Here is a 56,622-nt window from a genome sequence, read left to right as displayed (position 1 = left end):
GGCGTGGCCGAGCAGCTCCTGCACGATGCGCAGATCGGCGCCGTTCTGCAGGAGATGGCTCGCGAAGGCGTGGCGCAGCACGTGCGGGCTCACCCTGTCGGGCGCGATGCCGGCGGCGACCGCCGCCTCCTTGAGGTCGCGCGCGAAGGCCTGCCGCGTCAGGTGGCCGCTCGCGCTGTCGGCGGGGAAGAGCCAGGGGCTCGCCGCACCCGTCTGGCCGCCCGCGCCACGCCGCCCACCGGCCGCCTCGGCGAGTTCGAGATAGGCGCGCGCCGCCTGGCGCGCCGCCTCCGTCAGCGGCACGAGCCGCTCCTTGCCGCCCTTGCCGCGCACGGTGAGGAAGCGTTCCCTGGCGCGCGCCGCCGCGCGCGGCAGGGCGACGAGCTCCGACACGCGCAGGCCGGTGGCGTAGAGGAGCTCGAGCAGGCAGGCAAGACGCGCCGCACGCAGGCGCGCGCCGAGCGGGCGCTCCGCATCGTCGATCCCTTCGTGCGCCACCGCCAGCAGCCGGTCGACCTCGGCGACCGACAGTACCTTGGGCAGCGGACGACCCTGCCTCGGTCCGGCGATGGCGGCCGTCGGGTCCTCGCCCCGATGGCCCTCGGCGTAGAGGAACTTGTGGAACTGGCGGATGGCCGAGAGCCGCCGTGCCGCGGAGGAGGCCTTGAGCCCGCGCGTATGCACATCGGCGAGATAGGCGCGCACCGCCGCCGCGTCGGCGCCCAGCGCGTCCGTCCCCTCCCCGGCGAGGAAGGCGAGATAGTCGTCGAGGTCGCGCTCGTAGGCGGCAAGCGTGTTGCGCGCTGCCCCGCGCTCGGCCGCGAGCATTTCCAGGAAAAGGTCGAGATGGGCGCGCGCGCGCATCGCCACCCGCGCCGCTCACTTGCCGCCGAGCCGCGAGGCCGGCAGCGTCACCGTGATCTCGCGCGGCTCGGGCTCGACGAAGGTCGCGAGCGCGAACATCGCGGCATAGACGGCGCCGGCGACAAGGCCGATGATGACGAGGAAGCGAAAGAGCGTCGGCACGGGACTATCGGGCTCGCGGGGCTTGTCTCCTTGTCGGCCAGCCGGCGGCCGAAGGCAAGCGGCCACAATGGCACCCTGGCGATCTCCGTGATAGTGAAGCGCCAGGGGCTCCGGCGCATCGGACCGCGGGCGCCCGACCGGCGGCAGACTTGACGGCAGCGTACTTGACGGCGGCGGATTTGGTGGCGACGGATTTGGCTGAAGCAGACGTGGCAGAGACCGTGAGCCCGGCGCCGACCCGCGACGATCCCAGGATCGCGGCGATCCGCGAGCGCCTCGGCGCGCGCTCGATCGTCCTGGTCGGGCTCATGGGCGCGGGCAAGAGCTCCGTGGGGCGCCGCCTCGCCCAACGCCTCGGCCTGCCCTTCCTCGACGCCGACGTCGAGATCGAGCGCGCCGCCGGCATGAGCATCCCCGACATCTTCGCCGCCCACGGCGAGGCGCATTTCCGCGACGGCGAGCGCCGGGTGGTCGCCCGCCTCCTCGGCGAGGGGCCGCAGGTGCTCGCCACCGGCGGCGGCGCCTACATGAACGAGGAGACGCGCCGGCGCATCGCCGAACGTGGCGTCTGCATCTGGCTCAAGGCCGAGCTCGACGTGCTGATGCGCCGCGTGCGCAAGCGCCAGAACCGGCCGCTCCTTTCCACCCCAGACCCCGAGGCCACCATGCGCCGGCTGATGGACGAGCGCTATCCGGTCTACGCGCTGGCCGACCTCGTCATCCTCTCGCGCGACGTGCCGCACGAGGCCGTCGTCGAGGACATTCTCGATTGCCTCTCCCGCCATCTCGCGGGGAGGGCGGAGGCCGCGCAATGACGGGAATGATGGAGATTTCCGCCACCGCCGACAGGCCGCCGGCTGCCGCGCCCCCGCGCATCGTGCGCGTCGGCCTCGGAGAGCGCTCCTACGACATCCTGATCGGTCGCGACATCATGGCGGCGGCGGCGGCACGTATCGCGGCGCTCGCGCCGGGCGGAACCGCCGCGGTCGTCACCGACACGACGGTAGGTGCCCTGCACGCAGCTTCCCTCGAGGCGGCGCTCGCCGGCGCGGGCCTGCGCACGGCGCGCATCACCGTGCCGCCCGGCGAGAGCTCGAAGTCCTACACCCGTTTCGCCGAGATCTGCGACGCGCTGCTCGCGGCGAAGGTGGAGCGCGGCGACCTCGTCGTCGCGCTCGGCGGCGGCGTCGTCGGCGATCTCGCCGGCTTCGCCGCGGCCGTCGTGCGCCGGGGCGTGCGCTTCGTCCAGGTGCCGACCACGCTCCTCGCCCAGGTCGATTCCTCCGTCGGCGGCAAGACGGGCATCAACTCGCCCCACGGCAAGAATCTCGTCGGCGCCTTCCACCAGCCGAGCCTCGTCGTCGCGGACACGGCCCTCCTCGATACGCTGAGCCCCCGGGAGTTCCGCGCCGGCTATGCCGAGGTGGTCAAGTACGGCCTCATCGACGACGCCGACTTCTTCGGCTGGTGCGAGGCGAACGGCACGCGCATCTTCGGCGCCGGACCGGAGCGCGACCACGCGGTGGCGAAGAGCTGCGCCGCCAAGGCCGCCGTCGTCGCCCGCGACGAGCGTGAGGACGGCGACCGTGCCCTCCTCAACCTCGGCCACACCTTCGGCCATGCGCTGGAGCGCGCCGTGGCTTACGATGGCGCGCGCCTCGTACACGGCGAGGGCGTCGCCATCGGCATGGCGCTCGCCTTCCGCTTCTCGCAGCGGCTCGGGCTCTGCCCCGGGCAGGACGCGCTGCGTGTCGCCCGTCATCTCGAGGCCGTCGGCCTGCCGACACGCCTCGCCGACGTGCCCGGGGGCGTCGGCACCGCCGCGAGCCTCCTCGACGCCATGGCGCAGGACAAGAAGGTTCGGCGCGGCGAGCTGACCTTCATTCTCGCCCGCGGCATCGGCCGGAGCTTCGTCGCGCGCGGCATCGCCGCCGCCGCCGTCCACGATTTCCTCGTCGCGGAGCTTGCTGACGATCCCGGCCGATGACGCTCGACCTCTGGCTCTCGCTCGCGGCGGTCCTCGCCTGCCTCGTCGCCTCGTTCTTCTTCTCCGGCAGCGAGACGGCGCTCACCGCCTCCTCGCGCGCGCGCATGCATGCCCTGGAAAAGGCGGGCGATGACGGCGCGAAGCGCGTCAACCGCCTGCTGGCGAGCCGCGAACGCCTGATCGGCGGCATCCTCATCGGCAACAACCTCGCCAACACCGCCGCCGCCTCCCTGACGACGGGCGTGCTGCTCGCGATCTTCGGCAATGCCGGCATCGCCTATGCGACGATCGTGGTCTCGGTCGTCGTCATCATCTTCTCGGAGGTCCTGCCGAAGACGATCGCCATCAATCACCCCGACCGGGTGGCGCTCTCGGTGGCGCGGCCGGTCGGCTGGGTGGTGGCCCTGCTCGGCCCGGCGACGATCGCCGTCGAGGCGCTCGTGCGCGGCATCCTGCGCCTCTTCGGCATGCGGCTGGGCGAGGGCCAGAACGTGCTCTCCGCCCATGACGAGTTGCGCGGCGCCGTCGACCTCCTGCACCGCGAGGGCGGCGTGGTGAAGGCCGACCGCGACATGCTCGGCGGCCTCCTCGACCTGAAGGAGCTCGAGGTGTCCGACGTCATGATCCACCGCACCAAGATGCGGACGATCAACGCGGATCTGGCGCCTGACGAGCTCGTGCGCGAGGTGCTCGCCTCGCCCTACACGCGCCTGCCCCTGTGGCGCGGCACGCCGGAGAACATCGTCGGCGTGCTGCACGCCAAGGACCTGCTGCGGGCGCTCGACGCGGCCGGCGGCGACGCCGCGCGCCTCGACGTGGAGAAGATCGCCCTCGAGGCGTGGTTCGTGCCGGATACCACCTCGCTCGCCGACCAGCTCAGGGCCTTCCTTGCCAGGAAGACCCACTTCGCGCTGGTGGTCGACGAATACGGCGAGGTGATGGGCCTCGTGACGCTCGAAGACATCCTCGAGGAGATCGTCGGCGACATCAAGGACGAGCACGACGTCGCCCTGCAGGGCGTGCGCCCGCAGCCGGACGGCTCGGTCAACGTCGACGGGTCGGTGCCGATTCGCGACCTCAACCGCTTCATGGACTGGCACCTGCCGGACGAGGAGGCGACGACCATCGCCGGCCTCGTCATCCATGAGGCGCGGACGATTCCGGAGGCCGGCCAGGCCTTCACCTTCCACGGCTTCCGCTTCCGCGTCCTGCGCAAGTCGCGCAACCGCATCACCGTGCTCCGCATCACGCCGGTGGAGGCGCGCAAGAAGCCTGCGGCGTGACGCCGGAGGGGGCCGGCGCGCATGGCGTCACGTCTCGGCGAGGCCGGCGCCTTCGGGCAGCGCGGCCTCGGCGCCCGCCTCCTGCGCCAGGAACTGCGCCCGCGCCAGTTCGGCGAAATAGCCGCCCTTGGCCATGAGTTCCGCAAAGGTCCCCGTCTCGACGATCCGCCCCTGGTCGAAGACGAGGATGCGGTCGGCATTGCGGATCGTGGCCAGGCGGTGCGCGATGACGAAGGTGGTGCGCCCCTGCATCACCTCGTCGAGGGCCTTCTGGAGCTTGGCCTCGGTCGCCGCGTCGAGGGCGCTCGTCGCCTCGTCGAGGATGAGGATGGGCGGGTTCTTGAGAAGCGCCCGCGCGATCGACAGGCGCTGGCGCTCGCCCCCGGACAGCGCACGGCCGCGCTCGCCGACGACGGTGTGGATGCCCTCCGGCTGTCGCGCGATGAAACCCGCCGCCTGCGCCCGCCCCAGCGCCGCGTGCATCTCCGCCTCGGTCGCGTCCGGCTTGCCGACCTGCAGGTTCTCCGCGATCGAACGGGCGAAGAGCATCGGCTCCTGGAAGACCACGCCGATGGTGTGGCGCAGCGAGGCGAGCGTCACGTCGCGGATGTCGGTGCCGTCGACGAGGATGCGGCCGGACTGGGGATCGAACACCCGGTGGAGGAGCGCAAGCGTCGTCGACTTGCCCGATCCGGTTGCCCCGACGAGCGCCACCGTCTCGCCGGGCGCCACGCGGAAGGAGACCTCCGCCACGGCCGAACGCTTGCCGTCGTAGGAAAAGCTCACGTCGTCGAAGACGACCTCGCCGGCGACCTGCCCGAGCGTCCTTGCCCCGGGCTTGTCGGAAACCGCCGGCACGGTGTCGAGGATGCCGAAGAATTCGCGGATCTTCGGCGCCTGCAGGAAGAGCACGTTGACGAAGCCGACCACCTGCTCGAGCCGGCCGATGAGCATGGTGGCGAGGCTCATGAACATGACGATGTCGCCGACGCTGGCGAGCCCCTGCAGGTTGAGCCAGGTCCCGAGGAGGAAGATCGCGAGCACGGTCAGCGTCGCCGAGGCCCGCGTGGCCACCGTGGCGACGGCCCACCAGGAGAGCACGGGCGTCTGCGCCATCAGTAGCGTGTCGATCGTGGCGCGCAGCGCCCGCGCCTCGGCATCGATGCGCGTGAAGCTCTGGATCACCGGCACGTTGCCGAGAGCGTCGGAGGCCCGTTCGGCAAGCAGGCTGTGATACTGCTCCACGCTCCCCTGCAATGTCTCCGTCTTGCGCAGCACGAGCGTGGTCAGAACCGCGAAGACGGCGAGGAGGACGACGAGCAGCGCGCCGAGCCGCCAGTTCAGCACGAGCGACAGCGGCAGGATCACGACGAGCGCGACGATGGCGGCGCAATGCTCCCTGAAGAAGGACAGCCACAGCCCGGCCATGCCGTTGGTGCCCTCGAGCATCACCTTGAGGACGCGCCCGGAATGCACGCTGACATGGAAGGACAGGGGCAGCGTGAGGACATGCTCGAAATAGCCGGCCATGACCGCGAGACGGCGACGGTGCGACAGGCGATCGGCATGGAGCGCCACGAGCACTCCCATGGCGATGGTGAAGAGACCGAAGGCCACCCAGGCCGTGCCGAGCTGGGCGAGCCGGCCGAGATCGGGGCGTCCGCCGGTGCCCTGCGCCCGGGCGAGCAGGTCGACGATGCGGCCGAAGAGCACGGGCTCGGCAAACTGCGCCCCCGCCAGCGCGAGATTGGCGAGCGCGAGCAGGAGGCCGATACGCGCCTCCGGACCAAGCTGCGCGAGCACGCGGGCGTAGAGACGGACGAGTGACATGGTGGTTGAGCTCCCCCCCCCCCGCCGGGGCCCGTCCCTCACGGCTTGGCCGGCCTGTTCCCACATTGCCGCCGGCCGGCCCACGCGACAAGGCTCGCACTGGCGCGGCGAGAGGCGGGGCGCCCTTGCCGCCCGCGCTCGTGCATCTTGGTTAACCCTTCTTTCAGGGCGCCTGCCTAGGGTCGACGCGTGTCTGGCGCGGTCCCGCGCGATCGGCGCACGGGATAGCGGGAGGGGGTCATGGATTTAGCGACCGGGGCCGGTCTGCTGGCGGGTTTTGCGGTCGTCGCCACGCTCATTCTCATGGGCGGCGACTTCCGCATGTTCTACGACATTCACGCAGTGATCGTGATCTTCGGCGGCTCCTTCGCCGCGACGTTGATCCGCTTCCCCTTCTCCACGATGCTCCACGGCTTGCCGATGGGCGTGAAATACGCCTTCACGATGCGCCAGATGGACCCGCGAGCCCTCGTGGAGGAGATCACGCGCGTCGCCGAGGTCGCCCGCAAGAGCGGACCCATCGCCCTCGAGACCATCGAGATCGACGATCCCTACCTCGCCCAGGGCGTCCGCTATATCGCCGACGGCTACGATCGCGAATTCATCAAGGAGACGATGGAGCGCGAGCGCGACAACTTCCTGCAGCGCCTCGACGAGGGTCAGAAGATCTACCGCGCCATCGGTGACTGCGCCCCGGCCTGGGGCATGGTCGGCACCATCATCGGCATGGTGCAGATGTTCGCCAACATGGAGGATCCCTCCAAGCTCGGTCCCGCCATGGCGGTGGCCCTGCTGGCGACCCTCTACGGCGCCCTCACCGCCAATCTCATCTGCCTGCCGCTCGCCGACAAGCTGCATCTGAAGCTCGCCGAGGAGGAGATCTCACGCACCCTCATCCTCGACGGCGTCCTGCAGATCCGCGAATCGAAGAGCCCGATGGTCGTGCGCGAGATGCTCCTCGCCTACCTGCCCGACCATCACCGGGCCGAGCTCGCCGCCGCGGCCTGAGCGAGAGGGGCAGAGCGGGCATGGCACGCAAGAAGGGCGATGCGCACGGCGGCGGGCACGGCTGGTTCGTGACCTTCGCCGATCTCATGGGTCTGCTCATGAGCTTCTTCGTGATGCTCGTGGCCTTCTCGGCGCAGGATCAGAAGAAGCTGCAGATCGTCGCCGGCTCGATGCGCGACGCCTTCGGCGTGCAGCGCGAATCGCGATTTGCGGGCGTCGTCGAGCTCGACGGCATCCCCACCCGCCCGAACCTGAAGAACGTCCGCCAGGCCCCGCCGGAGGAAGGCTCGGCGGTGACGGCGCCGACCGGAATCTACAAGGGCGAGGACGGCACCGAGATTGCGAAGTTCGACCGGGGTTTCGCGCTCGCCGCCGCCTCCCTGCGCCAGGCGCTGCAGGACATGCCCGAGATCGCGGAGCTGTCGAAGAACATCATCATCGAAGAGACCAGAGAAGGGCTGAACATCGCCATCGTCGACCAGGACGGGCGCTCCATGTTCGCCGACGGATCGACGGCGCCCTACGAGCGCACACGCCGCCTGCTCGAGAAGATCGCGCCCGTCCTGCGGCGCATGCCGAACCGCATTGTCGTCACGGGCCATACCTCGGCGGCACGCCCTGGTTCCCGCCCGGGCTGGTCGGCCTGGGATCTGTCCAGCGGGCGGGCGGGCGCGGTGCGCGAGATCCTCGCTTCAAACGGCCTGCCGGACGACCGCTTCGCCGCCATCACCGGCAAGGCCGACACGGAGCCCGCCTTCCCGGACAATCCCTATCTCGCGGCCAACCGCCGCGTGAACATCCTCCTCCTCAACGAGGCGCCTCCCCTGCCCCCGGGCGCGAGGCCCTGATGCGGGCGGCCTTCGGTCCACGGCCGTGGCGGCCGTTCAGCGGGCCGCTGGCGCGGCGACCGCGAGCACCCAATAGACCTTGTACTTCGAGCCCGGCGCGAAGGCCGTGGCGATGCCCATGCGCGTGGCCGCCGGATCGAGCATGACGCGGTTGTGCGCCGGCGAGTCGCGCCAGCCGGAGAAGGCCTCGGCCAGCGTGTGGTAGCCGGCGGAAATGTTGGCCGAGGCGCCCGCCACGCCCGCCGCCGCGAGCTTCGCCTTGAGGGTGTCGGCCGATGCGGGCCTGTCCGCGGCAGCCATGGCCTCGGCCTCCGCCGCGGCGACCCCCTGCAGCGTCTCGTCGAGGGCGAGCGGCGCCAGACCATGGTTGCGCCGGTAGGCCGAGATCATGCCCGCGGCGCTCGCGCTGTCCACGGCCGCCCCCGGCGCCGCCAGTGACTGGTAGAACCGCGGCTTCTCCGCCACCCGCTCCTCCGTGCAGGCCGCGAGCGCCGTGAGGGCGCCGACCAGGGCGATGCGGGCGGCGACGTCACGCGTTCTCGGCATTCTTCACGTCCTTCCTGCGGGCGCCGTTGCGCGCCTTGCGCGCGGGTCTTTCTTCGGCAGGTTCCTGGGCGGGTTCTTGTGCAGGTTCCCGGGCCAGGATCTGCGCCGGCGGCCGCTCGGCGAGGCGCACGAGCGCCGATTCCAGCCGGTCGATGCCGCGCAGATTCATGTCGCGCTGCGGGAAGGGAATCTCGATCCCCGCCTCCTTCAGCCGCCTGAAGATGCTGAACCGCAGGTCGCTGCCGACGCGTCCGCGCGTCTCGACCTCCGCCACGAAACAGTAGAGATCGAAATCGAGGGCGGAATCGCCGAAGTTCGTGAAGAGCACCGCGGGCGCCGGCTTTTCGAGGACGCTCGGATGCGCGCGGGCGCAGTCTTCCAGGATGGCCGCCACCTGCTGCGGGTCGGATTCGTAGGACACGCCGATCTTGATGTGCACGCGGCCCATGCGGTCGTTGTGCAGCCAGTTCTTGACGATCCCCGAGACGAAGTTCGAGTTGGGCACGATGATGGAGGCCCGGTCGAAGGTTTCGATCTCGGTCGAGCGCACGTTGATGCGCTTCACATAGCCCTGTTCCGTCCCGACCTCGACCCAGTCGCCGACCCGCACCGAGCGCTCCCACAGGAGAATGAGGCCCGACACGAAATTGTTGACGATGGATTGCAGGCCGAAACCGATACCGACCGAGAGCGCGCCGGCGACGATGGCGATCTTGTCGAGGCTCAGGCCGAGCTGCGCCAGCGCCAGGGCAACGGCGACGAAGATGCCGAGATAGCCGAACCCCGTCTTGATCGAATTGCGCAGGCCGGCGTCGAGATCGGTCGCCGGCAGGAACCGCGTGTCGAGCCAGCGCTGGATGCCGCGCGTCGCCAGGATGCCGACCGCGAAGAAGATCACGGCGAGCACGATGGTCGACAGGGAGATGGTGACGCCGCCGACCGTGAAGCCGAAGAAGGCCGCACGCAGCGAGGCGATGAGATCGACCGACTCGACGCCCCACGGCGCCAGGACGAGCATCACGGCGACGATGATGAGCACGAGCCGCAGCACGCCGGAGGTGAGCACCGCGATCTGCTCGAGCGAGCGCTTGCGCAGGCCGATGCTGCCCTGCAGGGCGAGCGACACCCGGCTCTTGCCGGCGAGCACCTCGGCCACCGCCTCGTCCACCAGCACGATCGATAGGGTGAGCAGGGCCCCGACGCTCGCGATCCACACCACCTGGTCGACGAGGAAGGAGGCGAAGGCGATGTAGCCGACGAGCGCCCCGCCGACGACGAGGGCGGTGACAACCCAGGCGACGGCCCTGAGCGGCCCGGCGACGGAGGGCTCCGTCGGCACATAGGGCCCGAAGCTCTCTTCCGCGCATTCCTCGGTGCTCTGAATGCGGCGCAGCGTGTCAGCGGTCAGCAGCGCGAAGATGAGCGCGAACAGGGCCTTGCTGAGGACCGAGACCTGCAGGCCGGCGCCGATCGCCTGCAGCGTCGCCTCGACCACCTTGCCGCCGACGATGACGGCCGAGCCGACGAAGACGAGCCGGTGCAGGCGCTCCGCCGTCAGGTCCGGCATGGAGAAGAGCCGCCACGCCGGCAGCCCGGGCGCGAGCATCGCATCCGCGAGCGAGCGCGCGAAGGCCACAAGGGCGAGCCCGGTGAGCAGCGTCACCATCACCGGCTGGATGCGCGGCGGCAGCAGGTTGGCCCCGTCGAGGCCCGCGTAGACGAGGAGGCTCGCCGCCACCGCCGGCAGCGTCCCGGCGAGCATCTGGCCCGCCGCCCCGAGCGCGCGCCTCAGGCGCGTTGGTTCGCCGATCTGCCGTTCGCGCGCCACGATGCGCGGAGCGATGCGCGCACGCACGCGATAGAGGGCGATCGCGGCGATCACGGCTGCGAACAGCGCCACGATACGCCCCTCGCCGAAGCGGCTCGCCGCGCCCGACAGCCATTCCCCCACGGTGATGCGCAAGGCCCCGGCGTCGTGCGGCAGAGACTGCGCCACCGCGACCCAGAGATCGGGGCTCAGCGGGCTCGCGCTTCGGGTGAAGAGCGCGCGGGTGAAGGCCCCGCGCCTCAGGTCGGAAATCGTGGTGTTGATCTGCTCGGCCTGCACGAGCAGGGCCCGGCCAAGCCGCAGCGTCTCGCTGATGTCGGCGTATTCGCGCTGGCGGTCCTCCCGCTCGCGCGCCACGTCCGGGCTCTCCGGCGGCGCCTTCTCGTCCGGCTTCGCCCCGAGCTGGTCGAGGCGAGCCTTCACCGCGTCGGCGCGCGGCGTCAACGTGGCGATGATCGCCGTCACCGTCTCGCCGGGCGGCCCGAGCCGCTGGCGCAGCCGCGACAGGTCGTCGTCGCTCAGGCCAGACCGCGTCAGGCTCTTCTCGATCTGGTCCAGCTCGGCGCGCACGGCATCGAGCCTGGCGCGCGCCTTGGCCGTCTCGTCCGCGGCGGCCGAGCCGTTGGGCCGAGGGGCAGCCTGCGCAGGCGCGGCCGGCGCCGCCGGCGCCCCGCCGGGAGCCTGCGCGAGCGCCCCACCCGCGGCAAACCCGATGAGCAGGGCGAGCGCCACGCGGGGCAGGAGACGGGCCAGGCCGCGCTGGGACGGGTTCGAGGCGGCTGCGATCATCGGCATCGGCAAAACGGCATGAACTCCCCGCCGAGCGCTCGGAGGCGTCCGAGGCTCCGGCGCGCTGCGAATCCCGCGGACAGTGGCGCCCCCGGCCCGGCCGCGCAAGGTGTCGGGGCTTCAAGCCGGAAAAAGGGCCGATGCATGGCGACCGGAGTCGTCGACGCCAGGCGGCGCGCGAGCGCCCCGGCCTGGCCGACCGTCTCGTCGGCACCGCCGATATCGAAGGCGTGTACAAGTTGCTCCCTGCGCTCGCTCTCAAGGCCGCTCCGCTTGGAGAAGCATCCGGCGAGACCGCCCTTGCCGAAACAGGAGGCGATATCGATGTCGCCGTCCGCCGGTCTCGGCAGCAGCTCACCGCTGCCGGCGACCTTCAGCCGGAGATTGATGGGGGGTGGTCGCCCCGGACATCCGACAGCCAACGCGGCTGCTTCGTCGCAGCGCTCGTCTCGAGCGTGCCGGTCGTCACCGATCCGGCCATGCGTCCGGCCAAATGGCGGGACGTGCGAGCCCCTGATGAGAACGATGCCTGCGCTATCCCTCCGAAGCGCGCTTCAATGCTCCTCCGCAGTGTCCGCGGCGGGTGGGTGACGGATGGGCGGCGAGATCGGTTGCGGGCAAAGTCGCGTGCGCCCTCGCGCCAGCCACGATGACCCGGCATGCGGTGCCGCAGTCTTCAGCGCTTTCTTGCCACGAGGAACGGCCGCGCGTCCCTGCCGCGCGAGGCATGGCGGGCGCGTTCAATGATTTCGAATCCTGCCGCCGCCATCTCGCGCTCCAGGTCTGCCGCGGACAGGAACGCCACATAGGGTGCCTTGCCGAAAACCTGCATGACGCGCACGGCAATCCTCACGAGCGGGTTCATCTCCTTGAGGCACGGCGTCTTGGAGATGAATAGCCCACCGGGCTTCAACAGCCGATGGACGCCGTTCAGGGCCGCTTCCCGCGCGGCCACGAGATGCAGGACATTGAAGCCGAGGGCGACGTCGAAGCTCTCGTCCGGCCAGGGCGCCGCATCGGGGGTCGCAACCTCGAACGCGACATTGGCGCGGTCTTCGGCCTCGGCCTTCTCACGCGCGATCGCGATCATGCCGCTCGATATGTCGGTCGCCACGATGCGCCGGAGGGAGGGCGCGAGCCTGAGCGCCGTCGTTCCCGTGCCGCATCCGAACTCGAACGCCGTCTCGGCGCCATTGAGATAGTGCCGCGTGCGCTCGAGCGTGCGCTCATAGCCCGCCATGTCGGCGATCGGATCGGCAGCATATTTGCGCGCGATCCGGTCCCAGAAGCGCGCATCGTTTGCGACGTGGAACATGGCGGGCTCCTGTGCGCTGTGGTCTGGCATATGCGTAAAGATCTGAAATCGCGGCAGGTTGCAGAAGCGACAAAATTCGTATGACGAGAGTCGGACAGCGATCTTGCACCATTCGCTGTTGAGAAGGTTCAGAGCGAAGCCGTGTCCGTTCGGGTCAAGCCTCGCAGAACTTCGCGCGGTGATCGGCGGCGCTCGCGTAGCTGTCGCGGAGAACATCGCGCCGTGGAGAGGAATCGGGCGAATGGCGGTCCCGGAGGGAGTCGAACCCCCGACCAACGGTTTAGGAAACCGCTGCTCTATCCTGCTGAGCTACGGGACCGGCGCGCCGAGGGTGTAGCATGGCCGGGCGCAGCCTGCCAGAGCCTGCGATCCGTCGGCGCAGGCGCCATCTCGCAGCGCAGGGCCGCGACTGCGGCCGGTCGGTCCGAGGCGAGCGACGCCACGGAGCCGCCGCCCAGCGGAATGTCGTAGCAGTACCAGAGGAACAGGCGCCCCTCGGCGCGAATGACGAGCCGCCCGCCCTGCGGCGGGAGATCTTCGGCGAGCGGCACCGCCACGTCGGTCAGAGGCTGTGAAAGGCCTCGCCCGAGCGCCTTCACTGCCGCCTCCTTGCGGGTCCACAGACGCAGGAGATGCCTGTCGCTGAGTGCGACCGGCGTCAGGCGGCGCTCTTCCCCGGTTGTCCAACTTCCGTCGAACCAGCGTCGCTCGACCGGCTGCTCGCAACCCTCGATGTCGACGCCGAGGATACCGCCCCCTCCGACGGCGACGAGCGCCACCTCGCCGCTGTGGCTCATCGAGAACGGCGGGCCTCCGGCCACGAAGGGACGACCCCAGGCGTTGTGGCTGAAGGCGATCTCCCGCGGATCAAGGCCGAGGTGGCGGGCGAGCACCAGGCGCAGCCCCACGTGGGCGGCGGCGAAGCGGCGCGCGTCATCGGCACGGAGGAATCGTCGGCAGCGGTCGCGCTCGGCCGCGTCGAGCCATGCCAGGCATTCGGGCGCCTGGTAGGCGGGGTCGATCAGGTCGATCTGCCAGAGGCGCATGGCTGACATGTTCCCGGCGACGGACGGCGGCGCCCTTCGTTAGCATCGGCCGTTCGAGTCGGGAAACAGCCGGGTTATCCTGCCGGTGATGGTGCCCGCCGACGGTGGCGAGCGCATGGCACGGAGGGCGGCGATGCCGGGCGCAGGGGATCGCGGCAGGCGGCGATGGAGCCTGTGGGCGCTGCCGCTCGCCTTCCTGCCGTGGCTCGCGTCCGTCGCCGCGGCCGATTGCCTGCCGCCGCTGGGCGACGGGGCCCTGCCGCAACGGGCCCGCGTGGCGCGTGTCGCGGCCGACCGCTCGCTGGTGCTCGACGACGGCCGCCTGCTTCGCCTCGCCGATCTCGACCTGCCCGAGGGGAGCGAAGCGGGTGTTGCATTGGAGACACGCCTCGCCGCCATCGTGAACCGGAGCATCGCCTTCCGCCCCCTGGGCCCCGCGCCGGACCGCTGGGGCCGCATTCTCGCCCAAGTCGTGGTCGGAATGGACACGGTATCCGACGGGGGTGTCGCCGATGCCCGCGGCGCTGCGCGACGCTGGCTCGAGGATGCGCTCGTGGCGGCGGGCCTCGCCCGCGTCCGGCCGGAGGGTGCGGCGGGAAGCTGCGCACGCCTTCTGCTCGCGCGCGAGGACGCGGCGCGCCGCGCGGGGCTCGGACTGTGGCAGGAGGCGCGCTACGCCGTGCGTTCCACCGCCGACCCGGCCGCGCTGGAGGCGCTCGCGGGTTCCTTCGCCCTGGTCGAGGGCGTCGCCGCGAGCGTGGGGGAGCGGAAGGACAGGACCTACGTGAACTTCGGTCAACGATGGTCAGTGGACACCACGGTCACCATCTCGAAACGAAACTGGCGCAGGATGCGCGATAACGGTATTTCGGCGGCCCGCCTGAAGGGACGCCGGGTCCGAGTCCGCGGTTTCGTGGAGGCCGATCGCGGTCCGCTGATCGAGGTGAGCCTTCCGGAGGAAATCGAGTTCATCGAGGCGGATCGATCGCAGTGAGTGCGACTGTCGAGAGTGCTGCGTGGTTCCTGGCGATGCGGCGCGCTGCCGGCGCGCTGGCCATTGCGCTGCTGCTCGCCGGTTGCGCCGGCGACGGGCGCGGCGGATTGCCCTCCACGGCTCCGCTCCCGCCGGCGGCCCCGCGCATCACCGGCATCGAGCGCGCGGCCACGCGAGAGCACGCGCGCCTCGTCGCCGCCTTCGGCGGCGAATACCGGGCGCCGGCGCTCGAGCGCATGCTGGCCGACATCGTGCGGCGCCTGACGTCGGCAACCGGCGAAGCGGGCGATGCCTACCGTGTCACGATCCTCAACTCGCCGACGGTCAACGCCTTCGCCCTGCCGAGCGGCAACGTCTACGTCACGCGCGGGCTCCTGGCGCTCGCCAATGACACCTCCGAGCTCGCCGGCGTGCTCGCCCACGAGATCGCCCATATCACGGCGCGCCACGCGCTCGCGCGCGCCGAACTCGAGCAGCGCTCCGCGCTCGTCAGCCGCGTCGCGGCGGAAGTGCTCAACGACCCCAACGCCGTGCGCACCGTGCGCGATCAGTCGCGCCTCTCGATCGCAGGCTTCTCGCGTGCCCAGGAGCTCGAGGCCGACCAGATCAGCGTCCGCACCATCGCGAGGGCGGGCTACGACCCCTATGGCCCGGCGCGCTTCCTGATGTCGCTCGGGCGCAACGGCAGCCTCAAGAACAATCCCTCATCGCCGGCGGGCGATTTCCTGAGCACCCACCCGACCACGCCCGAGCGCATCGCCCAGGCGCTGGTCGCGGCGCGCCAGATCGCCCCGCTGGCTTCCAGCGCGGTGGACCGCGCCGCCTATCTCGCCGCAGTCGAGGGCATCGCCTTCGGCGACGACCCCTCCGAGGGCGTCGTGCGTGGCCGCCGCTTCCTCCACCCGCGCCTCGGCATCACCTTCGCCGCGCCCGATGGCTTCACCCTGGACAACACCGCCCAGGCCGTGCTCGGCATCGGACCGGGCGGCACGCAGGCGCTGCGCCTCGACGCCGTGGAGGTCCCGGCCGGCCAGACGCTCGAGGACTATCTCGCGTCGGGCTGGATCGACGGTCTGGAGCCGCGCAGCATCGAGAGCCTCACCGTGAACGGCCTTCCGGCGGCGGTCGCCACGGCGCGCGGCAAGGACTGGTCCTTCCGCCTCGCGGTGGTGCGCATCGACGGTGCCGTCTACCGGCTGGTGCTCGCCTCGCGCGATGCAGGCGGCGATTCGGCCCGCGCCTTCCGCCAGACGCTCGACAGCCTGCGCCGGCTCTCCGCCGAGGAGGCGCGGGCGGTGCGTCCACTGCGCCTCGGCGTGGCCGTCGCCAGGCCCGGCGACACCGCCGAGGGGTTGGCCGCGCGAATGGCGGGCGTCGATCGCCACCTCGAGCGTTTCCTGGTGCTCAACGGGCTCGACCGCCCCGGCCCGCTCACGGCGGGCGAGGCCTACAAGATCGTCATGGAGTGACCGGTGGGGGCCATCGGGTCCATGCGCCCGGATGCCGGGCCGTCACGATGCGCTGCATAGGGACGGGCGCCCGGCGCGCGGCTAATCTTCCCTGCGGAGCATCCTGCGCCGGAGGCAGCGGCCCGGTGAGCGGCCGACCACCCGCTCCTGCGACAATGCCGGCGATGCTTCGGGTTCACCCTGGTGGACGCGAGCCCCGATGGACGGGAACGGGATGGCATCGGACACGCGAAGGGAAAAGCGCTCATGGCACTCGATCGTCGCCTCGTCGAGCTCTACGACGAGTATACTCATCGTCCCCTCGACCGACGCGTCTTCCTCGAAAGACTGATGGCGCTCGCCGGTTCGACAGCCGCAGCCCGGGCGGCGCTGGCGGCGCTGGAGCCGAATTACGCGCAGGCCGCGGTCGTGGCGGAGACGGATCCGCGCATCGCCACCCGGCGCATCGCCTTCGAAGGAGCGAGCGGCCGCATCTCCGGCTATGCCGCCTGGGCACACGGCGAAGCGCGGCGGCCGGCTGTGCTCGTCATCCACGAGAACCGCGGGCTCAACCCGCATATCGAGGACATCGCACGGCGTCTTGCCGTCGACGGCTTCCTCGCTCTGGCCGTCGACTTTCTCGAGCCCTTCGGCGGCACGCCCGCGGATGCCGACGAAGCACGCCGCCTCTTCGCCAAGCTCGACACGGGCAGCGTCGTCAACCAGGCGCGCACCGGGCTCGGCTGGCTGAAGGACCACGAACGCGGCAATCGCCGCGCGGGAGCCGTCGGTTTCTGCTGGGGCGGCGGCATGGTCAACGAACTGGCCACGCGGGCCGAGGAACTGGACGCGGGCGTCGCCTACTACGGGCGCGTGCCGGACCTGACCCGTGTCGCGCGCATCCGTTGCCCGCTGCTGCTGCACTATGCCGGCCTCGACCAGCGGATCAACGAAGGCGTGCCGGCCTACCGCGCCGCCCTCGACGCCGCCGGCGTTCCCCACGCGGTCTACATGTACGAGGGCGTCGATCACGCCTTCAACAACGACACCAGCGCCGAACGTTACAACGAGGCGGCCGCCAGGCTCGCCTGGTCGCGAACGCTCGAGTTCCTGCGCAAGACCCTGGCCTGAGCGCCGGGCGCATCCGACAAAGAAGCCCGGCATCGGCCGGGCTTCTCTGGTCTTCGCGACGTGCGCGGCGATGTCACGCCGCCTCGTCCTGCAGTTCCTCTTCCTCGGCGTCGATATCCGCCTCGGCGGCCGCCACCTTGGCCGCGCGCCGCGGCGACTTGGCGAGGGCGTCCTCGATGAGCTTCAGCGCCTCGGTCTCGGTCACGCGGTTGACCGCAGCGATCTCCCGCACGACGCGGTCGATCGCCGCCTCGTAGAGCTGGCGCTCGCTGTAGGACTGCTCGGGCTGCGACTCGGCGCGGTGCAGGTCGCGCACCACCTCGGCAATGGCGATCAGGTCGCCGGAATTGATCTTCGCCTCATATTCCTGGGCGCGCCGCGACCACATGGTGCGCTTGATGCGTGCGCGACCGGTGAGTGTCTCGAGCGCCTTGGAGACGAGCGACGACTCGGCGAGCTTGCGCATGCCGACACTCGCCGCCTTGGCGGTGGGCACACGCAGCGTCATCTTGTCCTTCTCGAAGCTGATGACGAACAGTTCCAGCTTGAAGCCGGCCACCTCTTGCTCCTCGATGGCGACGATCGTGCCGACGCCATGAGCGGGATAGACGATGGATTCACCCGTCTTGAACCCCTGACGCTGGGCGGACTTCTTGACATTCGTCATGGTTAGGATCGCCTCCTGTCGTTCGCCCGTTCGGACGTACTCGGCCGCGCCGGAGGGCAGATCCGACGACGGCATGCACACGACGACCGGCGAAGACTGGCCCCCACCGGTCGCTCCACGATCAGCCGATGATGAAAGCCGCTCGACATGCCCGGCTCCACGGAAGACCGGAGCTTCCGCGCGCCCACTCGTTCTCGTTCTGAGCTGAACCGCTGTCTCGCGGGACCGCCGAGGCACACCACGCGTAATCGACTGTAGGGCGCGACCCTACCACAAAATGTCGTACGAATCAAAGGCCTGCGGCCACGCGCAGCATCCATGCGCGCGGCAGTGGTGTTGAACTGGCTTCTTCAACTGGACAGTTCAGTCGCCCGTGCCGGGATTCGGCGAGAAATACTTTTCGAGCTTGCCGGGCACGCCGTCCATCTCCTTGGCGTCGGCCGGAGGCTCTTTCTTCTGGGTGATGTTGGGCCAGGTCTTGGCGTAGTCGGCGTTGAGCTTGAGCCAGGATTCGAGGCCGGGCTCCGTGTCCGGCTTGATCGCTTCCGCCGGGCACTCCGGCTCGCACACCCCGCAGTCGATGCACTCGTCGGGGTGGATGACAAGCATGTTCTCGCCTTCGTAGAAGCAGTCGACAGGACAGACCTCGACGCAATCCATATACTTGCAGCGAATGCAGTTGTCGGTGACGACGTAGGTCATTCGCGTCTCCTGCCGGCGGGCTCCCTTAGAATCGCACCAAGGCGCGTTCGTAATATCGAACGCGGTGCTAGCCGCTCTTGTCGTCGGGCGCAAGCGGCGCATCGTCACGCCCGCTCACGGGCGTGGCGGATGGCGCAGTCCCGCCGGGCAGGGCATAGAGCTCGCGCGCCTCGCTCGCCGGACCGCGCCGCGTGCCGAGCGCCCGCACTTCGACAACCAGCGTGGCATGGGCAAGGGCGAGTGTCAGCACGTCCCCGACCTTGACCGGCCGCGCGGGGTTCTCCACACGCTGGCCATTGACGCGCACGTGGCCGGCGAGGACGATCTTGGCGGCGAGCGTGCGACTCTTCGCCATGCGTGCATGCCACAGCCATTTGTCGAGCCGCAGGCGATCGCCGCCGGGGGCGGTCACAGGCGCTCCCCGGCGAGCGCTGCCGGCGTCAGGAAGAACACGGACGCGATCGTCACTATCCGGTCGTCTCCCTCGAAGAGGCCCCTCAGCTCTTGCCGCCGCGCGCCTCGAGTTCCTGCTTCAGGGCGAGGAGCTTGGCAAAGGGCGAATTGGGGTCGGGCTGCTTCTCCGCCCTTGGCGCGGCCGGGCGCTTGTCGAAGCGGCGGTCGGCCCCCGGCTTGCCGCCGTGGTCCTTGCCGCCCCGCTCCCTGTCGAGGCGCCCGGGCCCGTGCCGGCCCCGCCCCTGCCGTTCCGGACGGGCATCACCGTCGCGCTCGGGACGCGGGGCTCCCTCGAAGCGCTTGCGCCCGTCGCGCGGGCGTTCGTCGCGGCGACCGTCGCCGCGCTGCCCACCGCCATGGCGTTCGCCGCGCCGCTCGCCATGGCGCGGCTGGGCGTGATGATGATGCCGATGCGGTCGCCACACCTCGATGGGCTCGGGCTCGGCCGGCACTGCGGGCGCAGGCTCCGGCACCTCAGAGACTTCCGCGGCCCCCATCCCGACCGCCTCCTCGGTGCTGGGGGCGTCGGGCCCCACGGCGTCGGGCGAGGGGAGCCCTTCGTCGCCGGCGGCGGATTCCGCTGATGCGGGCGCCGCGGGGGATGCGGCGGCGACCGAAGCGACATCGACGGCGTCGGCCTCGGGAGCCACCTCCTCCGCCGCCGCCTCCTCGGTGCCGGGTATCGCCCCTTCCTCGGTCCCGGCCGTCGCGGTCGCTTCCGCCACACCTTCGCTCGCCGGTGCCACCGCGCTCGGCGCGGGCACCAGCGGCACGGTGATGGCGGGCCCGGCACGGCGGTCCACGACATAGCCCAGCGACTTCAGGATCGAGGAGAAATCCTCGCCCGAGCAGCCCGCCAGCGAGGTCATCGCCACAGTGACGACAAAGCCGTCGCCGTCCGCCGCACCGGCCGGCGGCTCGCCGGGGGTGACCCCGGGGCGATAGGCAATCGCCGGGCGGATGAGGTCGGCGAGGCGCTCCAGAATGTCGACGCGAACGGCCCGCTCGCCGCAGACGCGGAAGCCGGCGGCCCTGTAGAGCCCCTTCGGAACCTCGTGGTCCACCGGAATGGAGGTACGGCCGGAGGCCGCGAGATGGGGCAGGTCGTCGAGCCCCTTCACGTCGAGGCCGCCGTGCTTCAGGGCCCAGAGCTGGGCGGCGAGCGCCCGTGGCGCGGGCTTCAGCAGCGCCGGGAGGTAGAGGTGGTAGGCGCCAAAGCGCACGCCGTAGCGGCGCAGCGCCGCGCGGCCGTCCTGATCGAGGCTCTTCACGTCCTGAGCGACGCGCGCGCGCTCCAGCACCCCGAGCGCCTCCGCGATCTGGAAGGCGATGCCGCGGGCGAGCCCCGTGAGATCGGCCGCCTCCTCGAGGGCCGTGACCGGACCGAGGAGCTTCGCCACATGCGCCTTGAGCCAGGTGGCGAGGCGCGCGTCGACCTTGTCGCGCGCCGGCCCGGTCAGATGCTCGTCGGCGACGATGCGGAAGCGCGGCTCGAGCAGCTTGTCGCCGCTCGCGAGTTTCGCCACCGCCTCGCCGTTCCAGCGAATGGTCCCGTCGTTGGCGAGCACGAAACTGTCGTCGGCGGCGGCCGAGAAGCGCTCGGCCCGGGCCTCGATCTCGCCGGCAAGCGCCTTCTGCGCGGCAGCGCGCAGGGCCTTGGCCTCCGAGCCCTCCGCCTGGGGATCGGGCGCGAACTGGAATCCGTGCAGGTGACCAACGTGCTGGCCTTCGACGAGCACGTCGCCGGTGGCCGTGACTTCCGCTTCGAGCATCGCGTTCTCTCTCAAGCGCCGCATCAACACGCTGGTGCGCCGGTCGACGAACCGGGCAGCCAGGCGCTCGTGCAGCGCATCCGACAGCTTGTCCTCTACCTGACGGGTCAGCCCCTGCCAATGCTCGGGATCGCGGAGCCAGTCCGGCCGGTTGGCGACGAAGGTCCAGGTGCGCACCTGGGCGATGCGCGCGGACAGCGTATCAATGTCGCCGTCCGTGCGGTCGACAAGCCCCACCTGACGGGCGAACCAGTCATCCGCGACGACGCCGTCGCGCATCAGGGCCCGGTAGATCGTGGCGACGAGATCGGCGTGGGCGGCGGGCGAGACCTTGCGGTAGTCGGGGATCTGGCAGGTGTCCCAAAGGCGCTCCACGGCAGCAGGCCCGCGCGCGAAGCCGCGCACCTCGCCGTCGCGGGCGAGCGTTTCGAGCACGGCGAGGTCGTCTGCGACGGGCGCGCGCGTCAGTCCGGGCTCGCTCGGCAATCTGGCGAGGCTCGTCTGCAGGGCATCGATCGAGCGGAAGTCGAGATCCGGGTTGCGCCACTGCACCACGCGTACGGGATCGAAGGCGTGATCCTCGAGCGCGCGGACGAGCTCCTCGTCGAAGGGCGGGCAGCGCCCCGTCGTGCCGAAGGTGCCGTCACGCATGTGCCGGCCCGCCCGCCCCGCGATCTGGCCGAGCTCGGCCGGATTGAGCTGGCGGAAGCCGTAGCCGTCGAACTTGCGGTCGGCGGCGAAGGCCACATGGTCGACGTCGAGGTTGAGCCCCATGCCGATGGCGTCGGTGGCGACGAGATAGTCGACGTCGCCCGACTGGTAGAGCGCCACCTGCGCGTTGCGCGTGCGCGGGCTCAGGGCCCCGAGCACCACAGCCGCCCCACCCTTCTGCCGGCGGATGAGCTCGGCGACGGCATAGACCTCCTCGGCCGAGAAGGCGACGACGGCCGATCGGCGCGGCAGTCGCGTGATCTTCTTCTCGCCGGCGAAGGAGAGCGTCGACAGGCGCGGCCGCGACACGATATTGGCGCCGGGGATGAGGGTCTCGACGAGCGGCCGCATGGTGGCGGCACCGATGACGAGGGTCTCGGACCGGCCGCGCTGGTTGAGGAGCCGATCGGTGAAGACGTGACCGCGCTCGAAGTCGGCGGCGAGCTGGATCTCGTCGATGGCGCAGAAGGAGACATCGAGGTCGCGCGGCATCGCCTCGACGGTGGCGATCCAGTAGCGCGCCTTCGCCGGCTTGATCTTCTCCTCGCCGGTGATGAGGGCGACCGCCTCCGCCCCGACGCGCTCGACGACGCGCTGGTAGACCTCGCGCGCCAGAAGCCTGAGCGGCAGCCCGATGATGCCGCTCTCGTGGCCGAGCATGCGCTCGATGGCGAGATGTGTCTTGCCGGTGTTGGTCGGTCCGAGGACGGCCGTCACCCCGCGGGCGCGGAACTGAGGCGGCAGCGAACGAAGAACCATCGAGGCCTGTCGGTTGGGTGGCGCCGGCCAGGCCGGCGTACCGGTGACGATTGGCGTCCCTGTATCACATCGGAACGCGACTGCGCCCATCTTTTAACGGGCGGAACGAGTCTGGAACGAATCAAGCCCGAATCGGCGACTCGCGTGGAATCGGGATTCGTTCGCTACGACATGTGGTGTCACCCCCTCGGCCTCGCCACAAACCCGCCGCGGCACTCCCCGGCCATCGCCCTTGTCGCCGGCCCTGGGGTTAACCTCCGGTCCGAGGCGCCCTGCAGCACCAGCCCCCTCGCCCATGGTCAACAGACGGTGAACACGACTGCTCGCACTGCCTGCGTCACCGCCAAGACATCGATCGAAGCCGGAACGAACCGGCGACGAATCGCTGAAACAGGCCTGTTCCCATTCTGGTCCCCACGACATCTGGTAGCCGCCGGCTCGTAATCCCACAAAACACACGTCGCGCCCGCCAGCTCCGGCGCGACGCAACACCCCCCCGCGTTAACCTTTCCGTGCCGGTGCGGGACAATGGGTCGCTCAGTTCTGGGCACGGACAGGCTTGTCGGGCGCCCGCCCCTCCCGGCCGTTGACGGCGAAGTGCGATGCCTCGATCACGGTGGTGCCGAGCATCGTCCGCACGGAGATGCGAAAGGGCATGAAGAGCCGGGCGCCGTCGACGGGTGCGAGCCAGGTCTCCATGTCCCGGTTCTCCTCCATGAACTTGTTGGCGGGCCGGTTCGGCCGATGCCCGGCGATGGGCACGTAGCGCGCCGCACAGACGAGGACCGGCCCGTCATAGGCCGGTCCCTTCACCATCTCCGTGCGCGAATAGGTGAGCACCACGTCGAAGCGGGCGGCGCCGTCGAAGACCGGGATCGTCCGGTTGCAGGCGGCAGGGTCACTCGCCGAGCCGGCGCCTTGCGCAGGCATGATGAGGGCGCTCACCGGATCGACGACGCCGCGCTTGTGAGCCTCCGTCAGGGCGACGCGATCGGCCTTCGGCTCCGGCAAGGGCTTGATCTCCACTGCCTGCACCGTGCCCGCCGCAAGCGCCATGCGCACCATCGCCGACTTGTCGGAAGTCGCGGTGGTGACGGCGAAGCTCGACGGCACCGGCCGTGCACCGCCCAGGCTGCCCGTGGCGCTGGCAGCCCCCTTGCCGCCCGTCACCGCCCCGACCAGTCCGGTGAGCTTCGCCCAGATCTCGAGCTTGTAGCGATCCTGGGCGAAGTCACCCTTGACGGTGGCCGTGCCGATCTTGAGGCCGATGAGCGAGATGTCATATTGCGCCGACAGCGAAGCGGCGCTCGCGACCATCGGCAGAAAGCCGGCGCAGAGCAGCCCGCCGCACAGGCCCGCGACGCGCGCGGCCAGCCGCGCCCGCTGTCGCGCAGGTCGAACCGCCCGCCCCTCGGCGAGTCCAGCACCCCAATCGCCACCCCGTGCCAGATGCGCCCGCATCGCCCGTGCCGCTCCCGCAATGTCGCCGCGACATCATGTCGGCAGCGAATCGGTCCGAATCGTGACGCCTTGCCGCCCGCGAGGCGAGATCGCGCGCGCCATCCTTGACGCCGCCCATGGGCTTCCACTATACACCCGCCACTTTCATAGGACATGCGGTGTCCAGCTGCCGGTGCTTGCGCCGGACGAGTGAGCGTTTTTTGGGAGCTTCTTTCGGCCTCCCGGAGCGGCTGCACCGACGAGAGAACAGGACGTACGTGTCATGGCGCGCCGTTGCGAACTGACGGGCAAGGCCGTTCAGAGCGGTCACCTCGTGAGCCACTCGAACCGCAAGACGAAGCGGCGGTTCCTGCCCAATCTGTGCAGCGTCACGCTGCAGTCGGAGACGCTCGGCCGTTCGGTCCGCCTGCGCATCGCGGCGGCGGCGCTGCGCTCGGTCGAGCACCGCGGCGGCCTCGACGCCTTCCTCGCCAAGGCCTCCGACAGCGAGCTGTCGAGCGGCGCGCTCGCCCTTAAGCGCGAGATCGCGAAGAAGCTCGCTGCGGCGAACTGACGGCGCGGACGATACTCGATCTTCGACGGGCGGCCTGGCCGCCCGTTCGCATTTGAGGTCGGAGCGCGGATCAGCCCGGAACGGGCAGGCCCGTGCTCCGCATGATTGTTCAAAGACTTTGCCGATGCGGAGCGCGACATGAGCGCAGCGCAGCGCCGGACAGGCCGCCTGTGGCTGCCCATCATCGGGATGGCCATCGTCGTCCTCGTTTCCAACGTCGCCGTCCAGTATCCGTTCACGCCCTGGGGCCTCGAGGACTACCTGACCTGGGGCGCCTTCACCTATCCCGTCGCCTTCCTCATCACCGACCTCACCAACCGCCGCCACGGCGCGGCCACGGCACGGCGCCTCGTCATCGTCGGCTTCGTGCTGGCGGTGATCGTCTCGATCGCCGCCGCGAGCCCGCGCATCGCCCTCGCCTCCGGCGCGGCCTTCCTCGTCGGCCAGCTCCTCGATGTCTCGGTCTTCAACAGGCTGCGGCGTCTGGCCTGGTGGCGCGCCCCGCTCCTCGGCAGTCTCGCAGGTTCGGCCATCGACACCGCCCTGTTCTTCTCCATCGCCTTTGCCGGCGACCTTTCCGGCACGGCGACCTACGGCGTGGGCGACGCGCAGCTCGCCCTGCCCGTCTGGGTCGGCTGGGCGACCTGTGACTTCCTCGTAAAGATGGCGATGGCGCTGCTGATGCTCGTGCCCTACGGTGCGCTCGTGAGAGCACTTTCTGCCGAAGTGGACGCCGATACGGCGAAGAGGCCGGTTCGCTCCTGAAGGGATGGGCTCGCCGTCCGGCTTTGCGGAACAGGAAACCGAGCCGACGTCGCCCCCCGGCGGCGGAGCCGCCACCCGAGAGCGGCTGAGCTGTCACAGCCGCCTCATTCCCCGACGAGTGCGAATTCCAGCATCAGCGTGCGCTCGAGGGGCGAGAAATTGTCGTCCGACAGGAGCGTCAGGATGGTCTCGCCCGCCGCGTTGCGGTGCACCGCAAGCCCTTCCATGTTGTCGATCTCGTAGCCGCCATCGGCCTGCATGAGCACGGCGCCATCGAGGACGGCGCCCGGCCTGACGGCGCCCCCGTCGATACGCCGCAGGCGCATGGCGATGCTGAAGGGCGGCACGAAGCGCCGTTCGAGCAGGACGAGATCCCCATTCGGCAGGAAGGCGAGATCGGTCACGGCGAAGCCGTCGCGCCGCGTGACCGAGAAGGTGCCGCGCTGCGCGCCCGTGAGCACGAAGCCGGCTGTCGCGGTCTCGCCGCTCTGCTCGGCGACGGCGACGAGGGCGCCGGCCACCGGGCTTCCCGGCGGCGCCACGCCGATGGCCTCGAGGCCGCGGTTGGGGGGCAGCCGCCTGACATCGGCGGGCAGGGCAAGGTGCTGCGCGCTGGCGCGCGGGCCCTGCCCGGCCCAATCGAAGCGCAACACCTCGTGCGTGCGCTCCACGCCGACGAAGGCCACCCCGCCGGCGATCGCGAGCGACTCGGTGTCGTAGGAACGTGTGCGCTCGAGCGCCCTGCCGGTTGCGGACCGCATCGGCGCCATCTCGGCCGCTGCGAGCCCCGCGAGGCGTCCGCCCACGTAGACCGGGCGCGCGGTCAGCCACCAGCCGCGGTCAGTCACGGCCACGAGCTGCGCACCGTTGGCCGCGCGCCAGGCGCCCGACAGCCCGCCGAAGCCGCCGAAGGACGAGCGCAGCGCAAGCCCGCCCCGGAACTCGAGGGCTCCGAAGCGCGTGCGAGCGGGATCGCGCACGTCGAAATGGGTGATGGGGCTCGCCGTCACGATGATCGGGACGGGACCATCCGGCACCGGAGGCGGCGCCGCGCTCGTCGGCGAGGCGAGGGCGAGGACCAGCGCCGCAAAACCCGCCTTGGCGAAGCCGCGGCAGGAAATGCCGCGCCGTTCTGCCGTCACGCGCGCGCTCCGGCGCGACGCCGGGTCGGGCGGACGACCGGTCCATTCTCCTCGAAGAGCTCGGCCAGTTTCTCCGTCATCACGCCGCCGAGCTCCTCGGCATCGACGATGGTCACGGCGCGGCGGTAGTAGCGCGTCACGTCATGGCCGATACCGATGGCGATGATCTCCACCGGCGAGCGCATCTCGATCTCCTCGATGACGTGGCGCAGGTGCCGTTCGAGATAGTTGCCGGGGTTCACCGAGAGAGTCGAATCATCGACCGGCGCACCGTCGGAGATGACCATGAGGATGCGCCGCTGTTCGGGGCGGACCAGGAGGCGCTTGTGCGCCCAGTCCAGCGCCTCGCCGTCGATATTCTCCTTGAGCAGCCCCTCACGCATCATCAGCCCGAGGTTCTTGCGCGCCCGCCGCCAGGGGGCATCCGCCGCCTTGTAGACGATGTGGCGCAGGTCGTTGAGGCGGCCCGGCGCGGGGGGCTTGCCCGACTGCAGCCACCGCTCGCGCGACTGCCCGCCCTTCCAGGCGCGCGTCGTGAAACCGAGAATCTCGACCTTGACGCCGCAGCGTTCCAGCGTCCGCGCCAGAATGTCGGCGCAGGTCGCCGCCACGGTGATGGGCCGTCCGCGCATCGAGCCGGAGTTGTCGATGAGCAGCGTCACCACCGTGTCGCGGAAGTCGGTGTCCTTCTCGCGCTTGAAGGACAGCGGCTGGAAGGGATCGACGATGACGCGCGGCAGTCGCGCGGCATCGAGCATGCCCTCCTCGAGGTCGAACTCCCAGGCACGGTTCTGCTGGGCCAGCAGACGCCGCTGCAGCCGGTTGGCGAGCCGCGCCACCACGCCCTGCAGATGCGCGAGCTGCTTGTCGAGATAGGCGCGCAGGCGCGCGAGCTCGTCGACCTCGCACAGGTCCTCGGCGTGCACCACCTCGTCGAACTTCGTCGTGAAGGCGCGGTAGTCCGGCCCCTGCGGCTCGTTGGCCCGGCCCGGCGGCGGCCGCCACGCCTCCGCCGCATCCTCGGAATCGGCCGCCTCCGCCTCATCCGGCAGCTCGCCGGAGGGGGCATCGGCCGCTTCCGTCGCGCCCTCCTCCATGTCCTCGGCGGCATCCTCGCTCGTCTCGACCTGCGAACGCTCGGACTGGGACTGTTCCTGCGCCTCGCCTTCGCCCTGCTCCTGGTCCTGCTCGGGCTCGCCCTTCTCGTCCTCCTCCTCGCTCTCGTCGGCGTCGAGGTCGGCTTCATCCGCCATGTCGAGGTCGGCGAGGATGTCGCGCACGCAGCGGGCGAAGCTGCGCTGATCCTCGATGCTCCTGGCCAGCCGGTCGAGGTCGCGGCCGGCCTTGTCCTCGATAAGGTCGCGCCAAAGGTCGACGATCTTGCGGGCGGCTGCGGGCGGTGCGAGGCCGGTCAGTCGCTCGCGCACCAGCATGGCGACGGCGTCCTCCAGCGGCGCATCCGCCCGATCGGAGATCTCGTGGTAGTTGCCGCGGTGATACCGGTCCTCGAGCATGGCCGAGAGATTGGCGGCAACGCCGCTCATCCGCCGCGAGCCGATGGCCTCGACGCGCGCCTGTTCGACGGCGTCGTAGACGGCCCGCGCTGCCTGGCTCTCAGGCGCCAGGCGGCGATGCACGGCGGCATCATGGCAGGCAAGCCTGAGCGCCATGGAATCGCCGTGCCCGCGCAGGACGGCGATGTCGAGCGGCGTGAGCCGACGCGGCGGCTCCGGCAGCCGCGCCCGCTCCGGCGTGAGCGCGGGCCGGTCGGAGGCGAAGGCGACCTCGAGCTCCGGCTTCTTGGCGATGGCCCGCATGGCACCCGCAACCGCCCGCTTCAGCGGCTCGGCCGGGGCGTCCCTGTTCGCCGGTGGTTTGCGGTTCGAGCCTGTGGTCATCCTCAAGTCTTCCGGTCAGCCGGACACCGCGCCGCCGATGCGGGGTACGGGCCGCGATCGAGGCGCGCCGCGCGGCCACCCGGCGCGCGGCGGCGCGCTCACGACAGCGCCACGTTCACCGCCGATTCCGGCAGCTCCTTGCCGAAGCAACGCTGGTAGAACTCGGCCACCAGCGGGCGCTCGAGCTCGTCGCACTTGTTGAGGAAGGTGACGCGGAAGGCGAAGCCGATGTCCCGGAAGATCTCGGCGTTCTCGGCCCAGGTGATCACCGTGCGCGGGCTCATGACGGTCGACAGGTCGCCGTTCATGAAGGCGTTGCGCGTGAGATCGGCGACCCGCACCATCTTGTTGACGATGTCGCGGCCCTCGTCCGTCTGATAGTGCTTGGCCTTGGCCAGCACGATGTTCACTTCCTTGTCGTGCGGCAGGTAGTTGAGCGTGGTGACGATCGACCAGCGGTCCATCTGGCCCTGGTTGATCTGCTGGGTGCCATGGTAGAGGCCCGAGGTGTCGCCAAGCCCGATGGTGTTCGCCGTCGCGAAGAGGCGGAAGGCCGGGTGCGGGCGGATGACGCGCTTCTGGTCGAGCAGCGTCAGCTTGCCCGAGACCTCGAGCACGCGCTGGATGACGAACATCACGTCCGGGCGGCCGGCATCGTACTCGTCGAAGACGATGGCCACGTTGTTCTGCAGCGCCCAGGGCAGCATGCCGTCCTTGAACTCGGTGACCTGCTTGCCGTCCTTGAGGACGATCGCATCCTTGCCGACGAGGTCGACGCGGCTGACATGGCTGTCGAGGTTCACGCGTACGCACGGCCAGTTGAGACGCGCGGCCACCTGCTCGACGTGCGTCGACTTGCCCGTGCCATGGTAGCCCGTGATCATGACGCGGCGGTTTCGCGCGAAGCCGGCCAGGATGGCGAGCGTCGTCTCACGGTCGAAGAGATAGTCCGGGTCGAGATCCGGCACATGCTCGTCGGGCTCGGAATAGGCAGGCACTTCGAGGTCGGTGTCGATGCCGAAGACCTGCCGGACCGACAGCTTCATGTCCGGCAGACCGGTGATCGTCTCGGTCGTCGCTTGCATGGATCCTCACAATCCGCGGGGCTGACCCGCGGCCGGGGCGCACAATCGCACCACCGCCGACGATCGGGCAAGTCCGCAACTCGGATATACCTGCAATATAGGCCGGCAGGACGCCCGGCAAATCACCATGCGTCATCATGGCCATCAGCGCGATGCCCTGGGTTGCAGGGGTGCCCCTCAACCGCCGCAGAGCGCGGCGCCCGCCGCCGACAGGGGGGCGAGCCTGAGCGTTGCCGCCGCCGCCTCGCCGGCGCGGTAGATCGGCGCTTCGCGCGCCTCGGCCGTGAGCGACACGACGCCGGTGCCGACGAAGCTGCCCGGCGAATCCGGCTCGAGCGCTGCCGAGAGAAGGCCGCCCGCCGTTTGCCCCGCGGGCACGTAGAAGGTCCCGGCCGGCAGGGTGAGCCTTCTGGCCGCGAGGTCCACCTTGAGCGCCTGCTCGGGATTGATCGCCTCCCGGTTCACCGCCTTCAGCGGCCCGGCCAGCGCAAAGCTCTCGACCTCGATATCCGCCGGCTCCCTGAGCACGCAGACGGCGCCGCCATTGAGCATCAGTTCGTCGACCGCGGTCGTCGCCTCGGCGGTAAGGAGATAGCCGGCCGGACGCGCCCTGACGGCGCTCGGCGTGATGACGCGCGAATCCTGGAAGTCCACACGCGTGGGTCGCAGCTCGCCGGTCTGCGGGTCGAGAAGCGGCAGGTCGACGGACGTGACGGCCGGCTTGTGCGCGACGATGAGGTCGCGCCGGTCGGCGGCAGCCTCGTCGCGCGCCTTGGCGACGGCGGCGCGCAGGCGCTCCGCCTCCCTCGCCGCCGTCTCGACCACCGCCTTGGCCACGACCACATGCGTGGCGACGCGGCGCTGGTAGGCCTCCATGCCGACGCCCACGCCCCGCGTCTCGACCAGGAAGGAGACCGCGCCCATGAGGCCGAAGGCATTGCGCGCGATGCCGGGCGCGTTGCCGCCCATCGAGACGAGCTTGTCCTCGGTCTTGTAGCTCGTCGTGTGGTACCAGAAGTTCGACAGGCCGTTCACCCGGAAGGCCGCGTCGATCGCAGGCTTGAACAGGCCGTCGGCGAGCGCCGTGATCTGCGGATTGACGAGCGGATGCGTGGCATAGAGATACATCGCGTCGCTCGCCTGGATCGCCGAGAACTTCTGCAGCCAGCGGTTGGCGACCGAGAATTCATGGGCATCGACGATGACGTCCGGCGGCAGCTCGACGAGCCTGGCATGCAGCGCCCGCGATTCGGGCAGCGTCAGCAGGATGTGATCGCGGTTGAGGTCGGACTTGTTCGCCGTCGCGCGGGTGAAGGCCGCCGCCCCGTCCGGGTTGGCGCGCGGCACGACGACGACCGTGACCCTGTCGAGCAGGGGCTTCAGCTCCCCTTCGGCGAGCATCCTGGCGAGCGCCAGCATCGCCTCGCCGCCGGCCGGCTCGTTGCCGTGCTGCTGGCCGACGAACCACAGGACCGGGCGGCCGAGCCTGGCGATCGCCGCGGGATCGGTAAGCCCCTCCTTCGTGAACAGGAGGTAGGGGATGTCGCGTCCCTGCTGCGAGCGACCGAGGATGTCGAGCACGACCGCGGGATTGCGCGTCTTCAGACCGGCGAGATAGGCGAGCATCTCCTCCTGGGTCGTGAAGGTCGTTCGGCCCGGTTGCAGCGCCGGTGTATCGAGGGCGATGGGAAGGTCGCCGTAACGGGCGAGCACTCCCGGCGACTGCCGGTATTGAGCCTCGGCGTCGATGTCCTGGGCGAGCGCCGGCATCGATGCGGCGAGAATGCCGGCGGCGAGGAGTGACGGGAGTTTCATGGTGACGGCTGCCCTCGTTGGCGATGCTTCGCCCGGCAAGGCTATCGCCGTCGCGTGGCGACCGCCACCGCCTCAGGCGAGGCCGAGGGCCCGCAGCGTGTTGTAGGCGCGGACGATCTCATGGAAGCGGGCCTCGAACGAGCGGTCGCCGCCATTGGCGTCCGGATGGAAACGCTTTACGAGCAGCTTGTAGCGCGCCTTGATGGCGGCCGCGTCCGCGCCCTCATCGAGGCCCAGCGTGTCGAGCGCCTTGAGCGCCGTACCGGACAGCCGCCGCTTCTCCTCGCGCGGCGCCCGGCGGGCGAAGGCCCCGGCGCCAAAGACGCCGAAGGGGTCCTCGACCGTGTAGTCGCCTGCGCCTTCTGCGTCGGACCGCGCCCTGTGCAGGCCCTCCGCGGCGCCGTTGACGCCGATCTTCCACGTCGGCCGGTGACCTGTCAGCGCATCCTTCTGATAGGCCGCGACGGCCGCGTCGCTCATGCCGGCGAAATAGTTGTAGGACTGGTTGTAGGCGCGCACGTGATCGAGGCAGAAGTGATAGTATTGCCCCTCGTGCGTGCGGCCCTTCGGCGCGCGGAAATCGCCCGGCCGCCCGCATCCCGGATGCTCGCACACCGGCGCGTCCGCCGTCCGCGCCTCTTCGGCCTTGGGCCTGACGCGGATGCGATCGAACAGGGGCGAGTTGAGGTCCATGACCGGACCATTATGTGAAGCTGAACGCGTCGGACAAGTGACGGGGCGACACACCCCCTGGTGATAAGGACGGATGCACGGCCCATGCGCATGCAGGACACGATCAACGCCAAGCTCACCGCGGCTCTCGCGCCGCTCAGGCTCGACGTCAAGGACGAATCTCACCTCCACGTCGGCCATGCCGGCTGGCGGGAGGGCGGCGAGACGCACTTCCGCATTGATGTCGTGTCGGCGGCCTTCGCCGGCAAGAGCCGGGTCGAACGCCACCGCATGATCAACGCGTTGCTGCAGGACGAGTTCGCGCGGGGCCTGCATGCGCTCGCCATCAAGGCCGAGGCCCCCGGCGAGTGACCGCAGCCCGGCCCCCGCGCCGGGAAAGCCCCCGCCGCCGCGGTTCAGGCAAGCACGGCTTCGCGCTCGCGCCGCCCCACCGCAAGGAGAACGGCGGTGCCCGTGACGACCGACAGGACCGAGCCGGCGATGACGCCGAGCCGGACCATGGCGAGTGGTGCAGGGTCGTCATAGGCGAGCGTGCCGATGAAGAGGCTCATGGTGAAGCCGATACCGGTGAGGATCGCGCCCCCGTAGAGTCGCGCCGGCGTGATGCCGGGCGGCAGTTCCGCGAGCCGCAGCTTCGCGGCCACCAGCGCGAAGCCGAAGACGCCGAGCTGCTTGCCGATGAAGAGGCCGAGCGCGATGCCGAGCGGCATGGCGGAAAGCACGATATCCGCCGACAGGCCCGAGAGGCCGACGCCGGCATTGGCGAAGGCGAAAAGGGGCAGGATGCCGTGGGCCACCCACGGCTTCAGCGCATGTTCGCAGTCCTCGTTGAGACTCCGCCCGGTCGCGTCCCGCTCGAGTGGCACTGCAAGGCCGAGCGCAACCCCCGCCAGCGTGGCGTGCACGCCCGACTTCAGCACGCACACCCAGGTGTAAAGTCCGACGAGGATATAGAGCGCGAGCGAGCGCACGCCGAGGAGATTGAGCGCGACGAGAGCCGCCACGCCCAGGCCGGCGAGGCCGAGCGACAGCGTCGACAGTTCGGCCGTGTAGAAGACCGCGATGACGACGATGGCCACGAGGTCGTCGATGATCGCAAGGGCCAGCAGGAAGGCCTTCAGCGCCGGCGGCACGGCATTGCCGAGGAGCGCGCAGACGGCGACGACGAAGGCGATGTCCGTCGCCGTCGGTATGGCCCACCCGGCGAGCGCCGCCGCATCGTTGCGCGCGACAGCCCAATAGATGAGGGCCGGCAGGACGACGCCCCCGAGGGCGGCGATCGCCGGCATGGCAGCGCGGCGGGCGCCGGCGAGGCTGCCCTCGACGAACTCGCGCTTGATCTCCATGCCGACCGTGAAGAAGAAGACAGCCATCAGCCCGTCGTTGATCCAGAGCACCAAAGGCTTGGACAGGCCATAGACGGCGTCCGTGCCGGCGGGGTCGATGGTGAGGTTGAGCTTCGTCGACAGAAGCTGGTCGTAGAAGCCGGAGAGGGGGGAGTTGGCGATCAGGATCGCGATGAGCGCCGCGACAGCGAGAAGAAAGCCACCAACGATGTCCTGATTGACGCCTTGCTTCTGCATTCTCTCGTCCGCATCGGTTCACGCGATGGGTGTGAGAGTAGGCACCGATCGCCCGCGGTTCAAGGCGAGGCCGGCCGGTGCCGGAACGGAGGAACGAAGGCGAAGGCCGGCTCCGCGGGACGAAGCCGGCCCATCCTGTGCCGCCGCTGCGCAGCGCCTACTTGATGCGCTCAAGCACCGACACGTAGTTGGCCACCGCCGCTCCACCCATGTTGAAGATGCCGGCGAGCCTGGCGCCCTTCACCTGGATGCCCTCGGGCGCCTCGCCGGTGAGCTGCATGGCCGAGAGCGCGTGCATCGACACGCCCGTGGCGCCGATGGGATGGCCCTTGGCCTTGAGGCCGCCGGAGGGATTGACCGGCAGCTTGCCGTCCATCTGCGTCCAGCCCTCCTGAATGGCCCGGGCGCCCTGTCCTTCCGGAGTGAGCCCCATCGCCTCGTATTCGATGAGCTCGGCGATGGTGAAGCAGTCGTGCGTCTCGACGAAGGAGAGGTCGCCGAGCGTCACGCCGGCCTCGGCCAGCGCCCGGCTCCAGGCCTGCGAGCAGCCCTCGAACTTCAGGATGTCGCGCTTCGACATGGGCAGGAAGTCCTGCGCATGCGCCCGGCCGCGGAAGACGACGGCCCGCCGCATCCTCAGCGCCGTCTCCACGTCGGCAAGCACCACGGCGGCAGCGCCGTCGGAGACGAGCGAGCAGTCGGTGCGCTTGAGAGGCCCGGCGACGAAGGGGTTCTTGTCGCTCTCCTGACGGCAGAAGTCGAAGCCGAGGTCCTTGCGCATCTGGGCATAGGGGTTGCCCACGCCGTTCCTGTGGTTCTTCGCCGCGATCATGGCCAGCGCATCGGACTGGTCGCCGTATTTCTGGAAATAGGCACCCGCGATCTTGCCGAAGACGCCGGCGAAGCCGCCGACAATATCGCCCTCCTCCTTGAGGTAGGAGGCCTTCAGGAGGTTCCTGCCGATCTCGGGGCCGGGCGTCGTCGTCATCTGCTCGACGCCGACCACGAGCACGATCCGGGCCTTGCGCGCCTCGATCGTCTTGATGCCTTGGTGGACGGCGGCCGAGCCGGTGGCGCAGGCGTTCTCGACCCGCGTCGTCGGCTTGAAGCGGAAGGCGGGGTCAGCCTGCAGCACGAGCGAGGCCGTGAAGTCCTGCGCTGAGAAGCCGGCGTTGAAGTGGCCGAGCACGATCTCGTCGACATCCGAGGCGGTGACCCCGGCGTGGTCCAGCGCCTCGTTGGCGGCGCGGACGATGAGGCTCTCGACGCTCTCGGCGTCGAGCTTGCCGAAGGGCGTGTGCGCCCAACCGACGATGGCAGCGGTCATGGGGACGTTCCTCGCGATGGTTGTCGGCGCGCAGTGTGTGCCTACACGATGCGGATCGCAAGGCGGCAAGACGCTCATTCTGGACGCTCAATTCGGCACGTGCGCTCGCGCGGTCACTGCGCGGCGAGGAGCAGGCCCACGCCGATGAGCACGAGGGCGATGCCCCCGAACTCGCGCGGCGAGCTCTTCTGCGAGAAGAGCTTGCGCGACACGGCCTGTACGAAGAGCACCTCGACGAGACCGAGCGTGCGCACATTGGCCGCGGCCGTCAGCGAGAAGCCGAGGAACCAGAACTGCGAGGCGAGCGCCCCCATGAAGCCCGCGAAGAGCGACGGCCGCCAGGCCTTGAGGCTGCCGAGGAGAGCCCCCCGGTCGAACAGGGCGAGATAGACGCCGAGGAGGGCCGTCTGCAGGCCGAGGCTCCAGGCGAGCGTCGTCGTGGCGCGCAGGACGAAGGACCCCTCGGGAAGGGCCACGATCGCCCCGCGGAAGCCGATGGCCGCAAGAGCGAAGAACGCGCCCGAGGCGATGCCGAGGGCAGCCGGCCTCAACCCTGCGGCGGAGACGGACTGCGCCCCGGGCTTGACCGACATGAGCACGACGCCGACCGTGGCGATGACGACGGCCGTGGCGCCGAGCGCCGACAAGGGGTCGCCGAGAACCAGAAACCCGAACAGCGCCACCTGCACCGGCTCGGTCTTCGTATAGGCGATGGTGACGGCGAAGGAACGTTCGCGCATGGCCGCGAGCATCAGCGCGGTGGCGAGGATCTGCGCCAGCGCACCACCCAGGGCGAAGGCGAGAAAGCGCGGGCCTGCAGCTGGCAGCGGCTCACTCCCGACGGCGAGGACGACAGCGAGAAAGGCAAGCGCGAAGGGAAAGCCATAGAGGAATCGCACCTGCGTGGCACCGACCGTGCCGATGAGTTCGGTCAGCTGACGCTGCATGGCGTTGCGGGCCGTCTGGGCCGCCGCGGCGGCCACGGTCGCGGGAATCCACAGGAGGGACAGGTCCAAGGAAGGCGCTCCGGAAGGGCGGCCCCGCACAGGGTCCGGCGGCGTGGGAGCGGATCTGCCGCCCGCAACTCGCCGCATTTCGTCTCTACCAGCGCCTCCTCCGCCTAGGCAAATCGCCTGCTTCGGGGTACCACTTTCGGATTGGCGGCAGCGCCGCAGCAACGGGCGCGATGCCTTGGGATATGGCGCGCCGGGGCCGTGCGGCGAGCATGGTCGCCCGATCCGCGTTCGGACAGGTTCGACATGAGGATTGCGACCTCCTTCCGCCCCGCGGCCGCCATGATGCTGGCCTCCATCGGCGCCCTCCTCGCGGGCTCCGCCCTCGCCACGCCGTCCCTCGTCATCGATGCCGAGTCGGGACGCGTGCTCCACGCCGAACAAGCCACCGATCCCTGGTATCCGGCCTCCATCACCAAGCTGATGACGACCTATGTCGTGCTGAAGGAGGTCGATGCCGGGCGACTGACGCTTGATACCCCCCTCATCGTCTCGCCCCGCGCCGCGGCCGTCATCCCCTCGAAGATGGGCTTCAAGCCCGGCACCGAAGTCACCGTCGACAACGCCCTCAAGATGCTCCTCGTCAAGTCGGCGAACGACATGGCCGTACTCCTCGCCGAGGGCGCGGGCGGCACGGTCGAGGGTTTCGCCGACATGATGAACCGCGAGGCCGCACGGCTGGGCATGCGCGAGAGCCTTTTCGTCAATCCCAACGGCCTGCCGGACGAACGTCAGCGCACTTCGGCGCGCGACATGGCGATCCTCGCCCGTGCCCTGCTGACCGACTTCCCTCGCTACGAAGGCTATTTCGGCATCGGCGCGATCAAGTTCGGCAAGCGCGTCATGCAGAACACCAACGGGCTCATCGGCCGCTATCCCGGCGCCGACGGCATGAAGACGGGCTTCATCTGTGCCTCGGGCTTCAACGTGGTGGCCACCGCAACGCGCAACGGTCGACGCCTCATCGCCGTCGTGCTCGGGTCACCGACGGCGACGGAACGCACGATCAAGGCGGCCGACCTCTTCGACAAGGGCTTCTCCGGCTTCTCCGGCTGGACCGGTCCCCTCGTCAGCGACCTTCAGACTGCTTACGCCACAACGCCGCCGGACATGCGCGAGGAGGTCTGCGGCAAGAATCGTCGCGGGCCCGCGGGCGAAGAGGACGGCGAGATGGCTTCCCCCGTCTCCGCTTCGGCAGGCGGCAATGGCGACGCACCGGCCGCCTTCTTCCTGTCGCAGGCCGCGACGCTGGGCGGCAATTCCGTCACCGGCATCAACCCGCGCACCCTCGGCCCGCGCGCCAAGGCCGTGCCGATCCCCGTCTTCGCGGGCCGCGCCCCGGGCTCGAGCGCCCAGCCGCCGGCAAGCATGCTCGCCAACCGCGTCCCGCCCGAGGGCAAGGGCCGGAAGCCTGCGACCGCCCAGGGTTTCGCCCCGAGCGAAACACCCCCGACCGGCGGCGCGCCGGTCGCCCTGCAGGGGGCGATCGACGATGCGCCGCGCCCCGGCGCGGCGACCGCCATCCGCCCGGGCGGCGCCAAGGCGAAGGCCGGGCCAAAGCCCGGCGCCATCGCGGCGAAGCCCGAAACCAAGCCTGATACCAGGACAGACACCAATATGCAGGCGACAGCCAGGGCCAAGCCCGCGGGCAAGGCCGAGGCGAAGGCCGCTCCCAGGGCGAAGCCCGCTGCCTCCGGCCCGACGTCCAAGGCCACTTCGAAGCCTTCGCCCAGGCCGCCGGCTGCCGCGATCGAGTGAAAGGCGGAAGGGGTCGGTCACGGCGGCGCGGTCCTCCGCTCCGGCCGACCTGATCCCGGCCAGCATGCGCGACCAGCCCGCCCAGCTCCTCGGCCTCCTGTTCGCCCTCGCCGCGGCGACGGCCTACGGCTGCAACATCTCCTTCGCGCGGCTCGCCTCCTTCGAGGGGCTGCCAGGGACGGCGCTCGTCTTCTATCGCGTCTTCGCTGTCGCAGCCTTCATGGTGGTCGCCGTACCGCTCCTCGGCCTGCGCATGATGGTACCGCCGGCGGAGCGCGGCGCGATCGCGGTCCTCGGCCTGGGCACGGTCGTGGTCGGCGTCGCCTATCTCTCGGCGGTGGCGTTCATTCCGGTCACGGTCGCCGTCGTCATCTTCTACACCTTCCCCATCCTCATCGTGCTGGCGAGCCCCTTCGTCGAGGGCACGCGTCCCTCGGCCGCGCGCCTCGGCCTCGCGCTCGCCGCCTTCGTCGGTGTGGTGATGGTCGTGGGCCCGGTCTTTCGCAGCCTCGACCCGCGCGGCCTGACGCTCGCAGCAATGGCAAGCCTCGGCGCCACCGTGCAGTTCTTCGCGGCCGCGCGCTGCCGGCACGCGGAAACCGCGGCGAAGGTCTTCTGGGTCCACGTCATCGTGCTCCCGGCGACGGCGATCATCGGCTTCGCGACCGGCGCCATGGTGCCTCCGGCAGCCCTCCTCGCCGCCCCTGTCGCGGTCGTGATGACCATCGGCGGCTATGTCGTCGGCTTTGTGCTCCAGCTCGTGGCGCTCGCCCGCGCGCCCGCCGTGGCCGCCGGCCTCGCCTTCTGCCTCGAGCCCGTCGTGGCGGCGCTCACCTCGACGGCCGTGCTTGGGGAACGGCTCACGCCCGGCCAGATCGCGGGCGGAGCCCTGGTACTGGCGGTCATCGTTACAAATGTAATATTGGAACATCGCCGCTGCCGATCGGCGGCGGCCACGGGAGATCCGGCGCGAAGCCGAGCGAGCCTGACATGACGAAACCGACCGGCCCGGTGCCGCCCATTCCGCTGTCGATCCTCACGGGCTTCCTGGGCGCCGGCAAGACGACGCTGCTCAACCGGCTGCTGCGCGACCCCGCCCTTGCCGACACGGTGGTCATCGTCAACGAGTTCGGCGAGATCGGCCTCGACCATCTGTTGGTCGAGCAGGCCGACGAGGGCATGGTGCTGCTCTCCTCCGGCTGCCTGTGCTGCACGATCCGTGGCGATCTCATCGCGACACTGGAAGACCTGCTGCGCCGCCGCGACAACGGCCGCATCCTGCCCTTCCGCCGCGTGGTGATCGAGACGACCGGCCTCGCCGATCCGGCCCCCGTGCTGCATACGGTACTCTATCACCCCTATCTCGCCATCCGCTACGTCCTCGACGGGGTGATCACCCTGGTGGACGCCGTCAACGGCATGGCGACCCTCGACGCGCACGCGGAATCGGTGAAGCAGGCGGCAGTCGCCGACCGGCTGGTCCTCACCAAGACCGACCTCCTGCCCGAGTGCGGCGCCGCTGGCCTCGTGGCGCGCCTGCGCCGCCTCAACCCGGCCGCCCCGATCCTCCAGGCGGCAGGAGGGGAAGCGACCGCCGCGGCCCTGCTCGGCGCCGGGCTCTACGACCCCGACGGCAAGATCCCCGACGTGCGCCGCTGGCTGCAGGCCGAAGCCTTCGCGCAGGATCGGGACGATCATGCGCATGAACATGCGCACGCGCACGGCCACGGGCACCACCACCACGACGTCAACCGGCATGATGACCGCATCCGCGCCTTCTGCCTGACGCACGATGCGCCCATCCAGGGCGGGGCCTTCGACCTCTTCCTCGAGCTCCTGCGCTCGGCCCACGGGCCCAACCTCCTGCGCGTCAAGGGCATCGTCGCGATCGCCGAGGACCCCGACCATCCCGTGCTCGTCCAGGGCGTGCAGCACGTGTTCCACCCGCCGGTGCGGCTGCCCGCCTGGCCGGACGACGATCGGCGTACGCGCCTCGTCTTCGTCCTGCGCGATCTCGACGAGGGCTTCGTCACGCGGCTGTGGGACGCCTTCCGCGGCCGGCCGGCCGTCGACGCGCCGGATGCGGCGGCGCTGGCCGACAACCCCCTCTCCCTGCGCGGCGCGCCGCGCCTGCGCTGAGCCGCGCGGCCTTCGAGGAGCTGGCGACACCGCGATCGTGGTCACGCTTCGTTTGCCATGTCGCGTGATCGGCGCAGCGACGGTGCCGGCGCAAACGATTGCTTCCGATCGGCCTGGTACGTCCCTTGTAAGGATGCTGCCGTGTCCCGGCCGCAAGTCCTCGCCCGTCCCATATCGGGACAGGCGACTGACAAGCGCGGGACGAGGGGATCGGGGTCATGGGCGAGATGACGAGCATCAACGGGAACGACGCTGCGGCGGCGACCGCCCGCGCCGCGCGCGATTCCACCCGGAGACTGCAGGATCGCGAAGCGCCCTCGCCCTTCGGCGGCGGCGGGCGTCTCCATGCCGAAAGGCGTCGCGTCGCTGACCTCGCGCCTGTCCTGCCGGCCTGGCAGGCGCTGGCCGCCCACGCCCTCGACCGCAACATCTTCTGCGAGCCGGCCTTCGCCTTTGCGGCGGCCCGCCACCTTGACGCCGCCCGCGAGCTCGAGGCGATCCTCGTCTGGGATGAGGGGCGCTCGCCAGCGCTCCTCGGCTTCTTCCCGCTGCCGACCGCACGCCGCCTCTTCCCGCCGGGCCTGCTCGGCCTGTGGCGCTCGGAGCTCGCCGGCCTCGGTACGCCGCTCGTGGCGCACGCGCGGGCGGAGGAGATCCTCGCGACCTTCCTCGACGCCGTGGGGGCTTACCGCCGGGGCGCCGCCGTGCTCCTGCCGCGGATCGAGGCGGATGGTGGGCTGGCGCGGGCGCTCGACGCCCTCGCCGTGCGCACTGGCCGCGGCCTCTGGCGCTTCGAGCCGCACGCACGTGCCGTTCTGCCCGCCGGAGCAGCGCCCGAGGCGACTTTGAGCGGCAAGAAACTCAAGGAGCTGCGCCGGCAGTTGCGTCGCCTCGATGAGATCGGCGAGGTGCGTTTCGAAAGGGCGCGCGCGCCCGCGGCGGTCGCCGCGGCCGTGGAGCGATTCCTCACCCTGGAAGCTGCGGGCTGGAAGAGCGCCCGCGGCACGGCGCTCCTGCAGCGGCCCGATACCGCGGCCTTCGTCCGCGCCACCATGGACCGGCTCGCCCTGGAGGAGCGCGCCTCGGTCGACCTGCTGATGGCCGGCGACCGGCTGGTGGCCGCGGGCCTCCTGCTCGAGAGCGGGCACCGCGCCTGGTTCTGGAAGATCGCCTATGATGAAGCCTTTGCCCGCTTCTCGCCCGGCGTACAGCTTACGCTCGAACTCGCGCGCCGGCAGCTTCAACGAGGGGACATCGCGCTCACCGATTCCTGCGCCATCGCCGACCACCCCATGATCGACCACCTGTGGCGCGATCGCATGGACATCGTCGATCTCTGCGTGGCGGTGCGGCCGGGCGCCTCGCCCGCCGCCAGCCTTGCTGCATGGCTCGAAGGGCGGCGCCGCCGCCTGCGGGTGGCGGCCAAGCACGCCTATTACCGTTTCAAGGGAGGCAAGATTTCATGACCGACATCATTTCCGCATCCCAGGACGATCTCGCCCGCCGGTTTCCCCGCGAGCCCTTCGCCACGCGCCACGGCCTCGCCGGCCACCCGCTGTTCACCCTCGAAGCGCTCGCCAGGCTCGCACAGAAACTGCCGCGCGACCGGGTCGAGTACAATGCCGGCGACCTCGAACCCGGCGTGCGGCCCGAGGACATCCGCATGCTGGACATGGCGCCGGAGGACGTCGTGCGCCGTCTCGAAAGCTGCAATGCCTGGATGGTGTTGAAGCGCGTCGAGGTCGAGCCGGCCTACCGCGCGCTTCTCGAAGAGGCGCTCGCCGGCGTCGCGCGCAGGCTCGGCCACGACAGCCCGGCCGCCGCCGGCTTCCACGACATCCAGGGCTTCGTCTTCGTCGCCTCGGCCAACGCCACGACGCCCTTCCACTTCGACCCGGAGGAGAACTTCTTCGTCCAGATCCATGGTCCGAAGTCCTTCCACATCTTCGACAATCGCGACGGCTCGATCCTGCCCGACGAGGAGCTGGAAATGTCGCCGGCGCGCCACCGCACCATCCCCTACGATCCGAAGATGGAGGAGCGGGCCGAGGTCTTCCGCATGGGGCCGGGAGACGGCCTGTTCGTGCCGCACCTGTGGCCGCACTGGGTGCGGACGGGCGACGGCCATTCGGTGTCGATGGCGATCACCTGGAAGTCGCCCCGGGCGGAGCGGCTCAACACGCTCCTCTATGCCAACGGCCTGTTGCGCCGCTTCGGCTGGGCCCAAGCGAAACCCGGCACGCATCCCGCCTGGGACGCGACGAAGATCGCCCTTTACCGGCTGCTGCGCGCCACGATCGAGCCGCTGCGCAGGACCGAGACCATGCGCCGCCTCCTGCGCGGCCTCGTCTTCGGCCGGCAGGCCAACTACTACTACGGCAAGAAGGCCTGAGACGCCCGCGCGGCTCCCGCGCCCTTTGCGCGGCCTTATGCCTCCGCGCGCAGGAGGCGGCGGATGACCTTGCCCGTCGTCGTCAGCGGCAGTTCCTCGCGGAAGGCGATCTCGCGCGGATATTCGTGGGCGGAGAGGCGCGTGCGCACGAAAGCCTGGATATCGGCGGCGAGCGCCTCTGACGGCGCCACGCCCTCCTTCGGCACGACGAAGGCCTTGACGATCTCCGTGCGCACGGGATCGGGCTTGCCGACCACGGCGGCGAGCGCCACGGCCGGATGCTTGATGAGGCAGTCCTCGATCTCGCCCGGGCCGATGCGGTAGCCGGCCGAGGTGATGACGTCGTCATCGCGGCCGACGAAATGGACGTATCCATCCTCGTCCATTGTGCCCTGGTCGCCGGTCAGCATCCAGTCGCCCCGGAACTTGTCGCGGGTCGCCTCCGGCCGCCCCCAGTAGCCGAGGAACATCACGGGGTCCGGCCGGCGCACGGCGATCTCGCCGAGCTCGCCCGGGGCACAGGCCGAGCCGTCCGGCCGGATGACGCCGACGCGGTGGCCCGGTACAGCCTTGCCGATCGCCCCTGCCCGCGACACGCCGATGGCGGCGCAGGAGGAGAGCACGAGGTTGCACTCCGTCTGACCGTAGAACTCGTTGATGGTAAGCCCCAGCGCCTCGCGCCCCCAGGCGAAGGTCGCCTCGCCGAGCGCCTCGCCCCCCGACCCGACGCTGCGCAGCACGAGATCGTAGCGGCCGCGCGGGTTGGGGACCGAGCGCAGCATCCGGAGCGCCGTCGGCGGGATGAAGCTGTTGCGCACCTTCAGGCGCGCCATCAGGTCGAAGGCCTCCTCCGGATCGAACTTCTCGAATTTCTTCGCCACCACGGGCACGCCGAAGTGGAGGCCCGGCAGGAGGATGTTGAGAAGGCCGCCGGCCCAGGCCCAGTCGGCCGGGGTCCACAGCCGGTCGCCCGGCTGCGGCAGGAACTCGTGCGGCATCTCGACGCCCGGCAGATGGCCGAGGAGCACGCGGTGGGCGTGCAGGGCGCCCTTCGGGTTCCCGGTCGTGCCGGAGGTGTAGATCATCATCGCCGGATCGTCGGCGGTGGTGTCGACGGCTGGAAAACCCGCCTCCTCCGTGGCGATGATGCTGTCGAAGCCGAGCGCATCGCCGTCCGCCCCGTCCGCCGAGACGACGAGCGCGAGGTCGGGCAGCGGCGCCTCGATGCCGCGCAGCTTGGCAAGCCCGGCCGCATTGGTGACAAGCGCCTTCGCCCCGGCGTCGCGCAGGCGATAGCTCAGGGCGTCGACGCCGAAGAGTGCGGCGAGCGGCAGAGCGACGGCACCGAGCTTGTAGGTGGCGATATGCGCGATGGCCACGTGGCGCGACTGCGGCAGGAGGATCGCGACCCGATCCCCGCGCACGACGCCGCGTCGCCTGAGCGCCGCCGCCAGGCGGTCGGAGGCCTCGCGCAGCATGCCATAGGTCACGGGCTCGACATCGCCTGCGGCATTGACCTCGAGGATGGCCGGACGCCCGGGCTCGGCCGCCGCCCAGCGATCGCAGACGTCGACGCCGATGTTGTAGCGCGGAGGGATCCGCCATTCGAATGCCGCCACGAGGGCGTCATAGTCGCGGATCTCCGGCAGCATCGCGTCCCTCCCCGAACCATTCGTGGCGTGGTTATAGGCAATTGCCGACGGGGGCGGCAATCGTCCGCAAGCGAGGCCGGGACGAAGCGGGCGGCGGAGGGCGAAGCGGCAACGCCGTCGCGAACCGGCAGGGAGGCAAGGGCCCGGGCCGCCTCAGGCTGCGAACTGCGAGCGGCTCGCCCAGCCGGTCATGCGCCGCTCCATCGCCGCCATGATGGCGTAGATGGCAACGCCGAGCACCGCAAGCGCGATGAGGGCGGCAAACAGCAGCGGCACATTGAAGTCGGCGCTCGCCCTGGCCATGAGGTTGCCGATGCCGTTCTTCGACGCGTTGTACTCGGCGATGACCGAGCCGACATAGGCGAGCGTGATCGCGACCTTCAGCGAGCCGAAGAAATAGGGCAGCGACCGCGGGATCCCGACCTTCAGCATGATGTCGCGCTTCGAGGCGCCGAGCGCGCGCAGCACGTCCTCGACCTCCGGCTCGATGGTGGCGAGGCCCGTGGCCACGTTCACCACGATGGGGAAGAAGGAGATCATGAAGGCGGTGAGCACCGCAGGCAGCCAGCCCACCCCGAACCAGATGACGAGGATGGGCACCACCGCCACCTTCGGGATGGCGTTGAAGCCGACGAGCAGCGGGTAGACCCCGGCGTAGAGGAAGCGCGACGCTCCGACGGCAAGACCGAGTGCGAGCCCGAAGAGGATCGCCAGCACAAAGCCCGCGAGCGTCATCCACAACGTGTGGAAAGAGTGGAAAACGAGCGGCCACCAATAGGTGCCGAAGACTGCCGCGATCGCCGACGGCATGGGCAGCACGTAGCTCGACACGTTGAAAAGCCGGCAAATCATCTCCCATGCGGTGAAGAAGCCGAGCGTGAAGAGCCACGGCGCCGCGGCGACGCGCCGGGCCGCGGCGACGCGCACGCGGGCGGGGTCCTCGGACGGGGAGCCTGCTCCGGCAAGTGGTTCGGCATCGGCGCTCATGATGGCTGCCTCGCTTCCGCGATACGCCCGCGCAGGTCGTGCACGAGGTCGATGAAGGTGCGCGTGTAGGTCACCTCGAGATCGCGCGGACGGGGCAGATCGACCACGCGCTCGGCAATGATGCGGCCCGGCCGCGCGCTCATGCAGAAGACCCGGTCGGCGAGGAACACCGCCTCGCGCAGGTCGTGGGTGACGAGCAGAACGGTCATGCCGCGCGCCGCCGCGAGGTCGCGCACGACGCACCACAGTTCCTCGCGCGTGAAAGCGTCGAGCGCGCCGAAGGGCTCGTCGAGCAGGAGGAGCTGCGGCTCGTGGATGAGCGCCCGGCAGAGGGAGGCGCGCTGCTGCATGCCGCCGGAGAGCTGCCAGGGAAACTTCTGTCCCTGGCCTGCCAGCCCGACCTGCGCCAGCAGAGCCTCGGCGCGGGCGACGTAACGGTCGCGCTCGCGCTTCAGGCGGCTGCGGTGCGGCTCCACCACCTCGAGCGGCAGAAGGAGATTGTCGAGCGTCGTGCGCCAGGGCAGGAGCGTCGGGTTCTGGAACGCCATGCCGGCGAGCTTCACCGGCTTGCGCACGGCGTCGCCCGCCACCCTCACCGTTCCCCGCCGGGGAAACTGCAGCCCCGTCGCGAGCTTCATGAGCGTGGACTTGCCGCATCCCGAGGGGCCGACGACGGCGGCGAACTCGCCCTCGCCGACGGCGAGGCTGAGCCCCTCCACGGCGCTCACGCCGTCGCCGCCATAGGCATGGGTCACGTCGGTCAGTTCGACGAAGGCAGGCAAGGACTACTCCGCATGCGGGACAAGGCCGCCGGCAGATGCCGGACGGTCGAAGGCGCGCCGTCCGCTACTGGCTCACGCTCATGCGTTCTGCCCTCGCCGGCAGGTAGGCCTCGACGAAGATGTCCTCCACCTTGGGCTTGTGCTTGAAGGTGAAGGTGAGGCCGATCTGGTCGATCGCCTTGGCGAAGCGGTCCCTGTCGATGCCGCCGAAACCGTTCTCCTTGACCCAGGGGGTCAGCACGTTCTGCTGGAGATTCATGGTGAGGCGTTCGAGCTCCACATCCTTGCGCGCCACGTCGTTGCGCCTGATGACGCTGTCCACGGCGGCGGCGGGATTGGCGGCCGTATCCTTGAACCCCTTCACCAGGGCGCGCAGGAAGCCCTTCACCGCCTCCGGCTTCTCGGCGAGGAACTTCGGCGAGACCATGATGACGTTGCCGTAGAGCTCGACCCCGTAGTCGCCCATGAGCAGCATGACGATATCGTCCACCGCCACGCCGCGTGACTTGAGGTTGATGTAGGAGGACATGGCGAAGCCGAAGATGGCGTCCACCTCGCCGGAGGCCAGCATGGGCTCGCGCACGGGAAAGCCCACGTTCTCGAACTTCATCGACCTGTCGTCGATGTTGTTGACCGCCTTGAAGATGGGCCATTGGGCGAAGGCGGCATCCGCCGTCGGCGCGCCGAATTTCTTGCCCTGCAGGCTCGCGACGTCGTTGGTGATGCCGCGGCTCTTGCGGCCGACGATGGCGAAGGGCGGGCGGTCGTAGACCATCATCACCGCCTTGACGTCCACGCCCGGGTTCTCGTCGCGGAAGCGCACGAGCGAGTTCACATCGCCGAAGCCCATGTCATAGGTGCCGGAGGCGACGCGCGGGATGGCCTCGCGCGAGCCGTTGCCCGTGTCGATGGTGACGTCCAGCCCCTCGTCCTTGAAATAGCCCCTGTCGACGGCGACGAGGAAGGGCGCCGCCGGCCCCTCGAAGCGCCAGTCGAGCGTGAAGCGAACCGGCGTCTGCGCCAGAGCCGGCAGGGTGACGAGACCGACGAACGCCGCGAGCACGGCGACGAGCGCTCGTCGGCCGCCACCGCCGCTGCGCGACCTGGTGGCCAGGCGGCTGGTGCTGACGGTGATCATCGCGCAAAACTCCGAGGTTCGAGTGCGAAGCCCAGCCGCATCCCGGCTGTGGGCATCCCCCGATCGGCGTCGCACGCAAGGCCCATGCCGCAAGGGGATCCGCGCCGATCCTGCGTTCGCTCCGCAACCTGTCAAGCGCGATCGCCCCCTCGCCCGCCCGGACGACGGGCATCATGCCGAAAAAGTGACCACGGGCCCCGACGTTGTACGACATCCGAACCACGGGGAAGGTCGTGCCACCGCGAGCCGGCGCATGGTCATTCAGCCGGCCGGACGAGGGCTGTCCTGCGGGTTGCGCCCAGGTAGAGGCAGGCCGCCGCCGCAACCGCGGCGCCGAACAGGGCGAGCACGGCGAAGACGGGGCCGAGGCCGCGCTCTGGCGTGTGCAGCCAGGCGATGAGCGGCAGCGCGAGCGTCGAGGACGTGAAGCCGAGCACATAGCGCACCGCGTAGGCGCGGGCTCGCCAGGCGTCCGGCACGGCGCGGGCGATGATCATGTCGTTGACCACCACCTGACCGTAGACGGCGGCGAGCACGAGGGCCGCCATGGCGAGGCCCGCGGCGCCCGGCAGGACGGCGATGCCGAGAAGGCCAAGCGCCTGCATCACCCCGAGCGCCACGAAGATCGCCCCGAGGTTTACCCGTTCCACGAGCCGCCCGACGACGAGCTGCGTCAGGGCGCCCGCGAGATAGATGGCGGTAGCCACGGCGCCGACCGCGGCCGCTTGGGGCGCGAGCGCGGGCAGGCGCTCGTCGACGAGCTTCGGCACGGCGATGACGGCGCCGTTGAAGGTGAGGCCCCCGGCCGCCACCGTCACGGCGAGCGCAAGCGCGATCAGCAGACCGTCACCGCGCGCGGGGGCCCGCGCCTTGTGCGCGGCGACCGGTACCTCGCCGCTTCCCGCGGGCACCGAGACGAGATACGCGAGGCCGACGAGGAGCGAGACGACGCCCGGCACGACGAAGGCCGCGCGCCAGCCCCAGAGCTGCGCCAGGAGGCCGGTCACCATCGCGGCGAAGGCCACGCCGAGATTGCCGAAGACACCGTTGAGCCCCATGGCGCGGCCGCTCGCGCCGGTGGCGGCCACCAGCATGGCCGTGCCCACCGGGTGGTAGATGGCGGCGAAAACGCCGATCATCGTCAGGCCCGCGGCGAGCGCTGCGAGCGACTGCGCGAGCCCCGTCGCGATGCAGGCAAGCCCCGTGCCCAGGAAGAAGACGGCGAGCATGTGGCGGCGGCTCCACCGGTCGCCGAGCCATCCGGCCGGCAGCGACAGGACGCCGAAGGCGAGGAAGCTGCCCGTGGCGAGCGCGAGCCGCGCGCCGTAGTCGCCGCCGAGCTCCGACCCCATGGCGAGCACGGCCGTGGGAAAGATCAGCAGCACGAAATGGTCGATGAAGTGGGCGACGTTGATGAAGCCGACCATGGGGCGCGGGCTGTTCACGGCGGACCTCAGGCCTGTTGGCGTGCGACACATCCGCGCCGCGACGGGGCAGATGCTAGGCTCGACCGATCCTCGCCGTCCTGTCATTTGTTGTCGGATTTCGGACAGGAGGCAGGCGCCGTGCAACGCTGGGCTGATCCGGCGGACCATCACGCCACCGCGCTCCCGGTGGCGGCGGTGGCCAAGCCCTTCCCGGCAGACCACCACATCGCGCCCCACAGCCATGGCCGCGCCCAGCTCCTGCACGCGATCAGCGGCGTCATGCGCGTCACGACCGACACCAGCGCCTGGATCGTGCCGCCGGGGCGCGCCGTGTGGCTGCCAGCGGGCACGGTGCACGCGGTGGACATCCGCGGCCCGCTCGCCATGCGCACGCTCTATATCGAGGAGGGCGCCCATCCCGGCCTGCCGGCGGACTGCACCATCATCTCCGTCGGCCCGCTCCTTCGCGAGTTGATCCTCGCCGCGACCGAGGAACCGGCCGACTATGATCCGGCCGGCCGCGGCGGGCATCTTGCAGCGCTCATCCTCGGCGAAATCGCCCGTGCGGAACGCTCGCCCCTGCGCATTCCGATGCCGCGCGATGCGCGGCTCGTGGCGCTCGCCCGCGAGCTCATCGTCGATCCGGGCCGGACCGATCGGCTGGAGGATTGGGCGGTGAGGCTCGGCGCCTCGCCGCGCACGCTCGCCCGCCTCTTCCGCCGCGAGACCGGCATGAGCTTCGTTGCCTTCCGCGAGCAGGTGCGCCTTGCGGCGGTGGAGCGCCTCACCGCCGGCGAGCCACTGGCGCGCGTGGCCCGGGCGCTCGGCTATGCGAGCCGCAGCGCCTTCGGCGCCATGATGCGGCGCGCGCTCGGCCTCACGCCGGGCGAACTGGCGCGCCGCGTGCGCGAATGACGCGGGCCGGCGGCGCGGGCGAGACGGGACGCGAGGCGCCGGCTCACACCGGCAGCGGCCCGTCCCTCTTCACCTCCTCCATCACGGCGTAGGTGCGCGTCTCGGTGACACCTGGCAGCGCCAGCAACACCTCGCCCAGGAAGCGGCGGTAGGCGGCCATGTCGGCGACGCGCGTCTTGACGAGATAGTCGAAGCCGCCGGCGACCATGTGGCATTCGAGCACCTCCGGCGCCCGCCGCACCGCCGCGGCGAAGCGCTCGAAGATGTCGGGCGTCGTCTTGTCGAGCGACACCTCGACGAAGACCATGAGGCCGAGGCCAAGCTTGTGGGGGTCGAGCCGCGCCCCGTAGCCGGTGACGTAGCCCTCGCGCGTGAGCCGTTTCAGCCGCTCGCTCGTCGCCGTGGGCGACAAGCCGATGCGCTCGGCGAGGTCGATCGTCGCGATGCGGCCATCCTCCTGCAGGATCATGAGGATGCGCCGATCGGTGCGGTCGAGCATGGCGTTATCACTACAAGATGTCGATTTCATAGAGAATGATACGGAGAAACCAACAAAACATCCATCGAAACACGGCGCAGCTCGCTCTATCCTGCGGACATCTCCTGGACATGCCCGACGAACGCCCGCGAGGAAGCGCCCGATGCCGCAAGCCACCCGTACCCTTGCCCCAGCTCCGCAGAGAGTCTTGCCCTTTTCAGCTCCTTACGCGCAGGACGATGCGGAAATTGCGCGCGAGCTGCTCGCCGGCGCTGCCCTGCCACCGGAGCGCGAGGCCAACGTCGATGGGCTGGCGCGCAGGCTGATCGAGGCGATCCGCGGCAAGGCGGGCGGCCTCGGCGGCGTCGAGGAGCTGTTGCGGGAATATTCGCTGTCCACCAAGGAGGGCCTCGCCCTCATGGTGCTGGCGGAGGCCCTGCTGCGCGTGCCCGACGCCACCACCGCCGACCGCCTCATCGAGGACAAGCTGGGCCAGGGCGACTTCGCCCATCACGAGGCGAAGTCGGATGCCTTTCTCGTGTCTGCTTCCGCCTGGGCGCTCGGCGTCACCGCCCGCATCATCCAGCCGGGCGAGACGCCGGAGGGCATCCTGGGCGCGCTCGCCAAGCGCATCGGTCTGCCCGCCGTACGCACGGCGACCCGCCAGGCCATGCGCGTGCTGGGCAACCACTTCGTCCTCGGGCAGACCATCGAGGAGGCGCTCGCCCGCGCACGCTCGGGCTCGGGCCGCCTCTACCGCTATTCCTTCGACATGCTGGGCGAGGGCGCCCGCACGCAGGAGGACGCGGACCGCTACCGCGCGTCCTACGCCGCCGCCATCGACGCCATCGGCCGCGCCGCCGGCAATGCGCCGCTGCCGGACAGGCCGGGCATCTCCGTCAAGCTCTCGGCGCTGCATCCGCGCTACGAGGCGGTGAGCCGCGAGCGCGTGATGAAGGAGCTCGTGCCCGTCGTCATCGATCTCGCCCGCCAGGCGAAGTCCTATGACCTCAATTTCACCGTCGATGCCGAGGAGGCCGACCGGCTTGAGCTGTCGCTCGCCGTCATCGCCGCCGTCGTGGCCGATCCCACGCTTGCCGGCTGGGACGGCTTCGGCCTCGCCATCCAAGCCTACCAGAAGCGGGCGCGGGCCGTCATCGACTGGATCGCGGAGCTCGCCGAAGCGCACGATCGCCGCTTCATGGTTCGCCTCGTCAAGGGCGCCTACTGGGACACCGAGATCAAGCGCGCCCAGGAGCGGGGCCTCGCCGACTATCCCGTCTTCACCCGCAAGGCAATGACGGACCTGAACTACATGGCCTGCGCCGAGCGGCTGCTCGGCTTGCGCCCCCGCATCTTTCCGCAGTTCGCCACGCATAATGCCCTGACCGTCGCCGGCATCGTCGAGCGCGCCGGACGGCGGACCGGGCCGGGTGGCGCCGGCGGTGCGGGCGCCATGGTTGACGGCTTCGAGTTCCAGCGCCTGCACGGCATGGGGGAAGCGGTCTACGGCAAGCTCCTCGAGGATGTGCCGGGCACGGCCTGCCGCACCTATGCGCCCGTGGGCGGCCATCGCGACCTGCTCGCCTATCTCGTGCGCCGGCTGCTCGAGAACGGCGCCAATTCCTCCTTCGTCTCGGTCGCCGCCGACCCCGACGTGCCGGTCGAGGCCATCCTCAGACGTCCGGCGGCGATCATCGGCTCGCCCGACGAGGCCCGCCATCCGCGCCTGCCCCTGCCGAAGGACCTCTACGGCGCCGCGCGCCGCAATTCGGCAGGCGTCGAGTTCGGCCACGAGGCCGCGCTCGGCGGCTTTCTCGCAGAGATTGCCGAGGCGACCACCACCGTGGCGGCGACGCCGCTCGTCGACGGCCGCCCTGCCGCCGGCACGGAACGCGACGTGGTGAGCCCGAGCGACGGCCGCACGGTCGTCGGCCGCGTCGCCGAGGCGACGCCCGAGACGGCGGACCGCGCCATGGCAGCGGCGGCCGCGGCCTTCCGGCGCTGGGACGCGACGCCCGTCGCTGTCCGTGCCGCGGCGCTGCGCAAGGCCGCTGACCTTCTCGAAGCCCGCCGCGGGCGCTTCCTCGCCCTGCTGCAACGCGAGGCCGGCAAGACGCTCGATGATTCGCTCGCCGAGCTGCGCGAGGCGGTGGACTTCTGCCGCTACTACGCGGCAGAGGGCGAGCGCCTCTTCGCCGACATGGCGATGCCGGGGCCGACCGGCGAGGACAACCGCCTCGCCGCCCGCGGGCGCGGGGTCTTTGTCGCCATCTCCCCGTGGAACTTCCCGCTCGCCATCTTCCTCGGCCAGGTGACGGCGGCCCTCGTCGCCGGCAACAGCGTCGTGGCGAAGCCAGCCGAGCAGACGCCCCTCGTCGCCTTCGAGGCCGTGAGGCTCCTGCACGAAGCGGGCGTGCCCGCGGGCGTCCTGCAGTTCGTGCCCGGCGACGGGTCGGTCGGCGCGCGCCTCGTCGCGCACCGGGCCGTGGCCGGCGTCGTCTTCACGGGGTCGACCGAGGTCGCCCGCCTCATCAACCGCGCCCTCGCCGCCAAGGACGGCCCCATCGTCCCCCTCATCGCCGAGACGGGCGGCATCAACGCCATGATCGTCGACGCCACCGCCCTGCCCGAGCAGGTGGCCGACGACGTCGTCACCTCCGCCTTCCGCTCGGCCGGCCAGCGCTGTTCGGCGCTGCGCCTGCTCTGTCTGCAGGAGGACGTGGCCGACCGCATGATCGAGATGGTCGTCGGGGCGGCAAAGGAACTGAAGATCGGCGATCCCTGCGATCCCGCTACCCATATCGGCCCCGTGATCGACGCGGAGGCGAAGCAGCGGCTCGACGCCCATGTCGCAGCCATGAAGAAGGCGAGCCGCGTGCACCATGCCGGTGCGGCGCCCGCCGAGGGCACCTATGTGGCGCCCCATGTCTTCGAGCTTGCCGATCCTGCCGAGCTGAAGGAGGAGGTCTTCGGACCGATCCTGCACGTGGTGCGCTACAAGGCCGCCGAGCTCGACAAGCTCATCGACGCCATTGACGCCACCGGCTACGGCCTGACCCTTGGCGTCCACTCGCGCATCGACGACACGGTGGAACACATCGTCCGGCGCCTTGCCGTGGGCAACGTCTATGTCAACCGCAACATCATCGGCGCCGTGGTCGGCACCCAGCCCTTCGGCGGTCACGGCCTCTCGGGCACGGGGCCGAAGGCCGGCGGACCGCACTACCTCCTGCGCTTCGCCATCGAGCAGACGGTGACGATCAACACGGCGGCGGCGGGCGGCAACGCCAGCCTCATCGCCATGGGCGAGTAGGCATGAGCGAGACAGCCGCGTCGCCTCCCGCCATGCCGCCGGGCGAGACTGATCTTGCCCGGCTGCTGCGCGCGATGACACCGAGGCTGCAGCCGGAGCGCTACGTCTTCGCGACGGCCGCGACGCTGCCGCCGCAGGCGGCCGCCGCCGCGATCATGACCTTTCGCGAGGCGGAGGGCGTCACTGCCATCCTGCCGGAGGCGGTGGCCGAGGCCACGGGCATCGACCGCGCCTTCCCCTGCCGGCTCATCACCCTCGAGGTCCATTCCTCGCTCGCGGCGGTCGGCTTCCTCGCCGCCGTGACGCGGGTGCTCGCGGCGGCCGGCATCGGCGTCAATCCGGTCTCGGCCTTCTACCACGATCATCTCTTCGTGCCGGCGGAACGGGCCGAGGAGGCCCTGGCGCAGCTCGTGGCACTCGCCCGCCCCGGCGTCGGGGCATGACGGTGCCGTGTGCGCAAGGCCCCGGCCATGCCGCGCGCGCCGGGCTTTGCCGGGCGCCATGCCGCACGGGCACTTTCTTCCCGATTTTTCATTGCTAAGGTCGCGCTGCGCTGCAACATGGCAGCCGCGCCGCCCCCCTCCCGCGGTGGCGCTTTCGGCACGACTTTTCGCAGGGCTCCCGCCCGCGCTCGCGCGCGGCGTCGGCCTGCGGGCATGACCTGGAGACGACAATGCTCGGAATCGGAGAGAAGCTCCCGCAGTTCAGCGTCACCGGCGTGAAGCCGGGCTTCAACAACCACGAGGAGAATGGCGCGAGCGCCTTCGAGACGCTGACGGAGACGAGTTTCCCCGGCAAGTGGAAGATCATCTTCTTCTACCCGAAGGATTTCACCTTCGTCTGCCCGACGGAGATCGCCGAATTCGCGCGGCTCGCCGGCGAGTTCGCCGACCGCGACGCTGTGGTGCTCGGCGGCTCAACCGACAACGAGTTCGTCAAGCTTGCCTGGCGGCGCGCCCATCCCGACCTCGACAAGCTGCCGATCTGGTCCTTCGCCGACACGAACGGATCGCTCGTCGACGGCCTCGGCGTGCGCTCGCCCGACGGTGTCGCCTACCGCTATACCTTCGTTGTCGACCCGGACAACACGATCCAGCACGTCTATGCCACCAATCTCAACGTCGGCCGCAACCCGAAGGACACGCTGCGTGTGCTCGACGCGCTGCAGACCGACGAGCTCTGCCCCTGCAACCGCGAGATCGGCGGCGCCACGCTGAAGGCGGCCTGAGCCGCGGTCCCTGAAGGGGAGCCGGGCGGGCGAGCCCGCCCGGTTCGAGCAAGAGCATCGGGAACGCCGCCCGGATCGGGACCGCCCATGTGGAGCGCCCATGTCATTCGATAGCCTGAAAGCCAAGATCCCGGACTTCGCCAAGGACGTGCGCCTCAACCTGTCGTCCATGGCGCAGGACGAGACGCTGCCGGTGCAACAGAAATACGGCCTGTTCCTGGCCTGCGGCATCGCCACGCGCAACGCCGACGTCATGGCCGCCTGCGAGGCCGAAGCAAGGCCGCATCTGAACCCTGCCGCTCTCGACGCTGCGCGCGCCGCCGCGTCGATCATGGCGATGAACAACGTCTACTATCGCTTCGTGCATCTCGCCTCGAACAAGGAGTACGGCACCCTGCCGGCGAAGCTGCGCATGAACGTCATCGCCAATCCGGGGGTCGAAAAGGTGGACTTCGAGCTGTGGTCGCTCGCCGTGTCCGCCATCAACGGCTGCGGCATGTGCATCGACGCGCACGAGAAGGTGCTGAAGGAGGCGGGTGTCCCGGCCTCGACGGTGCAGACCGCCGTGCGCTTCGCCGCCATCATCCAGTCCGCCGCCGTGGCGCTCGAGGCCGCGGGCGCGACCGCGCGCGCCGCCTGAGACTGATCGCATGCCGGACGCAACGAAACGGGGAGGGGCCGCAAGTGCGGCCCTTCTCCTTTCGGGCTCGAAGGGCCGTCAGAGCCTGAAAAGCAGCGGCGCGAGCTGCAACGGCAGATGGGCCGCTGCATGGGCGGCCATGGCGGCTTCCACGCCCCGCCGCACGTAGAGGACCCCGCAGACGACGCCGACCAGACCGTTGAGCACGAGCGCCCGCGCCACCACCGCCTCCGTGAGCGGCGCAACGGCCGCCGTCGCCGGCAGATGGCCGACGCCGAAGGCGAGGGCGGCGAGCCCCACGGCCACGGCGACGGCCCCGCGCCCGGCCCGCACGCCGCCGCGCCTGGCGCGGCTGATCAGGAAGGCAAGCGCCGAGACGAGAAAGAGGCGCATGAGGATCTCCTCGCCGATCCCGCCGTAGAGGACACCGGCGAGGAGCCGCCTCCACAGCGCGACGTCGTCCGCGGCGATCAGCGCTGCCGGGAGCTGTGGGCGAAACAGGGCGCCGTCCGCCGCAACCGCCGCGACGCCGGCTGCGACCCCGACGGCGGCACTGTGGCCGAGCCTTGCGGCGGCAAGGGGGATCGGTGCGCGGGCGAGCCAGGCCGTGAGCAGGGGCGCTCCGGGCAGGCCCGTGCGCACCGCCGCAGCAAGGCCGAGATGCGCGGCGACGGCGAACAGCACCGCTGACTGGAGCACCGCGGCGCCGAGCACCACCGGCCACGGCGGCGCCGTGCCGAGGCCCGCCATCGTCGGTGACGCCACGGCCAGGGGCAGAGCCCCCAACCCTGCGAGAACGCCGAGAACCGTCAGAATGCCGACGGCACGGCGATGAACGCGCTTCGGCATGAGGGCTCCCGAAAAAAGAAGGGCCGCCGAAGCGACCCTTCCAAGATGACCGGAGCATGACGCTGTCAGTGCACGAGAGCGTCCCGCAGCTCCTTGAGCTGGCTGAGCTTCTCCGCCGCGTCACGCTTCGCCTCGTCGGTCGCGGCGTCGTCAAAATCCTCCTGGGCGTCCTTGACGAGCTGGGCGAGCGCCTCGGCGTCAAGCTCCTCCAGGGGAATCGCGTGTTCGGCGAGGATCGTCAGCCCCTCGGGCCGCACATCGGCGAAGCCCCCGCGCACGAAGAGCCGCCGCGGCGCGCCCTTGCCCTCGGACACGGTGACGACGCCCGGCTTCAGCACGGCCATGACCGGCGCATGCTGGGCCGTGACCGTCATCTCACCCTCGACGGACGGCACGATCACGCTCTCGACCTCGCCGGCGAAGAGCAGCCGCTCGGGCGAAACGAGCTCGAAGTGGAAGATCGCCATCGCTTGTTGTCCTCAGTCCATTCCAGGTCCCGGAAGGAGCCCTGCGGGCGCCTCCCGGGCGGCGGAGCGTGATTACGCAGCCTCGGCGGCGAGCCTCTTGCCCTTCTCCACCGCCTCTTCGATGGTGCCGACCATGTAGAAGGCCGCCTCCGGCAGGTGGTCGTACTTGCCCTCGCACAGGCCCTTGAAGCCCTTGATCGTGTCCTCGAGCGACACGAGCTTGCCCGGCGAGCCGGTGAAGACTTCAGCGACGTGGAACGGCTGCGACAGGAAGCGTTCGATCTTGCGGGCGCGCGCCACCGTCAGCTTGTCCTCCTCCGAGAGCTCGTCCATGCCGAGGATGGCGATGATGTCCTGGAGCGCCTTGTAGCGCTGCAGGATCTGCTGCACCTGGCGGGCGACCGCATAGTGCTCCTCGCCCACGATCTGCGGCGACAGCATGCGCGACGTCGAGTCGAGCGGATCGACGGCCGGGTAGATGCCCTTCTCGGCGATGGAGCGCGACAGCACGGTCGTGGCGTCGAGGTGGGCGAAGGAGGTCGCCGGCGCCGGGTCGGTCAGGTCGTCGGCCGGCACGTAGATCGCCTGCACCGAGGTGATCGAGCCCTTCGTCGTCGTGGTGATGCGCTCCTGCAGGGCGCCCATATCGGTGGCGAGCGTCGGCTGGTAGCCCACGGCCGAGGGGATACGGCCGAGGAGCGCCGACACCTCCGAACCCGCCTGCGTGAAGCGGAAGATGTTGTCGACGAAGAACAGCACGTCCTGGCCCTGGTCGCGGAAGTGCTCCGCGACCGTGAGGCCGGAGAGCGCGACGCGGGCGCGGGCGCCCGGCGGCTCGTTCATCTGGCCGTAGACGAGCGCGCATTTCGAGCCCTCGCCGCCGCCGAGCTTGTTCACGCCCGACTCGATCATCTCGTGGTAGAGGTCGTTGCCCTCGCGCGTACGCTCACCGACGCCGGCGAAGACGGAGTAGCCG

Annotated in this window: 50 protein-coding genes and 1 tRNA gene (2 of these 51 running past the window's edge); 21 read left to right on the top strand and 30 right to left on the bottom strand. The window is 70.3% G+C overall.

The window, feature by feature from the left end; genetic code table 11:
• Positions 1–864 carry the 5' portion of a site-specific tyrosine recombinase XerD gene (gene xerD, locus QNA08_RS04110; protein WP_283739694.1) on the bottom strand. Its footprint begins 93 nt before the window's first position, so 864 of the gene's 957 nt are visible here — the first part of the coding sequence; it begins with the start codon at positions 862–864; the stop codon falls past the left edge of the window.
• Positions 865–879: 15 nt separating this feature from the next.
• Entirely contained in the window at positions 880–1,026 is a 147-nt protein-coding gene (locus QNA08_RS04105) for a histidine kinase (protein ID WP_283739419.1), read from the bottom strand.
• A 209-nt stretch (positions 1,027–1,235) separates the two neighbouring features.
• On the opposite strand from QNA08_RS04105, the gene QNA08_RS04100 reads away from it, so the two are divergent.
• From QNA08_RS04100 to QNA08_RS04090, 3 genes are read left to right on the top strand one after another with little or no spacing between them, the layout of a single operon-like run.
• A complete protein-coding gene (locus QNA08_RS04100) occupies positions 1,236–1,841 on the top strand; it encodes a shikimate kinase (protein ID WP_422679852.1) in 606 nt (201 codons plus the stop codon).
• On the top strand, positions 1,838–3,013 hold the full coding sequence (gene aroB / locus QNA08_RS04095; RefSeq protein WP_283739418.1) for a 3-dehydroquinate synthase: 1,176 nt from the start codon (positions 1,838–1,840) through the stop codon (positions 3,011–3,013). Before QNA08_RS04100 ends, aroB begins: the two co-directional genes overlap by 4 nt.
• Positions 3,010–4,296, top strand: coding sequence for an HlyC/CorC family transporter (locus tag QNA08_RS04090; protein WP_283739417.1), 1,287 nt, complete (start codon positions 3,010–3,012; stop codon positions 4,294–4,296). The genes aroB and QNA08_RS04090 overlap by 4 nt, the downstream gene beginning before the upstream one ends.
• A 27-nt stretch (positions 4,297–4,323) precedes the next feature.
• Here QNA08_RS04090 and QNA08_RS04085 read toward each other — a convergent pair whose 3' ends face one another.
• The gene (locus tag QNA08_RS04085) at positions 4,324–6,126 is read right to left on the bottom strand and encodes a glucan ABC transporter ATP-binding protein/ permease (RefSeq protein ID WP_283739416.1); all 1,803 of its coding nucleotides are present in this window, start codon (positions 6,124–6,126) and stop codon (positions 4,324–4,326) included.
• Positions 6,127–6,366: 240 nt separating this feature from the next.
• Here QNA08_RS04085 and QNA08_RS04080 point away from each other — a divergent pair, with 240 nt between their 5' ends.
• On the top strand, positions 6,367–7,134 hold the full coding sequence (locus QNA08_RS04080; RefSeq protein ID WP_283739415.1) for a motility protein A: 768 nt from the start codon (positions 6,367–6,369) through the stop codon (positions 7,132–7,134).
• Positions 7,135–7,154: 20 nt separating this feature from the next.
• On the top strand, positions 7,155–7,982 hold the full coding sequence (locus tag QNA08_RS04075; RefSeq protein ID WP_283739414.1) for an OmpA/MotB family protein: 828 nt from the start codon (positions 7,155–7,157) through the stop codon (positions 7,980–7,982).
• 36 nt (positions 7,983–8,018) lie between these two features.
• Here the strand turns inward: QNA08_RS04075 and QNA08_RS04070 are convergent, their stop codons facing one another.
• The 5 genes from QNA08_RS04070 to QNA08_RS04050 all read right to left on the bottom strand — a co-directional run bounded on the left by QNA08_RS04070 (position 8,019) and on the right by QNA08_RS04050 (position 13,506).
• Positions 8,019–8,528 carry a CAP domain-containing protein gene (locus tag QNA08_RS04070; protein WP_283739413.1) on the bottom strand — a complete coding sequence of 170 codons (510 nt, stop codon included), beginning with the start codon at positions 8,526–8,528 and terminating at the stop codon, positions 8,019–8,021.
• Positions 8,512–11,145 carry a DUF3772 domain-containing protein gene (locus tag QNA08_RS04065; RefSeq protein ID WP_283739412.1) on the bottom strand — a complete coding sequence of 878 codons (2,634 nt, stop codon included), beginning with the start codon at positions 11,143–11,145 and terminating at the stop codon, positions 8,512–8,514. The genes QNA08_RS04070 and QNA08_RS04065 overlap by 17 nt, the downstream gene beginning before the upstream one ends.
• A gap of 676 nt (positions 11,146–11,821) precedes the next feature.
• Positions 11,822–12,736: a class I SAM-dependent methyltransferase gene (locus QNA08_RS04060; RefSeq protein ID WP_340321538.1), complete on the bottom strand. Its 915-nt coding sequence runs from the start codon at positions 12,734–12,736 to the stop codon at positions 11,822–11,824.
• A tRNA-Arg gene (locus QNA08_RS04055) sits at positions 12,703–12,779 on the bottom strand. Before QNA08_RS04055 ends, QNA08_RS04060 begins: the two co-directional genes overlap by 34 nt.
• Entirely contained in the window at positions 12,757–13,506 is a 750-nt protein-coding gene (locus QNA08_RS04050) for a 4'-phosphopantetheinyl transferase family protein (RefSeq protein ID WP_283739411.1), read from the bottom strand. The genes QNA08_RS04055 and QNA08_RS04050 overlap by 23 nt, the downstream gene beginning before the upstream one ends.
• Before the next feature lie 133 nt (positions 13,507–13,639).
• Here QNA08_RS04050 and QNA08_RS04045 point away from each other — a divergent pair, with 133 nt between their 5' ends.
• From QNA08_RS04045 to QNA08_RS04035, 3 genes are all read left to right on the top strand, one after another.
• Positions 13,640–14,500, top strand: a complete 861-nt coding sequence (locus QNA08_RS04045; RefSeq protein ID WP_283739410.1) for a thermonuclease family protein — start codon at positions 13,640–13,642, stop codon at positions 14,498–14,500.
• The gene (locus QNA08_RS04040) at positions 14,497–15,969 is read left to right on the top strand and encodes a M48 family metalloprotease (protein WP_283739409.1); all 1,473 of its coding nucleotides are present in this window, start codon (positions 14,497–14,499) and stop codon (positions 15,967–15,969) included. Before QNA08_RS04045 ends, QNA08_RS04040 begins: the two co-directional genes overlap by 4 nt.
• Before the next feature lie 246 nt (positions 15,970–16,215).
• Positions 16,216–17,079, top strand: coding sequence for a dienelactone hydrolase family protein (locus tag QNA08_RS04035; protein WP_283739408.1), 864 nt, complete (start codon positions 16,216–16,218; stop codon positions 17,077–17,079).
• Positions 17,080–17,152: 73 nt separating this feature from the next.
• On the opposite strand, the gene QNA08_RS04030 is transcribed toward QNA08_RS04035, so the two are convergent.
• The 5 genes from QNA08_RS04030 to QNA08_RS04010 form a co-directional block, all read right to left on the bottom strand.
• Positions 17,153–17,746: a CarD family transcriptional regulator gene (locus QNA08_RS04030; RefSeq protein ID WP_283739407.1), complete on the bottom strand. Its 594-nt coding sequence runs from the start codon at positions 17,744–17,746 to the stop codon at positions 17,153–17,155.
• A 363-nt stretch (positions 17,747–18,109) separates the two neighbouring features.
• Entirely contained in the window at positions 18,110–18,448 is a 339-nt protein-coding gene (gene fdxA, locus QNA08_RS04025) for a ferredoxin FdxA (RefSeq protein WP_283739406.1), read from the bottom strand.
• A gap of 67 nt (positions 18,449–18,515) precedes the next feature.
• A complete protein-coding gene (locus tag QNA08_RS04020) occupies positions 18,516–18,860 on the bottom strand; it encodes an RNA-binding S4 domain-containing protein (RefSeq protein ID WP_283739405.1) in 345 nt (114 codons plus the stop codon).
• A gap of 85 nt (positions 18,861–18,945) precedes the next feature.
• Entirely contained in the window at positions 18,946–22,143 is a 3,198-nt protein-coding gene (locus QNA08_RS04015; RefSeq protein WP_283739404.1) for a helicase-related protein, read from the bottom strand.
• A 537-nt stretch (positions 22,144–22,680) separates the two neighbouring features.
• Complete coding sequence (locus QNA08_RS04010) at positions 22,681–23,604, bottom strand: DUF3108 domain-containing protein (protein ID WP_283739403.1); 924 nt, start codon at positions 23,602–23,604, stop codon at positions 22,681–22,683.
• Between the two features lie 262 nt (positions 23,605–23,866).
• Here QNA08_RS04010 and rpmB point away from each other — a divergent pair, with 262 nt between their 5' ends.
• Positions 23,867–24,157: a 50S ribosomal protein L28 gene (gene rpmB, locus QNA08_RS04005; RefSeq protein WP_283739402.1), complete on the top strand. Its 291-nt coding sequence runs from the start codon at positions 23,867–23,869 to the stop codon at positions 24,155–24,157.
• Positions 24,158–24,295: 138 nt separating this feature from the next.
• Positions 24,296–24,922, top strand: coding sequence for a queuosine precursor transporter (locus tag QNA08_RS04000; RefSeq protein ID WP_283739401.1), 627 nt, complete (start codon positions 24,296–24,298; stop codon positions 24,920–24,922).
• Between the two features lie 104 nt (positions 24,923–25,026).
• Here the strand turns inward: QNA08_RS04000 and QNA08_RS03995 are convergent, their stop codons facing one another.
• From QNA08_RS03995 to QNA08_RS03975, 5 genes are all read right to left on the bottom strand, one after another.
• The gene (locus QNA08_RS03995; protein ID WP_283739400.1) at positions 25,027–26,064 is read right to left on the bottom strand and encodes an esterase-like activity of phytase family protein; all 1,038 of its coding nucleotides are present in this window, start codon (positions 26,062–26,064) and stop codon (positions 25,027–25,029) included.
• Entirely contained in the window at positions 26,061–27,962 is a 1,902-nt protein-coding gene (gene cobT / locus QNA08_RS03990) for a cobaltochelatase subunit CobT (protein WP_283739399.1), read from the bottom strand. The genes QNA08_RS03995 and cobT overlap by 4 nt, the downstream gene beginning before the upstream one ends.
• Positions 27,963–28,060: 98 nt before the next feature.
• Positions 28,061–29,047, bottom strand: a complete 987-nt coding sequence (gene cobS, locus QNA08_RS03985) for a cobaltochelatase subunit CobS (protein WP_283739398.1) — start codon at positions 29,045–29,047, stop codon at positions 28,061–28,063.
• A gap of 177 nt (positions 29,048–29,224) precedes the next feature.
• Complete coding sequence (locus QNA08_RS03980) at positions 29,225–30,862, bottom strand: M14 family metallopeptidase (protein ID WP_283739397.1); 1,638 nt, start codon at positions 30,860–30,862, stop codon at positions 29,225–29,227.
• Between the two features lie 72 nt (positions 30,863–30,934).
• On the bottom strand, positions 30,935–31,555 hold the full coding sequence (locus QNA08_RS03975) for a J domain-containing protein (RefSeq protein ID WP_283739396.1): 621 nt from the start codon (positions 31,553–31,555) through the stop codon (positions 30,935–30,937).
• Positions 31,556–31,639: 84 nt separating this feature from the next.
• Here QNA08_RS03975 and QNA08_RS03970 point away from each other — a divergent pair, with 84 nt between their 5' ends.
• Positions 31,640–31,906, top strand: coding sequence for a BolA family protein (locus tag QNA08_RS03970; protein WP_283739395.1), 267 nt, complete (start codon positions 31,640–31,642; stop codon positions 31,904–31,906).
• Between the two features lie 44 nt (positions 31,907–31,950).
• On the opposite strand, the gene nhaA is transcribed toward QNA08_RS03970, so the two are convergent.
• The 3 genes from nhaA to QNA08_RS03955 form a co-directional block, all read right to left on the bottom strand.
• A complete protein-coding gene (gene nhaA / locus QNA08_RS03965; protein ID WP_283739394.1) occupies positions 31,951–33,138 on the bottom strand; it encodes a Na+/H+ antiporter NhaA in 1,188 nt (395 codons plus the stop codon).
• Between the two features lie 157 nt (positions 33,139–33,295).
• Positions 33,296–34,465, bottom strand: a complete 1,170-nt coding sequence (locus QNA08_RS03960) for an acetyl-CoA acetyltransferase (protein WP_283739393.1) — start codon at positions 34,463–34,465, stop codon at positions 33,296–33,298.
• Positions 34,466–34,578: 113 nt separating this feature from the next.
• Positions 34,579–35,481 (bottom strand): EamA family transporter, encoded by a 903-nt coding sequence (locus QNA08_RS03955; RefSeq protein WP_283739392.1) that lies wholly within the window; start codon positions 35,479–35,481, stop codon positions 34,579–34,581.
• 243 nt (positions 35,482–35,724) lie between these two features.
• On the opposite strand from QNA08_RS03955, the gene QNA08_RS03950 reads away from it, so the two are divergent.
• The 5 genes from QNA08_RS03950 (at position 35,725) to QNA08_RS03930 (ending at position 41,767) form a co-directional block, all read left to right on the top strand.
• Positions 35,725–37,236, top strand: coding sequence for a D-alanyl-D-alanine carboxypeptidase family protein (locus QNA08_RS03950; protein ID WP_283739391.1), 1,512 nt, complete (start codon positions 35,725–35,727; stop codon positions 37,234–37,236).
• Positions 37,237–37,300: 64 nt separating this feature from the next.
• Complete coding sequence (locus QNA08_RS03945; RefSeq protein ID WP_283739390.1) at positions 37,301–38,230, top strand: EamA family transporter; 930 nt, start codon at positions 37,301–37,303, stop codon at positions 38,228–38,230.
• Positions 38,227–39,375, top strand: a complete 1,149-nt coding sequence (locus QNA08_RS03940) for a CobW family GTP-binding protein (protein WP_283739389.1) — start codon at positions 38,227–38,229, stop codon at positions 39,373–39,375. Before QNA08_RS03945 ends, QNA08_RS03940 begins: the two co-directional genes overlap by 4 nt.
• A gap of 218 nt (positions 39,376–39,593) precedes the next feature.
• Entirely contained in the window at positions 39,594–40,841 is a 1,248-nt protein-coding gene (locus tag QNA08_RS03935) for a GNAT family N-acetyltransferase (RefSeq protein WP_283739388.1), read from the top strand.
• Positions 40,838–41,767: a cupin-like domain-containing protein gene (locus QNA08_RS03930; RefSeq protein ID WP_283739387.1), complete on the top strand. Its 930-nt coding sequence runs from the start codon at positions 40,838–40,840 to the stop codon at positions 41,765–41,767. Before QNA08_RS03935 ends, QNA08_RS03930 begins: the two co-directional genes overlap by 4 nt.
• Positions 41,768–41,802: 35 nt before the next feature.
• Here the strand turns inward: QNA08_RS03930 and QNA08_RS03925 are convergent, their stop codons facing one another.
• The 5 genes from QNA08_RS03925 to QNA08_RS03905 all read right to left on the bottom strand — a co-directional run bounded on the left by QNA08_RS03925 (position 41,803) and on the right by QNA08_RS03905 (position 47,771).
• Positions 41,803–43,419, bottom strand: coding sequence for an AMP-binding protein (locus QNA08_RS03925; RefSeq protein ID WP_283739386.1), 1,617 nt, complete (start codon positions 43,417–43,419; stop codon positions 41,803–41,805).
• Positions 43,420–43,572: 153 nt separating this feature from the next.
• Positions 43,573–44,406 carry an ABC transporter permease gene (locus tag QNA08_RS03920; protein ID WP_422679851.1) on the bottom strand — a complete coding sequence of 278 codons (834 nt, stop codon included), beginning with the start codon at positions 44,404–44,406 and terminating at the stop codon, positions 43,573–43,575.
• Entirely contained in the window at positions 44,403–45,188 is a 786-nt protein-coding gene (locus tag QNA08_RS03915; protein WP_283739385.1) for an ABC transporter ATP-binding protein, read from the bottom strand. The genes QNA08_RS03920 and QNA08_RS03915 overlap by 4 nt, the downstream gene beginning before the upstream one ends.
• A 64-nt stretch (positions 45,189–45,252) precedes the next feature.
• Positions 45,253–46,326, bottom strand: a complete 1,074-nt coding sequence (locus tag QNA08_RS03910; RefSeq protein ID WP_283739384.1) for an ABC transporter substrate-binding protein — start codon at positions 46,324–46,326, stop codon at positions 45,253–45,255.
• A gap of 257 nt (positions 46,327–46,583) precedes the next feature.
• Positions 46,584–47,771, bottom strand: coding sequence for an MFS transporter (locus tag QNA08_RS03905; protein WP_283739383.1), 1,188 nt, complete (start codon positions 47,769–47,771; stop codon positions 46,584–46,586).
• A gap of 120 nt (positions 47,772–47,891) precedes the next feature.
• Between QNA08_RS03905 and QNA08_RS03900 the strand changes: the two genes are divergently transcribed.
• The gene (locus tag QNA08_RS03900; protein WP_283739382.1) at positions 47,892–48,668 is read left to right on the top strand and encodes an AraC family transcriptional regulator; all 777 of its coding nucleotides are present in this window, start codon (positions 47,892–47,894) and stop codon (positions 48,666–48,668) included.
• Between the two features lie 43 nt (positions 48,669–48,711).
• Here the strand turns inward: QNA08_RS03900 and QNA08_RS03895 are convergent, their stop codons facing one another.
• On the bottom strand, positions 48,712–49,167 hold the full coding sequence (locus tag QNA08_RS03895; RefSeq protein WP_283739381.1) for an Lrp/AsnC ligand binding domain-containing protein: 456 nt from the start codon (positions 49,165–49,167) through the stop codon (positions 48,712–48,714).
• A 142-nt stretch (positions 49,168–49,309) separates the two neighbouring features.
• Here QNA08_RS03895 and putA point away from each other — a divergent pair, with 142 nt between their 5' ends.
• The 4 genes from putA (at position 49,310) to ahpD (ending at position 54,330) form a co-directional block, all read left to right on the top strand.
• Positions 49,310–52,462 (top strand): bifunctional proline dehydrogenase/L-glutamate gamma-semialdehyde dehydrogenase PutA, encoded by a 3,153-nt coding sequence (gene putA / locus QNA08_RS03890; RefSeq protein ID WP_283739380.1) that lies wholly within the window; start codon positions 49,310–49,312, stop codon positions 52,460–52,462.
• 2 nt (positions 52,463–52,464) lie between these two features.
• Positions 52,465–52,905 carry an ACT domain-containing protein gene (locus tag QNA08_RS03885; protein ID WP_283739379.1) on the top strand — a complete coding sequence of 147 codons (441 nt, stop codon included), beginning with the start codon at positions 52,465–52,467 and terminating at the stop codon, positions 52,903–52,905.
• A 230-nt stretch (positions 52,906–53,135) separates the two neighbouring features.
• Positions 53,136–53,690, top strand: coding sequence for a peroxiredoxin (locus QNA08_RS03880; protein WP_283739378.1), 555 nt, complete (start codon positions 53,136–53,138; stop codon positions 53,688–53,690).
• A 100-nt stretch (positions 53,691–53,790) separates the two neighbouring features.
• Positions 53,791–54,330 (top strand): alkylhydroperoxidase, AhpD family, encoded by a 540-nt coding sequence (gene ahpD, locus QNA08_RS03875; RefSeq protein WP_283739377.1) that lies wholly within the window; start codon positions 53,791–53,793, stop codon positions 54,328–54,330.
• Positions 54,331–54,408: 78 nt separating this feature from the next.
• On the opposite strand, the gene QNA08_RS03870 is transcribed toward ahpD, so the two are convergent.
• The 3 genes from QNA08_RS03870 to atpD form a co-directional block, all read right to left on the bottom strand.
• Positions 54,409–55,179 (bottom strand): CPBP family glutamic-type intramembrane protease, encoded by a 771-nt coding sequence (locus QNA08_RS03870; RefSeq protein WP_283739376.1) that lies wholly within the window; start codon positions 55,177–55,179, stop codon positions 54,409–54,411.
• 65 nt (positions 55,180–55,244) lie between these two features.
• Entirely contained in the window at positions 55,245–55,646 is a 402-nt protein-coding gene (locus tag QNA08_RS03865; protein ID WP_283739375.1) for a F0F1 ATP synthase subunit epsilon, read from the bottom strand.
• Positions 55,647–55,718: 72 nt separating this feature from the next.
• Positions 55,719–56,622, bottom strand: the 3' portion of a protein-coding gene (gene atpD, locus QNA08_RS03860) for a F0F1 ATP synthase subunit beta (protein ID WP_283739374.1). 533 nt of this gene lie beyond the right edge of the window; 904 of the gene's 1,437 nt are visible here — the last part of the coding sequence; the start codon falls outside the window, past its right edge; it ends in the stop codon at positions 55,719–55,721.

The sequence above is a fragment of the Chelatococcus albus genome, from assembly GCF_030067675.1.
GTDB classification, from domain to species: Bacteria; Pseudomonadota; Alphaproteobacteria; order Rhizobiales; family Beijerinckiaceae; genus Chelatococcus_A; species Chelatococcus_A albus.
Note: the sequence above shows the minus strand (reverse complement) of the source record. Positions and strands in the feature narration are given on the sequence as shown.

Coding starts and splice junctions, on each gene's coding strand:
- aroB (WP_283739418.1), top strand. CDS start 1,838: ATGACGGGAATGATGGAGATTTCCGCCACCGCCGACAGGCCGCCGGCT.
- QNA08_RS04090 (WP_283739417.1), top strand. CDS start 3,010: ATGACGCTCGACCTCTGGCTCTCGCTCGCGGCGGTCCTCGCCTGCCTC.
- QNA08_RS04085 (WP_283739416.1), bottom strand. CDS start 6,126: ATGTCACTCGTCCGTCTCTACGCCCGCGTGCTCGCGCAGCTTGGTCCG.
- QNA08_RS04080 (WP_283739415.1), top strand. CDS start 6,367: ATGGATTTAGCGACCGGGGCCGGTCTGCTGGCGGGTTTTGCGGTCGTC.
- QNA08_RS04075 (WP_283739414.1), top strand. CDS start 7,155: ATGGCACGCAAGAAGGGCGATGCGCACGGCGGCGGGCACGGCTGGTTC.
- QNA08_RS04070 (WP_283739413.1), bottom strand. CDS start 8,528: ATGCCGAGAACGCGTGACGTCGCCGCCCGCATCGCCCTGGTCGGCGCC.
- QNA08_RS04065 (WP_283739412.1), bottom strand. CDS start 11,145: ATGATCGCAGCCGCCTCGAACCCGTCCCAGCGCGGCCTGGCCCGTCTC.
- QNA08_RS04050 (WP_283739411.1), bottom strand. CDS start 13,506: ATGCGCCTCTGGCAGATCGACCTGATCGACCCCGCCTACCAGGCGCCC.
- QNA08_RS04045 (WP_283739410.1), top strand. CDS start 13,640: ATGCCGGGCGCAGGGGATCGCGGCAGGCGGCGATGGAGCCTGTGGGCG.
- QNA08_RS04035 (WP_283739408.1), top strand. CDS start 16,216: ATGGCACTCGATCGTCGCCTCGTCGAGCTCTACGACGAGTATACTCAT.
- QNA08_RS04030 (WP_283739407.1), bottom strand. CDS start 17,746: ATGACGAATGTCAAGAAGTCCGCCCAGCGTCAGGGGTTCAAGACGGGT.
- fdxA (WP_283739406.1), bottom strand. CDS start 18,448: ATGACCTACGTCGTCACCGACAACTGCATTCGCTGCAAGTATATGGAT.
- QNA08_RS04015 (WP_283739404.1), bottom strand. CDS start 22,143: ATGGTTCTTCGTTCGCTGCCGCCTCAGTTCCGCGCCCGCGGGGTGACG.
- QNA08_RS04010 (WP_283739403.1), bottom strand. CDS start 23,604: ATGCGGGCGCATCTGGCACGGGGTGGCGATTGGGGTGCTGGACTCGCC.
- rpmB (WP_283739402.1), top strand. CDS start 23,867: ATGGCGCGCCGTTGCGAACTGACGGGCAAGGCCGTTCAGAGCGGTCAC.
- QNA08_RS04000 (WP_283739401.1), top strand. CDS start 24,296: ATGAGCGCAGCGCAGCGCCGGACAGGCCGCCTGTGGCTGCCCATCATC.
- cobT (WP_283739399.1), bottom strand. CDS start 27,962: ATGACCACAGGCTCGAACCGCAAACCACCGGCGAACAGGGACGCCCCG.
- cobS (WP_283739398.1), bottom strand. CDS start 29,047: ATGCAAGCGACGACCGAGACGATCACCGGTCTGCCGGACATGAAGCTG.
- QNA08_RS03980 (WP_283739397.1), bottom strand. CDS start 30,862: ATGAAACTCCCGTCACTCCTCGCCGCCGGCATTCTCGCCGCATCGATG.
- QNA08_RS03975 (WP_283739396.1), bottom strand. CDS start 31,555: ATGGACCTCAACTCGCCCCTGTTCGATCGCATCCGCGTCAGGCCCAAG.
- QNA08_RS03970 (WP_283739395.1), top strand. CDS start 31,640: ATGCGCATGCAGGACACGATCAACGCCAAGCTCACCGCGGCTCTCGCG.
- nhaA (WP_283739394.1), bottom strand. CDS start 33,138: ATGCAGAAGCAAGGCGTCAATCAGGACATCGTTGGTGGCTTTCTTCTC.
- QNA08_RS03960 (WP_283739393.1), bottom strand. CDS start 34,465: ATGACCGCTGCCATCGTCGGTTGGGCGCACACGCCCTTCGGCAAGCTC.
- QNA08_RS03950 (WP_283739391.1), top strand. CDS start 35,725: ATGAGGATTGCGACCTCCTTCCGCCCCGCGGCCGCCATGATGCTGGCC.
- QNA08_RS03945 (WP_283739390.1), top strand. CDS start 37,301: ATGCGCGACCAGCCCGCCCAGCTCCTCGGCCTCCTGTTCGCCCTCGCC.
- QNA08_RS03940 (WP_283739389.1), top strand. CDS start 38,227: ATGACGAAACCGACCGGCCCGGTGCCGCCCATTCCGCTGTCGATCCTC.
- QNA08_RS03935 (WP_283739388.1), top strand. CDS start 39,594: ATGGGCGAGATGACGAGCATCAACGGGAACGACGCTGCGGCGGCGACC.
- QNA08_RS03930 (WP_283739387.1), top strand. CDS start 40,838: ATGACCGACATCATTTCCGCATCCCAGGACGATCTCGCCCGCCGGTTT.
- QNA08_RS03925 (WP_283739386.1), bottom strand. CDS start 43,419: ATGCTGCCGGAGATCCGCGACTATGACGCCCTCGTGGCGGCATTCGAA.
- QNA08_RS03920 (WP_422679851.1), bottom strand. CDS start 44,406: ATGAGCGCCGATGCCGAACCACTTGCCGGAGCAGGCTCCCCGTCCGAG.
- QNA08_RS03910 (WP_283739384.1), bottom strand. CDS start 46,326: ATGATCACCGTCAGCACCAGCCGCCTGGCCACCAGGTCGCGCAGCGGC.
- QNA08_RS03895 (WP_283739381.1), bottom strand. CDS start 49,167: ATGCTCGACCGCACCGATCGGCGCATCCTCATGATCCTGCAGGAGGAT.
- putA (WP_283739380.1), top strand. CDS start 49,310: ATGCCGCAAGCCACCCGTACCCTTGCCCCAGCTCCGCAGAGAGTCTTG.
- QNA08_RS03885 (WP_283739379.1), top strand. CDS start 52,465: ATGAGCGAGACAGCCGCGTCGCCTCCCGCCATGCCGCCGGGCGAGACT.
- QNA08_RS03880 (WP_283739378.1), top strand. CDS start 53,136: ATGCTCGGAATCGGAGAGAAGCTCCCGCAGTTCAGCGTCACCGGCGTG.
- ahpD (WP_283739377.1), top strand. CDS start 53,791: ATGTCATTCGATAGCCTGAAAGCCAAGATCCCGGACTTCGCCAAGGAC.
- QNA08_RS03870 (WP_283739376.1), bottom strand. CDS start 55,179: ATGCCGAAGCGCGTTCATCGCCGTGCCGTCGGCATTCTGACGGTTCTC.
- QNA08_RS03865 (WP_283739375.1), bottom strand. CDS start 55,646: ATGGCGATCTTCCACTTCGAGCTCGTTTCGCCCGAGCGGCTGCTCTTC.